The sequence below is a fragment of the Nocardioides caricicola genome (genome assembly GCF_039541135.1).
Lineage (GTDB): Bacteria > Actinomycetota > Actinomycetes > Propionibacteriales > Nocardioidaceae > Nocardioides > Nocardioides caricicola.
On record NZ_BAABFQ010000003.1, the window covers coordinates 337,955 to 394,109 of the forward strand.

At 71.1% G+C, this 56,155-nt stretch carries 55 protein-coding genes (2 of these 55 cut by a window edge); 26 read left to right on the forward strand and 29 right to left on the reverse strand.

Annotation, left to right across the window (positions count from 1 at the left end; translation table 11 throughout):
• Window positions 1-5,307, forward strand: the 3' portion of a protein-coding gene (locus tag ABD875_RS03360) for a carboxypeptidase regulatory-like domain-containing protein (RefSeq protein ID WP_345171187.1). The gene continues 1,296 nt to the left of window position 1, outside the view; the window shows 5,307 of its 6,603 coding nt (coding positions 1,297-6,603); its start codon lies off the left edge, out of view; it ends in the stop codon at window positions 5,305-5,307.
• Here ABD875_RS03360 and ABD875_RS03365 read toward each other — a convergent pair.
• A complete protein-coding gene (locus ABD875_RS03365) occupies window positions 5,304-6,185 on the reverse strand; it encodes an SDR family oxidoreductase (RefSeq protein WP_345171189.1) in 882 nt (293 codons plus the stop codon). The genes ABD875_RS03360 and ABD875_RS03365 overlap by 4 nt on opposite strands.
• On the reverse strand, window positions 6,185-6,931 hold the full coding sequence (locus tag ABD875_RS03370; protein ID WP_345171191.1) for an SDR family oxidoreductase: 747 nt from the start codon (window positions 6,929-6,931) through the stop codon (window positions 6,185-6,187). Before ABD875_RS03370 ends, ABD875_RS03365 begins: the two co-directional genes overlap by 1 nt.
• Window positions 6,932-6,972: 41 nt before the next feature.
• Here ABD875_RS03370 and ABD875_RS03375 point away from each other — a divergent pair, with 41 nt between their 5' ends.
• Genes ABD875_RS03375 through ABD875_RS03390 form a run of 4 tightly spaced genes read left to right on the forward strand, consistent with a single transcriptional unit; the run spans window position 6,973 to window position 10,443 of the window.
• Entirely contained in the window at window positions 6,973-7,728 is a 756-nt protein-coding gene (locus ABD875_RS03375; protein WP_345171193.1) for an enoyl-CoA hydratase family protein, read from the forward strand.
• Window positions 7,725-8,615: a CoA transferase subunit A gene (locus ABD875_RS03380; RefSeq protein ID WP_345171195.1), complete on the forward strand. Its 891-nt coding sequence runs from the start codon at window positions 7,725-7,727 to the stop codon at window positions 8,613-8,615. Before ABD875_RS03375 ends, ABD875_RS03380 begins: the two co-directional genes overlap by 4 nt.
• Window positions 8,615-9,379 (forward strand): CoA-transferase subunit beta, encoded by a 765-nt coding sequence (locus tag ABD875_RS03385; protein WP_345171197.1) that lies wholly within the window; start codon window positions 8,615-8,617, stop codon window positions 9,377-9,379. Before ABD875_RS03380 ends, ABD875_RS03385 begins: the two co-directional genes overlap by 1 nt.
• Window positions 9,376-10,443: an NAD(P)H-dependent flavin oxidoreductase gene (locus ABD875_RS03390; RefSeq protein WP_345171199.1), complete on the forward strand. Its 1,068-nt coding sequence runs from the start codon at window positions 9,376-9,378 to the stop codon at window positions 10,441-10,443. The genes ABD875_RS03385 and ABD875_RS03390 overlap by 4 nt, the downstream gene beginning before the upstream one ends.
• Here the strand turns inward: ABD875_RS03390 and ABD875_RS03395 are convergent.
• Window positions 10,440-11,426, reverse strand: a complete 987-nt coding sequence (locus ABD875_RS03395) for a GNAT family N-acetyltransferase (RefSeq protein ID WP_345171201.1) — start codon at window positions 11,424-11,426, stop codon at window positions 10,440-10,442. The two genes, ABD875_RS03390 and ABD875_RS03395, sit on opposite strands and share 4 nt — an antisense overlap.
• Before the next feature lie 73 nt (window positions 11,427-11,499).
• Here ABD875_RS03395 and ABD875_RS03400 point away from each other — a divergent pair, with 73 nt between their 5' ends.
• Genes ABD875_RS03400 through ABD875_RS03415 form a run of 4 tightly spaced genes read left to right on the forward strand, consistent with a single transcriptional unit; the run spans window position 11,500 to window position 14,396 of the window.
• Entirely contained in the window at window positions 11,500-12,747 is a 1,248-nt protein-coding gene (locus ABD875_RS03400) for a CehA/McbA family metallohydrolase domain-containing protein (protein WP_345171203.1), read from the forward strand.
• Between the two features lie 9 nt (window positions 12,748-12,756).
• Entirely contained in the window at window positions 12,757-13,197 is a 441-nt protein-coding gene (locus ABD875_RS03405; RefSeq protein WP_345171205.1) for a hypothetical protein, read from the forward strand.
• A gap of 46 nt (window positions 13,198-13,243) precedes the next feature.
• Window positions 13,244-13,600 (forward strand): hypothetical protein, encoded by a 357-nt coding sequence (locus ABD875_RS03410; RefSeq protein WP_345171207.1) that lies wholly within the window; start codon window positions 13,244-13,246, stop codon window positions 13,598-13,600.
• Window positions 13,601-13,613: 13 nt separating this feature from the next.
• A complete protein-coding gene (locus ABD875_RS03415; protein WP_345171209.1) occupies window positions 13,614-14,396 on the forward strand; it encodes an isocitrate lyase/PEP mutase family protein in 783 nt (260 codons plus the stop codon).
• A 1-nt stretch (window position 14,397) separates the two neighbouring features.
• Here ABD875_RS03415 and ABD875_RS03420 read toward each other — a convergent pair whose 3' ends face one another.
• Genes ABD875_RS03420 through ABD875_RS03435 form a run of 4 tightly spaced genes read right to left on the reverse strand, consistent with a single transcriptional unit; the run spans window position 14,398 to window position 18,085 of the window.
• Window positions 14,398-15,546 carry an acetyl-CoA C-acetyltransferase gene (locus ABD875_RS03420; RefSeq protein WP_345171211.1) on the reverse strand — a complete coding sequence of 383 codons (1,149 nt, stop codon included), beginning with the start codon at window positions 15,544-15,546 and terminating at the stop codon, window positions 14,398-14,400.
• The gene (locus ABD875_RS03425) at window positions 15,539-16,135 is read right to left on the reverse strand and encodes a TetR/AcrR family transcriptional regulator (RefSeq protein WP_345171213.1); all 597 of its coding nucleotides are present in this window, start codon (window positions 16,133-16,135) and stop codon (window positions 15,539-15,541) included. Before ABD875_RS03425 ends, ABD875_RS03420 begins: the two co-directional genes overlap by 8 nt.
• Window positions 16,128-16,910 (reverse strand): SDR family oxidoreductase, encoded by a 783-nt coding sequence (locus ABD875_RS03430; protein WP_345171215.1) that lies wholly within the window; start codon window positions 16,908-16,910, stop codon window positions 16,128-16,130. Before ABD875_RS03430 ends, ABD875_RS03425 begins: the two co-directional genes overlap by 8 nt.
• Window positions 16,907-18,085: an acyl-CoA dehydrogenase family protein gene (locus ABD875_RS03435; RefSeq protein WP_345171217.1), complete on the reverse strand. Its 1,179-nt coding sequence runs from the start codon at window positions 18,083-18,085 to the stop codon at window positions 16,907-16,909. Before ABD875_RS03435 ends, ABD875_RS03430 begins: the two co-directional genes overlap by 4 nt.
• 39 nt (window positions 18,086-18,124) lie before the next feature.
• On the opposite strand from ABD875_RS03435, the gene ABD875_RS03440 reads away from it, so the two are divergent.
• The 5 genes from ABD875_RS03440 to ABD875_RS03460 all read left to right on the forward strand — a co-directional run bounded on the left by ABD875_RS03440 (window position 18,125) and on the right by ABD875_RS03460 (window position 22,905).
• Complete coding sequence (locus ABD875_RS03440; protein ID WP_345171219.1) at window positions 18,125-19,555, forward strand: FadD3 family acyl-CoA ligase; 1,431 nt, start codon at window positions 18,125-18,127, stop codon at window positions 19,553-19,555.
• Window positions 19,556-19,657: 102 nt separating this feature from the next.
• On the forward strand, window positions 19,658-20,797 hold the full coding sequence (locus ABD875_RS03445; RefSeq protein ID WP_345171221.1) for an acyl-CoA dehydrogenase family protein: 1,140 nt from the start codon (window positions 19,658-19,660) through the stop codon (window positions 20,795-20,797).
• Window positions 20,794-21,624 (forward strand): acyl-CoA dehydrogenase family protein, encoded by an 831-nt coding sequence (locus tag ABD875_RS03450; protein WP_345171223.1) that lies wholly within the window; start codon window positions 20,794-20,796, stop codon window positions 21,622-21,624. Before ABD875_RS03445 ends, ABD875_RS03450 begins: the two co-directional genes overlap by 4 nt.
• Window positions 21,624-22,577 carry an acyl-CoA dehydrogenase family protein gene (locus ABD875_RS03455; RefSeq protein WP_345171225.1) on the forward strand — a complete coding sequence of 318 codons (954 nt, stop codon included), beginning with the start codon at window positions 21,624-21,626 and terminating at the stop codon, window positions 22,575-22,577. The genes ABD875_RS03450 and ABD875_RS03455 overlap by 1 nt, the downstream gene beginning before the upstream one ends.
• A gap of 184 nt (window positions 22,578-22,761) precedes the next feature.
• Window positions 22,762-22,905 (forward strand): hypothetical protein, encoded by a 144-nt coding sequence (locus ABD875_RS03460; RefSeq protein ID WP_345171227.1) that lies wholly within the window; start codon window positions 22,762-22,764, stop codon window positions 22,903-22,905.
• Between the two features lie 308 nt (window positions 22,906-23,213).
• Here the strand turns inward: ABD875_RS03460 and ABD875_RS03465 are convergent, their stop codons facing one another.
• The 4 genes from ABD875_RS03465 to hsaA are packed head-to-tail and all read right to left on the reverse strand — an operon-like array spanning window position 23,214 to window position 26,819.
• Window positions 23,214-23,849: a flavin reductase family protein gene (locus ABD875_RS03465; protein WP_345171229.1), complete on the reverse strand. Its 636-nt coding sequence runs from the start codon at window positions 23,847-23,849 to the stop codon at window positions 23,214-23,216.
• Window positions 23,850-23,861: 12 nt separating this feature from the next.
• Complete coding sequence (gene hsaC / locus ABD875_RS03470; protein WP_345171231.1) at window positions 23,862-24,758, reverse strand: iron-dependent extradiol dioxygenase HsaC; 897 nt, start codon at window positions 24,756-24,758, stop codon at window positions 23,862-23,864.
• Window positions 24,755-25,639, reverse strand: a complete 885-nt coding sequence (gene hsaD / locus ABD875_RS03475) for a 4,5:9,10-diseco-3-hydroxy-5,9,17-trioxoandrosta-1(10),2-diene-4-oate hydrolase (protein ID WP_345171233.1) — start codon at window positions 25,637-25,639, stop codon at window positions 24,755-24,757. Before hsaD ends, hsaC begins: the two co-directional genes overlap by 4 nt.
• 13 nt (window positions 25,640-25,652) lie before the next feature.
• Entirely contained in the window at window positions 25,653-26,819 is a 1,167-nt protein-coding gene (gene hsaA, locus ABD875_RS03480; RefSeq protein ID WP_345171235.1) for a 3-hydroxy-9,10-secoandrosta-1,3,5(10)-triene-9,17-dione monooxygenase oxygenase subunit, read from the reverse strand.
• Between the two features lie 115 nt (window positions 26,820-26,934).
• Between hsaA and ABD875_RS03485 the strand changes: the two genes are divergently transcribed.
• Window positions 26,935-27,975, forward strand: coding sequence for a lysylphosphatidylglycerol synthase transmembrane domain-containing protein (locus ABD875_RS03485; protein WP_345171237.1), 1,041 nt, complete (start codon window positions 26,935-26,937; stop codon window positions 27,973-27,975).
• Here ABD875_RS03485 and ABD875_RS03490 read toward each other — a convergent pair.
• The 3 genes from ABD875_RS03490 to ABD875_RS03500 are packed head-to-tail and all read right to left on the reverse strand — an operon-like array spanning window position 27,972 to window position 31,373.
• On the reverse strand, window positions 27,972-28,883 hold the full coding sequence (locus ABD875_RS03490) for an alpha/beta hydrolase (RefSeq protein ID WP_345171239.1): 912 nt from the start codon (window positions 28,881-28,883) through the stop codon (window positions 27,972-27,974). The genes ABD875_RS03485 and ABD875_RS03490 overlap by 4 nt on opposite strands.
• Entirely contained in the window at window positions 28,876-29,457 is a 582-nt protein-coding gene (locus ABD875_RS03495) for a TetR/AcrR family transcriptional regulator (RefSeq protein WP_345171241.1), read from the reverse strand. The genes ABD875_RS03490 and ABD875_RS03495 overlap by 8 nt, the downstream gene beginning before the upstream one ends.
• Complete coding sequence (locus tag ABD875_RS03500; RefSeq protein WP_345171243.1) at window positions 29,454-31,373, reverse strand: flavin-containing monooxygenase; 1,920 nt, start codon at window positions 31,371-31,373, stop codon at window positions 29,454-29,456. Before ABD875_RS03500 ends, ABD875_RS03495 begins: the two co-directional genes overlap by 4 nt.
• Window positions 31,374-31,427: 54 nt before the next feature.
• Between ABD875_RS03500 and ABD875_RS03505 the strand changes: the two genes are divergently transcribed.
• The 3 genes from ABD875_RS03505 to ABD875_RS03515 all read left to right on the forward strand — a co-directional run bounded on the left by ABD875_RS03505 (window position 31,428) and on the right by ABD875_RS03515 (window position 33,824).
• A complete protein-coding gene (locus ABD875_RS03505) occupies window positions 31,428-32,450 on the forward strand; it encodes an alcohol dehydrogenase catalytic domain-containing protein (RefSeq protein WP_345171245.1) in 1,023 nt (340 codons plus the stop codon).
• The gene (locus ABD875_RS03510; RefSeq protein ID WP_345171247.1) at window positions 32,447-33,169 is read left to right on the forward strand and encodes an SDR family NAD(P)-dependent oxidoreductase; all 723 of its coding nucleotides are present in this window, start codon (window positions 32,447-32,449) and stop codon (window positions 33,167-33,169) included. Before ABD875_RS03505 ends, ABD875_RS03510 begins: the two co-directional genes overlap by 4 nt.
• 154 nt (window positions 33,170-33,323) lie before the next feature.
• Complete coding sequence (locus ABD875_RS03515; protein ID WP_345171249.1) at window positions 33,324-33,824, forward strand: mismatch-specific DNA-glycosylase; 501 nt, start codon at window positions 33,324-33,326, stop codon at window positions 33,822-33,824.
• Between the two features lie 31 nt (window positions 33,825-33,855).
• Here the strand turns inward: ABD875_RS03515 and ABD875_RS03520 are convergent, their stop codons facing one another.
• The 4 genes from ABD875_RS03520 to ABD875_RS03535 are packed head-to-tail and all read right to left on the reverse strand — an operon-like array spanning window position 33,856 to window position 36,762.
• Window positions 33,856-34,014 (reverse strand): hypothetical protein, encoded by a 159-nt coding sequence (locus tag ABD875_RS03520; RefSeq protein WP_345171251.1) that lies wholly within the window; start codon window positions 34,012-34,014, stop codon window positions 33,856-33,858.
• A complete protein-coding gene (gene dmpG, locus ABD875_RS03525; protein WP_345171253.1) occupies window positions 34,014-35,072 on the reverse strand; it encodes a 4-hydroxy-2-oxovalerate aldolase in 1,059 nt (352 codons plus the stop codon). The genes ABD875_RS03520 and dmpG overlap by 1 nt, the downstream gene beginning before the upstream one ends.
• A complete protein-coding gene (locus tag ABD875_RS03530) occupies window positions 35,069-35,968 on the reverse strand; it encodes an acetaldehyde dehydrogenase (acetylating) (RefSeq protein WP_425576176.1) in 900 nt (299 codons plus the stop codon). The genes dmpG and ABD875_RS03530 overlap by 4 nt, the downstream gene beginning before the upstream one ends.
• Window positions 35,965-36,762, reverse strand: coding sequence for a 2-keto-4-pentenoate hydratase (locus ABD875_RS03535; RefSeq protein WP_345171255.1), 798 nt, complete (start codon window positions 36,760-36,762; stop codon window positions 35,965-35,967). The genes ABD875_RS03530 and ABD875_RS03535 overlap by 4 nt, the downstream gene beginning before the upstream one ends.
• A gap of 35 nt (window positions 36,763-36,797) precedes the next feature.
• On the opposite strand from ABD875_RS03535, the gene kstD reads away from it, so the two are divergent.
• The 4 genes from kstD to ABD875_RS03555 all read left to right on the forward strand — a co-directional run bounded on the left by kstD (window position 36,798) and on the right by ABD875_RS03555 (window position 41,318).
• On the forward strand, window positions 36,798-38,477 hold the full coding sequence (gene kstD, locus ABD875_RS03540) for a 3-oxosteroid 1-dehydrogenase (protein ID WP_345171259.1): 1,680 nt from the start codon (window positions 36,798-36,800) through the stop codon (window positions 38,475-38,477).
• Window positions 38,478-39,323 (forward strand): MaoC/PaaZ C-terminal domain-containing protein, encoded by an 846-nt coding sequence (locus ABD875_RS03545; RefSeq protein ID WP_345171261.1) that lies wholly within the window; start codon window positions 38,478-38,480, stop codon window positions 39,321-39,323.
• 99 nt (window positions 39,324-39,422) lie between these two features.
• Window positions 39,423-40,466, forward strand: a complete 1,044-nt coding sequence (locus ABD875_RS03550; protein ID WP_345171263.1) for a PP2C family protein-serine/threonine phosphatase — start codon at window positions 39,423-39,425, stop codon at window positions 40,464-40,466.
• Between the two features lie 12 nt (window positions 40,467-40,478).
• Window positions 40,479-41,318, forward strand: coding sequence for a hypothetical protein (locus ABD875_RS03555; protein ID WP_345171265.1), 840 nt, complete (start codon window positions 40,479-40,481; stop codon window positions 41,316-41,318).
• Between the two features lie 30 nt (window positions 41,319-41,348).
• Here the strand turns inward: ABD875_RS03555 and ABD875_RS03560 are convergent, their stop codons facing one another.
• The 3 genes from ABD875_RS03560 to ABD875_RS03570 are packed head-to-tail and all read right to left on the reverse strand — an operon-like array spanning window position 41,349 to window position 43,948.
• Window positions 41,349-42,536, reverse strand: coding sequence for a DUF480 domain-containing protein (locus ABD875_RS03560; RefSeq protein WP_345171267.1), 1,188 nt, complete (start codon window positions 42,534-42,536; stop codon window positions 41,349-41,351).
• Window positions 42,537-42,545: 9 nt separating this feature from the next.
• Window positions 42,546-43,430: an aminoglycoside phosphotransferase family protein gene (locus ABD875_RS03565; protein ID WP_345171269.1), complete on the reverse strand. Its 885-nt coding sequence runs from the start codon at window positions 43,428-43,430 to the stop codon at window positions 42,546-42,548.
• A gap of 11 nt (window positions 43,431-43,441) precedes the next feature.
• Window positions 43,442-43,948, reverse strand: a complete 507-nt coding sequence (locus tag ABD875_RS03570; protein WP_345171271.1) for a 2'-5' RNA ligase family protein — start codon at window positions 43,946-43,948, stop codon at window positions 43,442-43,444.
• Between the two features lie 16 nt (window positions 43,949-43,964).
• Here ABD875_RS03570 and ppk2 point away from each other — a divergent pair, with 16 nt between their 5' ends.
• On the forward strand, window positions 43,965-44,774 hold the full coding sequence (gene ppk2, locus ABD875_RS03575) for a polyphosphate kinase 2 (RefSeq protein ID WP_345171273.1): 810 nt from the start codon (window positions 43,965-43,967) through the stop codon (window positions 44,772-44,774).
• Window positions 44,771-45,499, forward strand: coding sequence for a dienelactone hydrolase family protein (locus ABD875_RS03580; RefSeq protein WP_345171275.1), 729 nt, complete (start codon window positions 44,771-44,773; stop codon window positions 45,497-45,499). The genes ppk2 and ABD875_RS03580 overlap by 4 nt, the downstream gene beginning before the upstream one ends.
• Before the next feature lie 11 nt (window positions 45,500-45,510).
• On the opposite strand, the gene ABD875_RS03585 is transcribed toward ABD875_RS03580, so the two are convergent.
• From ABD875_RS03585 to ABD875_RS03610, 6 genes are read right to left on the reverse strand one after another with little or no spacing between them, the layout of a single operon-like run.
• A complete protein-coding gene (locus ABD875_RS03585) occupies window positions 45,511-45,927 on the reverse strand; it encodes a hypothetical protein (protein ID WP_345171277.1) in 417 nt (138 codons plus the stop codon).
• Between the two features lie 29 nt (window positions 45,928-45,956).
• Window positions 45,957-47,123, reverse strand: a complete 1,167-nt coding sequence (locus ABD875_RS03590; protein ID WP_345171280.1) for a lipid-transfer protein — start codon at window positions 47,121-47,123, stop codon at window positions 45,957-45,959.
• Window positions 47,120-47,497, reverse strand: a complete 378-nt coding sequence (locus ABD875_RS03595) for a MaoC family dehydratase (RefSeq protein WP_345171282.1) — start codon at window positions 47,495-47,497, stop codon at window positions 47,120-47,122. The genes ABD875_RS03590 and ABD875_RS03595 overlap by 4 nt, the downstream gene beginning before the upstream one ends.
• Complete coding sequence (locus ABD875_RS03600) at window positions 47,494-47,880, reverse strand: Zn-ribbon domain-containing OB-fold protein (protein WP_345171285.1); 387 nt, start codon at window positions 47,878-47,880, stop codon at window positions 47,494-47,496. The genes ABD875_RS03595 and ABD875_RS03600 overlap by 4 nt, the downstream gene beginning before the upstream one ends.
• Window positions 47,877-48,362 carry an FAS1-like dehydratase domain-containing protein gene (locus ABD875_RS03605; protein ID WP_345171287.1) on the reverse strand — a complete coding sequence of 162 codons (486 nt, stop codon included), beginning with the start codon at window positions 48,360-48,362 and terminating at the stop codon, window positions 47,877-47,879. Before ABD875_RS03605 ends, ABD875_RS03600 begins: the two co-directional genes overlap by 4 nt.
• Complete coding sequence (locus ABD875_RS03610; protein ID WP_345171289.1) at window positions 48,359-50,521, reverse strand: acyl-CoA dehydrogenase family protein; 2,163 nt, start codon at window positions 50,519-50,521, stop codon at window positions 48,359-48,361. Before ABD875_RS03610 ends, ABD875_RS03605 begins: the two co-directional genes overlap by 4 nt.
• A gap of 121 nt (window positions 50,522-50,642) precedes the next feature.
• Between ABD875_RS03610 and ABD875_RS03615 the strand changes: the two genes are divergently transcribed.
• The gene (locus ABD875_RS03615; protein ID WP_345171291.1) at window positions 50,643-51,506 is read left to right on the forward strand and encodes an alpha/beta fold hydrolase; all 864 of its coding nucleotides are present in this window, start codon (window positions 50,643-50,645) and stop codon (window positions 51,504-51,506) included.
• A gap of 137 nt (window positions 51,507-51,643) precedes the next feature.
• On the opposite strand, the gene ABD875_RS03620 is transcribed toward ABD875_RS03615, so the two are convergent.
• Window positions 51,644-53,209, reverse strand: coding sequence for a sensor histidine kinase (locus ABD875_RS03620; RefSeq protein ID WP_345171293.1), 1,566 nt, complete (start codon window positions 53,207-53,209; stop codon window positions 51,644-51,646).
• Window positions 53,210-53,418: 209 nt separating this feature from the next.
• A complete protein-coding gene (locus ABD875_RS03625; protein WP_345171296.1) occupies window positions 53,419-54,879 on the reverse strand; it encodes a WS/DGAT/MGAT family O-acyltransferase in 1,461 nt (486 codons plus the stop codon).
• Window positions 54,880-55,000: 121 nt separating this feature from the next.
• On the opposite strand from ABD875_RS03625, the gene ABD875_RS03630 reads away from it, so the two are divergent.
• Window positions 55,001-56,155 carry the 5' portion of an alpha/beta hydrolase fold domain-containing protein gene (locus ABD875_RS03630; protein ID WP_345171298.1) on the forward strand. 81 nt of this gene lie beyond the right edge of the window, so only the first 1,155 of its 1,236 coding nucleotides appear in the window; its start codon is at window positions 55,001-55,003; its stop codon lies beyond the right edge, outside the window.

Genomic DNA, 56,155 nt, shown 5'->3' on the forward strand with positions numbered 1-56,155 from the left:
AACCCGTTGACGACGCAGTGGTACGACCAGGCCCTGACCGTGAGCGAGGCCGACCCGATCACCGTGACCAGCGGCAGCACGACGCCGTCGATCGACGCCAGCATGTTCCACGCCGCGGAGATCGGCGGCCACGTCACCGACAGCGCCGGCAGCGCGCGCGCAGGAGTGTGTGTCGACGTCTACCAGTCCGGCGGCTCGCTGGTGCGTGGCACGACGACCGCCGTGGACGGCGGGTGGACCGCCCCGGTCGCGCCGGGCAACTACGCGGTGTCCTTCTACTCGTGCGGCCCCGGCCCGGCCTTCCAGGACCTCTGGTGGCACTCCCGCACCGACCTGAGCGCCGCCGACGACGTGTTCGTCGACCAGGGCGACGTGGTCACGGACCTCGACCAGCTGCTGCCCGACGACGGCCTGATCACAGGCCGGGTCACCAACGGGGGCGGCGCTCCCCTGCGGGACATCTGCGTCACCGCGTTCGAGGACGACACGTCGGTCGTGGCTGCCCAGGACTTCACCGACGCGTACGGCTTCTTCGACCTCGGTGTCGCAGCCGGCGACTACGACGTCCAGTACCTCGACTGCGACGACCTCTACCGCGAGCAGTGGTACGACGGCAAGCCGGACCAGGCGACGGCTGACACGATCACCGTGCCGACCGACTCGACCGTGCGCGCCAGCGCGACCCTGGCTCGCTGGGGAACGATCTCCGGCCTCATCACCGACGAGGACGACCAGCCCGTCACCGGCATCTGCGTGTCGACGTACGACGCGAACGGCGTCCAGCTCGGCAACGAGATCGAGAACCGGGCGGACGGCACCTACACGGTCGGCGGCATGTCGACCGGCAGCTACCGCGTCAGGTACCAGGACTGCTCGAGCGGCGTCTACGGCACCGAGTTCTACGACAACAAGCTCGACCTCGCCACCGCCGACGGCGTTCCGGTCACCCTCGGCACCGACCACGGTGGCGTCAACGCCGTCCTGCACAGCGACCCGCCGACGAACGAGGTGCTGCCCGCGATCGACGGTGTCGCGCAGGTCGGGGTCACCCTGCGGGCGGACCCCGGTCAGTGGACGCACGACCCGGCGACGTACGACTACCAGTGGTACCGCTGCGACCCGTCCGGGGTCACCTGCAACCCGGTGAACAGTGCCGGTGCCAGCTACTTCGTGACGCCGGGCGACGCCGGCCAGCGGATCCGGGTCGACGTCACCGCGACCAACACGGTGGGCAGCGAGACCGCGACGGCACCGCTGAGCGGCATCGTGGGCTCGGGCCCGCCCGAGAACGACGACATCGCCGACCGCACCACCCTGTCGGGCTCGCTGCCGGTCCACGTGATCGGCACCAACGTCGACGCGACCCGCGAGCCCGGTGAGCCCGCGCACGGCGGGTTCACCATCGGCGCCTCGGTCTGGTACCAGTGGACCGCACCCAGCGGCGCGAGTGCCATCGACATGGCCCAGATCGACACCTCCGCCAGCGACTACCTCTCGACGATCTCGGTGTACACCGGCACCTCGCCCGTGTTCGCCGACCTCGAGCTCGTCGCACAGGACAGCTACCTCTCCAGCGCCAGCGAGGTCGTGACCTGGGAGCCGGTCGCGGGGACGACGTACTACATCGCGATCGACGGCTCCTGGGACAGCACGAACTCCCGCCCCTTCGAGGGCACCATCGACCTGAAGCTCGCCGCGGTGTCGGGCATCTCCGGGACCGTGACCGACACCAACGGCGACCCGATCCGCGACATCTGTGTGACCGCCACGGGCGACACCGGAAACAGCGTGCTCACGGCCGCCGACGGCACGTACCTGATGCCGCTCGACCCCGGCAACTACATCGTCGACTACACCGACTGCGCCTACGAGTACCAGGACCAGTGGTTCGACCTCGCCAACGACGAGGAGGACGCGACCCCGGTCCACGTGAGCGCCGAGACCCTCACCCCCGAGATCGACGCCACCCTGACCCGGCTGGTCGACTTCGGCTCGATCGCCGGGACCGTCACCAACGAGCAGGGCGACCCGCTCCCCAACATCTGCGTCTACGTGATGCTCGACAGCGGCGGCTTCGGCGGCAGCACCTGGACCGCCGACGACGGCACCTTCCTGGTCCGCGGACTCGGCGATCCCGACTTCCCCGACGACGTCGTCCAGTACGACGTGTCGTACTCCGACTGCAGCGGGTTCTACGGCGACGAGAACTACGACAACAAGATCAACGGGGACGTCGACCCGGTCGGCGTACGCCTCGACGAGCACGTCACGGGCATCGACGCCGTGCTCCAGCACGACCCGCCGGAGAACCTCTCGGTCCCGACGATCGCCGGCAAGGCCCGCGTCGGAGGTCTGCTGAAGGCGTCCCACGGCACCTGGGTCCACGAGCCGAGCGTCTTCACGTTCCAGTGGTTCCGCTGCGAGGCCGACGGCACGGGCTGCGTGGCCGCCGACGACGGCGACGCTCGTCGCTACCGGATCGCCCCGGCCGACGAGGGTTACCGGTTCCAGGTGGAGGTCACGGCCCAGAACTCGATCGGCACCGCGACCGCGACGTCAGCCCAGACCGCCGTCGTGGACAACGGCGCTCCGGCGAACGACGACATCGCCGACCGGCAGGTGCTGGCCGGCCCGATGCCGATCGTGGCGACAGGCGACAACGTCAACGCCACCCGCGAGGTCGGTGAGCCCGACCACCTCGGGTTCATCGAGGGCGCGTCGGTCTGGTACGAGTGGACCGCGCCGAGCAGCGGTCTGCCCGACCGGGTGTCGGTCAGCCTCGCCGGGAGCAGCTTCGACACGACGCTGTCGATCTACGACGGCACGCCGTCGCCGTTCACTGGCCTCGACCTGGTCGCCGAGAACGACCAGTACAGCGACGAGACGAGCGTCGCGACGTTCGAGCCCGTTCCTGGCACGACGTACTACATCGCGGTCGACGGCTTCGCCGACGACATCACGCACGAGATCGACATGGGCTCCATCGACCTCCGGCTCAACGCCGCCACCGGCGTCGAGGGCACGGTCGTCGACGAGGACGGGCTGCCGATCCGCGACATCTGCGTCACCGCGACGCAGGACCCCGGACCGGAGCCGGACGGTCCGCAGGTCTTCACGGCGGCCGACGGGACGTACTTCCTCGAGCTGCCGCCAGGGACGTGGTACGTCGACTTCTTCGACTGCGCGAACCAGTACGAGGAGCAGTGGTTCGACGGCGAGGGCAGCTACCAGACCGCCACCCCGATCACCGTCACCGACGGGCTCGTCGAGCCGGGCGTGGACGCCACGATGGTCGAGATCGCGCCGTTCGGCACCATCGCCGGCACGGTCCTCAACGAGGCCGACGAGCCGATCCCGGACATCTGTGTGGTCGCGATCGACTTCTCCACCGGCAGCTACGGCGAGGGCTGCACCGACGCGAACGGCACCTACCTGATCCGCGGCCTCGGCGACCCGGACAACCCGACGGACCAGTTCGAGTACGTCGTCGGGTTCCAGGACTGCGGCTGCTTCTACGGCACCGAGTTCTACGACAACAAGCTCGACCCCAGCGATGCCGACCTCGTCTCGGTCGCCCTGGACCAGCACGTGACCGGCATCGACGCGACCCTGCAGAGCGATGCACCGACGAATGTCACCCGGCCGGCCGTGCAGGGATCCACAGTGGTGGGCTCCACGCTCTCGGCGACCAACGGTCAGTGGAACCACGAGCCGAGCTTTTTCGAGTACCAGTGGCAGCGGTGCAGCTCCGGGACGTGCGCGCCGATTGCGGGCGCCGAGAGCGATGAATACATCTCCACTCCGGACGACGTCGGCATGCTGCTGCGCGTGACGGTGACGGCGACGAACAGCATCGGCAGCACCGGATCACTTTCCACTCCCTCGGACGTGATCGGAGCCCCGGGCTCGCTTACCCAGCCAGTCGTGAGCGGGACGACCAGTACTGGGAGCACGCTGTCTGTTACGGACGGTACGTGGTCCGGCTCCCCCACCTCGTTCAGCTACCAATGGCAGCGATGCACCTCCGCTGCGGCATGCAGTCCGATCGGCGGAGCTGCGGGGAGCAGCTACGTGATCACCGGCGCGGACTCCGGCTTCCAGCTGCGAGCCACCGTCACTGCCACCAATGCGGCCGGCAGCAACAGTCGGATGTCGACGTCCAGCGGCACCGTCGGTGCGCCCGGCTCGCTCACCCAACCGGTGGTGAGCGGCTCGTCGGCGGTCGGCAGCACGCTCTCCGTCAGCGACGGCACCTGGTCCGGCTCCCCCAGTTCATTCGGCTACCAGTGGTTGCGCTGCGACGGAGGAGTCTCGAGCTGTACGCCGATCAGCGGCGCCCAGGCCTCGAGTTATGTGAGCACCCCCTCCGACTCCGGCTTCTACCTGCGCGCCAACGTGACGGCGACCAACGCATCCGGCAGCACCTCGCGGACCTCCGGGCCGAGCGGCCTCATCGGGGCTCCGGGATCACTCACGCAACCGCAGCTGAGTGGTTCGACGAGTGTCGGCAGCACGATGTCGGTCAGCGACGGGACGTGGTCGGGCTCACCGAGCAGCTTCACCTACCAGTGGCTGCGATGCGACTCGGGTGCATCCAACTGCACACAGATCCCCGGCGCGCAGGCGTCCACGTACGTCACCACGGACAGCGACATCGGTTCCCGTCTCCGGGCCAACGTCACCGCGATCAACAGCGTCGGTGGCAACTCCCGCCAGTCCTCGCCCAGCGGGCTGATCGGCTCGCCGTCTTCTACCCAGCAGCCCTACATCGAAGGCGACCCGGCCACCGGGAGCACACTCACGGTTCGCGAAGGGTTGTGGACAGGAAGTCCGTCTGGCTACGCGTACCAGTGGCTCCGTTGTGACACGGACGCGGCGAGCTGCGACGTGATCGCGGGTGCCGAAAGCTCGACCTACGTCACCACTCTCGACGACGTGGGTCATCGGCTCCGGGTGGCCGTCACTGCCAGCAACGCCTCCGGCGGCGGCGCTCGGCACTCGACTCCCACAGGAATCATCGGAGCGCCGCGATCGACCAGCCAACCCATCGCCAGCGGTAGCACCACGGTCGGCGGCATCCTCAGCGTCACGACGGGAACCTGGAACGACAACCCCACCGCTTACGCCTACCAGTGGTTGCGCTGCGACACGTCTGCAGGCGCCTGCACCGAGATCGACGGCGCCGACTCATCGACGTACGTGACAACAGTTGACGACGTCGGCCATCGGCTTCGGGCGCGCGTCACGGCCACCAATGCAATCGGCGACACCTCGCGTCAGTCGACGCCGACCGGAGTTGTGACCTAGGCCCCGTACACCGGCTCCGGCGTCGGCGCGGCCGTGAGCAGGTCGCGCAGTGCCGGCCCGACCTCGGCCGCCTCCCACCGGCGGCCGAGGTCGTGCGCGGGTCCGTGGGCCCAGCCGTTCTCGACGGTGATCTTGCCGCCCTCGATCTCGATGACCCGGCCGGTCACGTCGCCGGCCTCCTCGGAGGCGAGCCAGGCGACGACCGGGGAGTTGTCCTCGGGCAGCGCCATGTCCGAGGTGTCGAAGGCGCCCTCGGTCATCCGGGTCTTGGCGACCGGTGCGATCGCGTTGACGGTGACGCCGTACCGGCCCATCTCCTGCGCGGCCACGAGCGTGAGGCCGGCGATGCCGGCCTTGGCGGCGGAGTACGTCGCCTGACCCACTGAGCCCTGGAGGCCGGCGCCGGACGAGGTGTTGACGACGCGGGCCGCGCGCTGGCGACCCTCCTTGGCCTCGGCGCGCCAGTAGGCGCCGGCGTGCCGCAGCGGCGCGAAATGCCCCTTGAGGTGGACGCGGATCACCGCGTCCCACTCCTCCTCGGACGTGTTCACGAGCATCCGGTCACGCACGAAGCCGGCGTTGTTCACCAGGATGTCCAGCCCGCCGAACGTGTCGATCGCCTGCTGCACCATCGCGGCCGCCTGCGCGAAGTCGGCGACGTCCGCCCCGTTGGCCACCGCGCGGCCACCGGCCGCCTCGATCTCGGCGACCACCTCGTCGGCCGGGGACTCCCCCGTGCCCTCCCCGGCGAGCGAGACGCCGTAGTCGTTGACGACCACGGCCGCGCCGTGCCGGGCGAGCTCGAGCGCGTGCGCGCGGCCGATGCCGCGGCCCGCGCCGGTGACGATCGCGACGCGACCTTCGAGAAGCTTGCTCATCAGAGTCCCTTCTGGACCAACAGGAAGGCGGGCGTCTCTCCCCCGCCGTGACACGCGACCGTCGCGCCGGAGACGTACGACGCCAGGTCGCTGGCCAGGAACGCCGCGACGTTCCCGACCTCCTCGGGCCGCGCCATCCGGCCGATCGGGATGGTGCGCTCGATCGCCGCCACGGACGCGTCGTCGCCGTAGTGGTCGTCGGTCTGCTCGGTGCGGCACAGGCCGACGTCGATCGCGTTCACGCGCACCTTCGGCGCCCACTCCATCGCCAGCGAGGTGGTCAGCGAGTCGAGGCCGGCCTTGGCCGCGCCGTACGCCGCCACGGTGGGCGCCGGCCGGCTCGCGGAGACCGAGGAGATGTTGACGATCGCGCCGCCTGAGTCCTGCTGCTGCATCACCGCGTTCGCGGCCTGGGAGCACAGCAGCGGCGCCAGCAGGTTCAGCCCCACGATCTTGTCGTGGAAGCGCGGGGAGGCCGTGGCGGCCTCGGCCGCCGGCGCTCCCCCGGCGTTGTTGACCAGCACGTCGAGCCGGTCGAGCGAGCCGACCAGGGCCTGGACGGCGTCCGGGTCGCGTACGTCGCAGACGCGGTGCGTCGTGCCGGGCACGGGCTCGACGTCGGATCGGGAGCAGGTGACCACGCTCGCGCCGGCGGCGAGCAGGGCGCGGGTGATCCCGAGCCCGATGCCACGGGTCCCGCCCGTGACGAGCGCGACCCGTCCGGTGAGGTCCACGGCGAGCGTCATGGTGATAGCCTACCAAGCACTTGCTTGGTAGAGGAGATCACGTGCCCATCACTTCCGAACTCCGGCCGGACGGCATCCGGGTCGTGACGATGGACGCCCCGCCGGTGAACGCGCTGACCGTGCAGGGCTGGTTCGACGTCGCCGCCGCCCTCGACGAGGCCGGGCGCGACCTGGACACCAGGGTCGTCGTGCTCCGCGCCGAGGGTCGCGGCTTCAACGCCGGCGTCGACATCAAGGAGATGCAGAGCACCACCGGCTTCGACGCGCTGATCGGTGCCAACAAGGGCTGCTTCGCCGCGTTCAAGGCGGTCTACGAGTGCGCGGTCCCCGTGGTCGCCGCGGTCAACGGCTTCTGCCTCGGCGGCGGCGTCGGTCTGGTCGGCAACGCCGACTGCGTGGTCGCGAGCGACGACGCCTTCTTCGGCGTGCCCGAGGTCAAGCAGGGCGCGCTCGGCGCCGCCACGCACATGGCTCGGCTGGTGCCGCAGCACATGATGCGCACGCTGTACTTCACCGCGCGCACGATCAAGGCCGCCGACCTGGTGCAGTTCGGCTCGGTCCTGGATGTGGTCCCCCGCGACCAGCTGGACGACGCCGCGCTGAAGGTGGCCGGCGAGATCGCTGTCCACGACACCCGGGTGATCCGGGCGGCCAAGGAGTGCCTCAACGGCATCGACCCGATCGACGTGAACAAGAGCTACCGCTTCGAGCAGGGCTTCACGTTCGAGCTCAACCTCAACGGCGTGAGCGACGAGCTCCGCGACGACTTCGCAGGGACGGACAAGAGCAAGCGATGACCAAGGGACCGCGCGACAAGCGCATGACGATCGACGAGGTCGTGGGCGAGCTGCACGACGGCATGACCATCGGCATCGGCGGCTGGGGGCCGCGCCGCAAGCCGATGGCACTGGTCCGGGCGATCCTCCGCTCCGACCTGAAGGACCTGACCATCGTCAGCTGGGGCGGCGCCGACGTCGGCCTGCTCGCCCGCGCCGGCAAGATCCGCAAGCTCGTCTACGCGTTCGTCAGCCTCGACTCGGTCCCGCTGGAGCCGAACTTCCAGAAGGCCCGCCAGGAGGGCTCGATCCCCGAGCTCGTCGAGCTCGACGAAGGCATGTTCCAGACCGGCCTCCGAGCCGCGGCGCAGCGACTGCCCTTCCTGCCGATGCGCGCGGGCCTCGGCTCCGACGTCCTGGTCAACCAGCCGTGGATCAAGACCGTCACCAGCCCGTACGCCGGCCCGGACGGTCAGCACGAGGAGCTGGTCGCCGTCCCCGCGCTGCACCTCGACGTGGCGCTCGTGCACCTCAATCGCGCCGACCAGCACGGCAACGCGTCGTACCTCGGCCCGGACCCGTACTTCGACGACCTCTTCGCGATGGCCGCCGACCGCTGCTACGTGAGCGTCGAGCAGGTCGTCGACACCGCGGGCCTGACCGTCGACACCCCGGTCCAGCGGCTGCTGCTGCACCGGATGATGGTCACCGGCGTGATCGAGGCCCCGAACGGCGCGCACTTCACCACCTGCTCCCCCGACTACGAGCGGGACGAGAAGTTCCAGCGGGCGTACGCCGCGGCCGCGGGCGGGACCGACGAGGAGTGGGCCGCCTTCGAGGAGCGCTTCCTCAGCGGCGACGAGACCGCCTACCAGGCCGCCGTGGCGGCGTTCGGGGAGGAGAGCTGATGGACGCCACTCGTGCCGACGTGTGCGCCGCCGCGATCGCGGACGCGTTCAAGGACGACGGTGAGATCTTCGGCAGCCCGATGGGGCTGCTGCCGATGCTCGGCGTCCGGCTCGCCAAGCTGACCAGCAACCCGGACCTCGTGATCTCGGACGGCGAGTCGCTGTTCCTCGCGGGCGTGCCGCCGCTGTTCGCGAAGGGCGACGTGGTCGAGGGCTGGATCCCGTTCCGCAAGGTCTTCGACGTGGTCGCCTACGGCAAGCGGCACGTGATGATGGGCGCCACGCAGGTCGACCGGCACGGCAACCAGAACATCTCGGCGATCGGCGACTGGGCGCAGCCGAAGCGACAGCTGCTCGGCAGCCGAGGCGCCCCCGGCAACACCGTCAACAACCGGACGTCGTACTGGGTGCCGAAGCACTCCCCTCGCGTGTTCGTCGAGCGGGTCGACATCGTCTCGGGTGTCGGGCCGCGGCTCGCGAAGGAGGCCGGGCCGGCCGCTGCGCGCTACAACGACATCCACCGGATCGTCAGCAACCTCGGGGTCTTCGACGTCAACGGTCCCGATGACACCGTCCGGCTGCTGAGTGTCCACCCGGGCGTGACCGTCGACGAGGTGCGTGAGGCGACCGGCTTCGAGCTCGACGTCCCCGCGGAGGTCCCGACCACGCGCGAGCCCACGATGGAGGAGCTGATCATCATCCGCGAGGTGCTGGACCCGAAGGGTCTGCGCTTCAAGGAGGTCCCCCAGGAGACGGCATCGTGATCGACCAGCTGCTCCGTACCCCGTTCACCGACCTCGTCGGTGTCCGGCACCCGGTCGTGCAGACCGGGATGGGGTGGGTCTCGGGCCCGCGCCTGGTCAGCGGTACGGCGAACGCGGGCGGGCTCGGCATCCTGGCCAGCGCGACCATGACGTTCGCCGAGCTCGAGGCCGCGATCGTCGAGGTCAAGGGCCGCACCGACCAGCCGTTCGGCGTCAACCTGCGCGCCGACGCGACGGACGCACCCGACCGGTGCCAGCTGCTGATCGACCACGGCGTGAAGGTCGCGTCGTTCGCGCTCGCGCCGAAGCCCGAGCTGATCGCCAAGCTCAAGGAGCACGGCATCGTGGTGATGCCGTCGATCGGCGCCGCCAAGCACGCCGTGAAGGTCGCGTCGTGGGGCGCGGACGCCGTGATGGTGCAGGGCGGCGAGGGCGGTGGCCACACCGGTCCGGTGCCGACCACCCTGCTGCTGCCGACCGTCCTCGACGCCGTGGACATCCCCGTGGTCGCCGCCGGCGGCTTCTTCGACGGCCGTGGCCTCGCGGCCGCCCTGTCGTACGGCGCCGCCGGGATCGGCATGGGCACGCGGTTCCTGCTGACCCAGGACTCGGCGGTGCCCGACGCGGTCAAGCGGCTCTACCTGGAGAAGGGCCTGACCGACACCGTGGTGACCGCGAAGGTCGACGGGATGCCGCACCGGATGCTGCGCACCGACCTCGTCGAGGAGCTCGAGGGCACCAGCGCGCTCAGGCGGCTCGGCCCGACCGTGCGCCGGACCCTGGAGTTCAAGCGCACCAGCGGGATGTCCTGGGCCGGCCTCGCCAAGGACGGCCGCGCGATGAAGAAGGCGCAGGGGCGCAGCCTCGGGCAGATGGCACTGGCTGCCAACACCCCGATGATGCTCAAGGCCGGCCTGGTCGAGGGCGACACCTCCGCGGGCGTGCTCGCCAGCGGGCAGGTCGTCGGCGTGATCGACGACCTGCCGACCTGCGAGGAGCTGGTCTCGCGGGTGGTGCGGCAGGCAGCGGACGAGTTGCGGCGCACCCGGTCCTACATCGTCTAGAGCGAGCGCTGGTAGGAGAACGCCCGCGAGAGGACCTCGTAGCCGAGCGCCTCGTTGACGCCGATCATGTGGTCGTTGGACTCGGCGTTCCAGGTGTCGATCGTCTCGACCTGCGGCTGCACCTCGGCCAGCCAGCGCACCATCTCGGTCTTGAGCAGCACGCCGAGCCGATGGCCGCGGTGCGCCCGGACGACCGACGTGTCGTGCTGGTGCGCGATCCACGGTCGCAGGCCCTCGACCGCGACGACGGTGTGACCGGCGAGCTCGCCGGTCTCCCGGTGGCGGGCGTAGACGCGGTGGAGCACGTGGCCCTGCCCGGCCTGCGCGGCCTCGTAGGCCACGATCCGCTCGGGCGGGTACGCCTCGTCCTCGATGTCGAGGTCGTCCAGCGGCGCGTCGTTGATCGCCTCGGTCAGCCTCGCCACCACCGGCAGCTCGTCCTCCGGGGTCGCGCCCACCCGGCGGACGAGCTCGTAGTCCGCCGCGGCGGCGAGAGCGGCGGCGTGCAGCCGGTCGAGCTCGGACCGGTCGACCTTCGCGAGGACCTGGCGCCGGTTGACCGAGACCTGCTTGCGCTCGAACCCGTGCCGCGCCGCGAACGCCTCCGGCCCGGGCAGGTCCCAGCTGTCGATCCCGACCGAGGTCTTGCCGTCGCTGCGCGCCCGGTCCAGCAGGACCTCGACGACCGCGGAGCCATGGCCCCGCCGGCGGTGCTCGGGGTGCACGTCGACGCCGAACCATGCCACGTGCAGGTTGTCGTACGTCGCCGTCTCGTACGACGCGACCGCGACGTCGGCGCCGTCCACCGTGACCAGGAAGTGGTCGCTGGGCTCGCCGTCCCAGCCGTGGCGCATGCTCAGGGCCGTCGCCTCGGGCAGCTTCGGGTGCGACCACGGCTCCTCGAACATCCGCACCGCCTCGCTGACAGCGGTGGTGCGACGCACGGCGTCGGCGTCGTCCCACGTCACCTGGCGGATGTCCATAGTTCTCGAGAATGACCCACAGCGACGCGGAACGCATCCGAGTTTCCGCCGTTGGACGGGCATGTGCGAGGGAGTGACCCGACGAACCGTCCTCGGCGCCGGTGGCGGCCTGCTGCTCGCCGGCTCGCTGGCGCCGACCGCGCCCGCCGTCGCGGGCACGGGCGCCTCGCGCCGGTCGCGCCTGACCCAAGGCACCCGCCTGGTGCACGCCGACCTGCACAACCACACCCTGCTGTCCGACGGGGACGGCGACCCCGCGCGCGCCTTCCAGTCGATGCGCGACGCGGGCCTCGACGTCGCGGCCCTCACCGACCACGCCACGATCTCCGACAACCTGCTCGGCGACGTGCTCGCCGGGATCCTGCCACCGGAGTACAGCCAGCTCGGCGGGCTCACCCCGTCGGGGTGGCAGCAGACGAGGACGCTGGCGGACGCGGCCGACCTCCCGGGCACGTTCACCGCGATCCGGGGCTTCGAGTGGTCCGAGCCGCTGCTCGGGCACGTGAACGTCTGGTTCACCGAGCACTACGTCGACGTTCTCCAGGCCGGGCTGATGCAACCGCTGCTGGACTGGCTGCGCCGAGAGCCGGGCCTGGTGCTCGACGGCGGCGCGGGTGGGCTCGCCGGGTTCAACCACCCCGGGCGCGAGCCGGGACGGTTCCAGGAGTTCTGCTACGACCCGCGCGTGCGCGACCGCGTGGTGTCGCTCGAGATGTTCAACCGCACCGACGACTTCCTGTTCGAGGGCTGGGCGGACGGCAGGACCTCGCCGCTGGTCGCGTGCCTCGACGCGGGCTGGCGCACCGGCATCACCGGCGTCACCGACGAGCACGGGACCGACTGGGGGTTCCCCGAGGGCAAGGGCCGGACCGGGCTGTGGGTCGACGAGCACAGCCGGCAGGGCGTGAAGCGCGCGATGCGCGCCCGGCGGTTCTTCGCGACCCCGACGTCCGGGCTGCGGGTCGACGCCACCGCCACCCCGCAAGGTGGCCGCACGTACCGGATGGGCTCGACGATCCCGCTCGAGCGCGGGGTCGTGCGCATCCGGCTCGACCTCGCCCGCGACGACGAGTGGGTCGGACGTCCGCTGACCGCCCAGGTGCTGCGGTCCGGCGCGGCGGCGCCGACGGTCGCTCACGTCGAGGACTTCCTGGTCGGCCCGGTCGTCGAGCTCGACGTACCCGTCGACGTCGCCGACGGTGACTGGTTCCTCGTGCGCGTCGCCGACCCGTCCCAGCGCAACGCCACGTCTGGACCGGAGGGCCACCCCGGCAACGACTTCGGCGTGGCCTACACCAGTCCCTGGTGGTTGGAGCCCTAGTCTTCGGCGGTGGGCCGCGCCGTTCTCCTGTTGATGATCCCGGTCAACCTCTTCCTGGTCGCGTGGGTATGGCTGGGTCGCATCGTGTTCGGCGTCGGCGGCTGGTTCTTCGTGTTCTTCATGTTCACGGTCGTGCCCGTCGTGTTCATCGCACTGCTGGTCACCACGGTGCTCGCCTACACCCAGGACGGCCGGCCGCGCGCGCTCACTCCGCTCCAGACGTGGTCGCAGGTGCTCACCTGGCTCGGGCTGTTCGCGTTCGGCGCGTTCATGCCCGACTTCGGCGACACCGAGGACAGCATGCGCTCCCTGCTGACCCAGGCGTTCGGCTACTCCGACGACCTCTACAACCTGGGCTTCGCGCTAGCCGCCGCGGCCGGGCTCGGTGCCGTCGCGGCGTACCTCGTCCTGTTCTGCTCACTGATCTTCGCGCGCCGCCAGCCCACCTGACCGGCCCCGATTCGGGTCCGCGCCCCGGGCGCGAGACAATGGGGACGTGTCCGAGCCGCAGGCGAAGAAGCGTCCCCGCCACCTGATGGACCCCGACAACCCGCGCCGCGAGGTCAAGTCGCAGGCGAGCGGGTCGATGCACCTCGAGCCGGTGCAGAAGTGGGTGCTCTCGGTGCTCGCGGCCACCACGATCGTGCACCTGGCCTTCGGCCTGGTGATCGCGGCGATGTACGTCGACGACGCGCGCACCGACGCCCAGGTGGGCCTGAACATCCTGGCCGGCGCCTTCGGCGTCATCGCGGTCGCGGTGTTCCGGGCGATCCACCAGTTCAAGATGCTGTCGCCGTGGCTGCTGCTCGGCGTGGTGCCGACGTTCCTGGGGCTCTGGCTCACCTTCCGCTGAGTACCGTGGGGGCATGGCTGACACCGCGACCCAGACCAAGGCGACCACCCTCCTCCGGCTCCACCAGGCACCCGAGCTCCTCACCGTCGTGAACGTCTGGGACGTGATCAGCGCGAAGGTGGTCGCGGACGTCGAGGGCACGACAGCGCTGGCGACCGCGAGCCACTCGATCGCCGCGTCCTACGGCTACCCCGACGGGGAGAACATCCCCGTCGACCTGATGCTCGAGGCGGTCGGCCGCATCGTCGCCTCGACCGACCTCCCCGTGACCGCGGACCTCGAGGGCGGCTACGGCGACCCGGCCGAGACCGTGCGCCGCGCGATCGGCATCGGCGTCGTCGGCGCCAACATCGAGGACCAGATGCGCCCGCTCGCGGAGGCGGCGGCGAACGTGGAGAAGATCATGAAGGCCGCCGAGCAGGAAGGTGTCGACTTCGTGCTGAATGCGCGCACCGATGCGTTCGTGAAGGGCCGCGACCGCGACCAGGGCGAGGTCCTCGCGGAGGCCGTCGAGCGCGGCAAGGCGTTCCTCGATGCCGGCGCGCCCGTGGTGTTCGTGCCCGCCCGTCTGGACGAGGACCAGGTGGTCACGCTGGTCGACGCCTTCGGTCCCCAGCGGCTGACGATGATCGGGATCCCCGGCGTGCCGTCGCTCGCCCGGTTGCAGGAGCTCGGTGTCGCGCGGGTCTCCTACGGCCCGATGTCGCAGAACGTCGCACTCACCGCGCTCCAGGAGCTCGTCGAGGACGTGCACCGCGGCGGCGGCGTCCCGTCGACGATGCGGATGCTCAACTGAGCTAGAGCCGCTCGATGATGGTCACGTTGGCCTGACCGCCGCCCTCGCACATCGTCTGCAGGCCGTACCGCCCACCGGTCCGCTCGAGCTCGTTGAGCATCGTGGTCATCAGCCGCGCACCGGTGGCGCCGATCGGGTGACCGAGGGCGATGCCACCGCCGTTCACGTTGACCTTCTCGTGCGGGACGCCGATCTCGTGCATCCAGGCGAGCACGACGGGGGCGAACGCCTCGTTGCACTCGAACAGGTCGATGTCCTCGACCGACAGGCCGGTCTTGTCCAAGGCGTGCTTGGTCGCCCGGATCGGCCCGGTGAGCATCCAGACGGGGTCGTCGCCGCGCACCGAGAGGTGGTGGATCCGCGCGCGCGGGGTGAGCCCGTGCTCGGCGACCGCGCGCTCCGACGCGATGAGCAGCGCGGCGGAGCCGTCACAGATCTGCGAGGCCATGGCCGCGGTGATCCGGCCACCCGGCGCCAGCGGGTCGAGGCCGGCCATCTTCTCCAGCGTGGTCTCGCGCGGGCACTGGTCGGTGTCGAAGTCGCCAACGGGGTCGATCTCGTTCTTGAACCGGCCCTCCGCGATCGCCGTCCGCGCCCGCTCGTGCGAGGCCAGCGCGAACTCCTCCATGCTCTCGCGGGAGAAGTCCCACTTCTCCGCGATCATCTCGGCCGAGCGGAACTGGCTGACCTCCTGGTCGCCGTACCGCGCCTGCCAGCCCGGCGACTCCGCGAACGGCGTCGAGAAGCCGTACTGCTGGCCGACGATCATCGCCGCCGAGATCGGGATCGCGCTCATGTTCTGCACGCCGCCCGCGACCACGAGGTCCTGGGTGCCCGACATGACGCCCTGGGCCGCGAAGTGCACCGCCTGCTGCGACGAGCCGCACTGGCGGTCGATGGTCACGCCCGGGACATGGTCGGGCAGCCCGGCGACCAGCCACGCCGTCCGCGCGACGTCACCCGCCTGCGAGCCGATCGTGTCGCAGCAGCCGAGGATCACGTCGTCGACGGCCCCGGGGTCGACGCCGGTACGCCGCACCAGCGCGGCCAACGTGTGGGCGGCGAGGTCGGCGGAGTGCATCGCAGCGAGCGCTCCCCCGCGCTTGCCCACAGGAGTTCTGACAGCGTCGACGATGTAGGCCTCAGGCATGAGCAATCCCATCGAGAAGAATGGTGAGGTACTGGTCCGCCACCTCGGTGTGGCTGAGCTCCCCGCCGGGGCGGTACCACCGGACCGCGACCCAGACGGTGTCGCGGATGAACCGGTAGGTGAGCTCGATGTTCAGGTCCTTGCGCAGCGCGCCGGTCTTCACGCCCTCGTTGAGCAGGGTCATCCAGACCTCGCGCGACTGGGCGTTGCGCTCGGCGAGGTAGCCGAACCGCTCGAAGCCGCCCAGGAAGTCCGCCTCGTTCTGGAAGATCGCGACCTCGTAGCGGTGCTGGTCGATCGCCTCGAACGACAGCCGGACCGCCCGCTCGATCTTGGTCCGCGCGTCGGCGTCGCTGGCGATCACCTCGTCGTACGCCGCGAACAGCTCGGTCTGGAACGTCTGCAGGATCTCGTCGACCATCGACTCCTTGGAGTCGAAGTGGTGGTAGAGGCTCCCCGAGAGGATGCCGGCGGCGTCGGCGATGTCGCGGACCGTGGTGTTCTTGAAGCCCTTCTCGGCGAAGAGCTCGGCGGCGATCTCGAGCAGCTCGTCGCGCCGCGTCGCCGAGGCCGGTGTCTCCTTAGGCATGCTGGCTGCTCACAGACACGACTTCGCCGGTCATGTACGACGCGTAGTCGCTGGCGAGGAACACCATCACGTTCGCGACCTCCCACGGCTCCGCGGCACGCTTGAACGCCTCGCGGTCCTTCAGCTCCGCGAGCAGCTCGTCGGACGTGACCTTCGCGAGGAACGGGTGCATGGCCAGGCTCGGCGACACCGCGTTGACCCGGATCCCGTGCGGCGCCAGGTCCATCGCCGCGGACCGGGTCAGCGCCATCACGCCGGCCTTGGCCGCGGCGTAGTGCGCCTGCCCCTCCTGCGCGCGCCAGCCGATCACCGAGGCGTTGTTGACGATCACGCCCTTCTTGCCGGCCGCCACCATGCGGTTGCCGGCGGCCCGGATGCAGCGGAACGTGCCGGTCAGCGTGATGTCGAGGACCCGCGTCCACTGCTCGTCGGTCATCTCGAGGATGCTCGCCGTACCGCCCAGTCCGGCGTTGTTGACCATGACGTCGATGCCGCCGAACTCGTCGGCCGCGTCCAGGAACGCCGTCAGCTGCGCCTCGTCGGTCACGTCGCAGACCAGCTGCCGCACGCGGTCGGCGCCGAACTCCTCGGCGAGCGTTGCCTCCGCCTCCGCGAGCCGGCGCTCGTGGGTGTCGCTGAAGACCACCGCCTTCGCACCCTCCTCGAGCGCGCGGCGGACGACGGACGCGCCGATGCCCGCACCCGCGCCGGCGGTGACCGCGACGACCTTGCCGGCCAGGAGGTCGTGTCCAGGGACGTACTCAGGGGCGGTCATCCGCGTGCCTCTCGAGGAAGGCCGAGCACACGCTCGGCGAGGATGTTGCGCTGCACCTCGTCGCTGCCGCCGTAGATCGTGTCGGCACGGGAGAACAGGAAGAGCCGCTGCCAGCGGTCGAGGTCGTACGGCGCTCCAGCGGTGAGGCCCTCGGCGCCGACGACGTCCATCGACACCTCGCCGAGACGCTTGTGCCAGTTCGCCCAGACCAGCTTGAAGATCGAGGCCTGGGCCGGGTCGTCCTCGGACAGCCCCCGCAGTGCCTGGAACCGGATCACGTCGAGCTCGACGGCCAGGCCGGCCAGCCGGTCGCGGACGACGGGGTCCTCGATGGCGCCGTTCTGCTTCGCCACGTCGAGCAGCGCCTCCAGCTCGCGGAAGAATCCGACGACCTGGCCGAGCACGGACACGCCGCGCTCGAAGCCGAGCAGCGCCATCGCAACCTTCCACCCGTCGCCGGGCTCGCCGACGACGAGATCGGCCGAGGTGCGGGCGCCGGTGAAGAACACCTCGTTGAACTCCGAGCCGCCGGTCAGCTGCTCGATCGGCCGGACCTCCACGCCGTCCTGGTCGATCGGGACCAGCAGGAACGACAGGCCGCGGTGCCGCTCGGACCCGGGCTCGGTGCGCGCCACGACGAACAGCCACTGGCTCTCGTGGGCGTTCGACGTCCACACCTTCTGGCCGTCGATGACCCACTCCCCGTCATCGGCAGAGCCCTCGAGACGCGCCTTGGTCTGCACGTTGGCGAGGTCGGAGCCGGCGTTCGGCTCGGAGTAGCCCTGCGCCCACAGCTCCTCGACCGCCACGATCTTCGGCAGGAACCGCCGCTTCTGCTCCTCGGTGCCGAACGCGATCAGCGTCGGGCCGAGCAGCTCCTCGCCGAGGTGGTTGACGCGCACCGGCGCGTCCGCACGGGCGTACTCCTCGTGGAAGATCACCTGCTGGACCAGGCTGAGCCCGCGGCCGCCGTACTCGGTCGGCCAGCCCAGGCAGGTCCAGCCGTGCTCGGCCAGCAGCCGGTTCCACGCGACCCGCTCCTCGTGCGCCTCGTGGTCGCGCCCGGGACCACCGAGCCCACGCAGCGCGAGCCAGTCGCCGGTCAGGTGCTCCTCGAGCCAGGCCCGCACCTCGGCGCGAAATGCCTGGTCCTCCTCGGAGTAGGTCAGGTCCACGGGTGGTACTGTACCAAGCAAATGCTTGGTCAGGAGACATTGCCCGCCCTGCTCCGCGACGCCGCGGAGCGTTTCGGCGACCACGCGGCCTACCGGGAAGGCGACCGGACGGTCTCGTACGCCGAGCTCCTGCGGCTCGTGGAGCGGACCAGTGCGGCCTACGGCATCGCCTCCGGCGACCGGGTCGTGATCTGGGGTCCGAACAGCATCGACTGGGCCGTGGCCGCCCTCGCCGTCTCGTACGCCGGCGGCGTCCTGGTGCCGGTCAACTCGCGCTACGTCGGCGCCGAGGTCGCCGACGTCGTCGAGCGCACCTCCGCCGCGCGGGTCGTGGTCCACGACGGCTTCCTCGGGCGCGACCAGGTCCAGGAGCTGCGCGACGCCGGCGTGGACGCCGGGGTCGTCACGACGCTGGCCGACCTGATGGCCACCGAGGCCGCGGGCGCCGCGCCTGCCGACGTCACGCCGGACGACGTTGCCGACATCCTCTTCACGTCCGGCACCACCGGACGCTCCAAGGGCGCGATGAGCGCGCACCGGCAGACGGTCGGCGTCGCGCGCGCGTGGGCGGAGCTCGGCGGGGTCCGGCAGGACGACCGATACCTCGTCGTGAACCCGTTCTTCCACTCGTTCGGCTACAAGATCGGCATCGTGGTCGGGCTGCTGACCGGCGCGACGCTCTACCCGCTCGCGACGTTCGACCTCGACGAGACGATGCGGCTGATCGAGGAGGAGCGGATCACCGTGCTCCCCGGTGCGCCGACGATCTTCACCTCCCTGCTCAACGCCCCCGGCCGCGAGGAGCGCGACCTGTCCTCGCTGCGGCTCGCGGTCACCGGAGCGGCCGTCGTGCCGGTCGTGCTGATCGAGCGGATGCGCGACGAGCTCCGGATCGACCAGGTCGTCACGGCGTTCGGGATGACCGAGGCCGTCGTGGTCACGATGTGCCGCGAGGGCGACTCGGCGGAGACCGTGGCGAGCACCAACGGCCGCGCGATCCCAGGCATGGAGACGCGGATCGCCGACAACGGAGAGCTGCTGGTCCGGGGCGACTACGTGATGCTCGGCTACCTCGACGACCCGGAGGCGACGGCCGAGGCGATCGACGCGGACGGTTGGCTGCACACCGGCGACGTCGGGACCCTTGACGAGCACGGCAACCTCGCGATCACCGACCGACTCAAGGACATGTACATCTCCGGCGGGTTCAACGTGTACCCCGCCGAGGTCGAGCAGACGCTGGCCCGCCTGGACGGCGTGGCCGACGTCGCGGTCGTCGGCGTGCCCGACGACCGGATGGGCGAGGTCGGCAAGGCGTTCGTCGTGGGCACGGCCACGCCCGACGACGTGATCGCCTTCGCCAAGGAGCGCCTCGCGAACTTCAAGGTCCCGCGGTACGTCGAGGTCGTCGACGGTCTGCCGCGGAACCTGTCCGGCAAGGTGCTGAAGAACGAGTTGCGCGGTGGTTGAGGTGCGAGCGAAGCGAGCCTCGAAACCACCCGAGCCCGGAGGTGGTTTCGAGGCTCCTCGCTGGCGCTCGTCGCACCTCAACCACCGACGAGAGGACCTCTGTTGGACCTGACCTTGTCCGAGTCCGAGCTGGCCTTCCGCGACGAGGCCCGGGAGTGGCTGGCCGCGAACGTGCCGAGCGAGCCGCTGCCGTCGATGGACACCGCCGACGGCTTCGTCGCCCACCAGGAGTGGGAGCAGAAGCTCGCCGACGCGCGCTGGGCGGTCGTGTCGTGGCCCGAGGAGTACCACGGCCGCGGCGCCTCGCTGGTCGAGTGGGTGATCTTCGAGGAGGAGTACTACCGCGCCGGCGCACCGGGCCGGGTCAGCCAGAACGGCATCTTCCTGCTCTCGCCGATCCTGTTCGACCACGGCACGAAGGAGCAGCAGGACCGGTTCCTCCCCTCGATGGCCACCGGCGAGAAGATCTGGGCGCAGTGCTGGTCCGAGCCCGAGGCGGGCTCCGACCTCGCCTCGCTGCGCTCCACCGCGACTCGTGACGACCAGCGTGGCGGCTGGGTGCTCAACGGCCAGAAGACCTGGTCCTCACGGGCGACGTACGCGCACTGGGGCTTCGGCCTGTTCCGCTCCGACCCGGAGGCCCAGCGGCACCACGGGCTGACGTACTTCCTCTTCCCGCTCGACGCGGACGGCGTGACCGTGCGGCCGATCGCCCAGCTCGACGGGGAGGCCGGGTTCGCGGAGGTGTTCTTCGAGGACGTGTTCGTGCCGGACTCCGACGTGCTCGGCGCGCCCGGCGACGGCTGGCGGGTCGCGATGTCGACCGCCGGCAACGAGCGCGGCCTCTCGCTGCGCTCCCCCGGCCGGTTCTGCGCGGCCGCCGACCGGCTCGTCGACCTCTACCGCGAGCAGCCCGACCCGACGTTCGCCGACGGCGTCGTGGACGCCTGGATCAAGGCGCAGGCCTACCGGCTCTACACGTGGGGCACGGTCACGAAGCTGGCCGGTGGAGGCGACATCGGCGCCGCGGGCTCGGTGAACAAGGTGTTCTGGTCCGAGCTCGACATCGCGCTGCACGAGACCGCGCTCGACCTGCTCGGCCCCGAGGCGGAGGTGGAGTCGCGCTGGCTCGACGGCTACACGTTCGCGCTCTCCGGCCCGATCTACGCGGGCACCAACGAGATCCAGCGCAACATCGTCGCCGAGCGCATCCTCGGCCTGCCGCGAGAGGTGAGGAAGTGAAGTTCGTCCTCGACGGGGACCAGAAGGACTTCGCGTCTGCCCTGGACTCCCTGCTGGCCAACGCCGACACTGTCGCGGTCGCCCGGGCCTGGGCCGACGGCGACCACGAGCCCGGGCTCAAGCTCTGGGAACGCCTCGCCGAGATGGGCGTGACGTCGCTCGCGACCGACGAGACGCCGGTCGAGATGTGCATCGCGTTCGAGGCGCTCGGCCGACACGCCGTGCCCGGTCCCTGGGTCGAGTCGGTCGGCTACCTGGGCGCGGAGGAAGGCATCCGGACCGTCGCCCTGCCGCCGGTCGTGCCGTACGCCCTGGACGCCGACATCGCCGACAACGTCACCGAGGTCGGGGCGCGGCACGGCTCCGTCGACCGCACCCGGCGCCTCTTCGAGGTCGAGGGCACCACCGAGATCGACCAGGCTGCGTTCGACCGGGCGGTCATCGCGGTCTCGGCGCAGCTGCTCGGCTGCGGCGAGCGGATCCTCGACGACTCGGTGACCTACGTGAAGCAGCGCAAGCAGTTCGGCCGCGAGATCGGGTCCTACCAGGCGATCAAGCACCAGCTTGCCGACGTGCGCATCGCGCTCGACTTCGCCCGCCCGCTGGTGCTGGGCGCGGCCCTGGGCGAGGTGCCGGCGTCCGCAGCCAAGGTGGCGTGCGCGGACGCGGCGTACCGCTCCGCCCGCACGGGCCTGCAGGTGCACGGCGCCATCGGCTACACCCAGGAGTTCGACCTGAGCATCTGGCTCACCAAGGTCCGCGCGCTGGTCACCGCGTGGGGGACGCCGGCCTACCACCGGCAGCGGCTGTTGGAAGGGCTCGTCTGATGGACTTCGCGCTCACCGAGGAGCAGCGCGAGCTCGCCTCGACCGTGCGGTCGTTGCTGGCCAAGCGCGCCGACGCCCGTGCCGAGCAGTACGACGAGTCGCTCTGGCAGACGCTCTGCGAGCAGATCGGCGTGCCCGCGCTCGGCATCCCCGAGGAGTACGGCGGTGCCGGGTTCTCGTTGTTCGAGTCGCTCGTCGCGCTCGAGGAGGTCGGCCGGTCGCTGGCGCCGTCGCCGCTGCTGTCCTCCCTGGTGACCTCGGAGGCGTTGCTGGCCGGGGCGGACGAGGACGCCAAGCAACGGCTGCTCCCCCGGATCGCCGAGGGTGAGGTCGCGGCCTTCGTCGACGGGGACGGTCCGGTGCTCGACGGCGACCTCGCGTCCGTGCTCGTCGCGGCCACCGACGACGGTCTCGTCGAGCTCGCGGACGCCGAGCGCACCTGGGTCACCACCATGGACCAGACGATCCGGCTCGCCACCGTGGCCGGCGGATCCGCGACGCCCATCGGCGACGCCGGCAAGGCCCGCGACCGAGCCCGGCTGGTCGGCGCGGCCGGGGTCGCCGCGCTCGCCGTCGGGTGCGCCGAGCGAGCCCTGGACATGACGGTCTCGTACTCCCAGGAGCGCGTGCAGTTCGGCCGCCCGATCGGCTCCTTCCAGGCGCTCAAGCACCGGATGGCCGACATGCTGGTGCTGCTGGAGATGTCGCGCACCGCGTCGTGGGCGGCGTCGTACGCCGTCGCCACCCACGCCGAGGACGCCGAGCGCCTCGCGCACGTCGCGAAGTCCTACTGCTGCGACGCGCTCTCGCACATCGCCGGCGAGACCGTGCAGCTGCACGGTGGCATCGCGATCACCTGGGAGCACGACGCGCAGCTGGTGTTCAAGCGTGCGCACGCGCTCGGCCAGCTGTTCGGGAGCCCGCGAGAGCACCGGAAACTCGTGCGCCTCTGAGCCGGAGCGGGCCCCACCTCCGCGTGGCGCAGCTGACGCCGTAGCGGCCAGATCCCTTGCGTGGGAAGGCTTGTGGACGTTTCGTGGACGAGCCGTTACCGATCGCTCTGGACCGATCCGGCCTTTCCGCGCCGATTTCGTCCGAAACCTCGCCAGTCACACGTGTCACTCCTATGTTCGGCTCATGACCACCTTCGCCATCGCCGCAGAGGCACTTCTCGACGAGACCGACGAGCTGGACGTGCTCCCGCGCTCGGTCGCGAACCCGCGTCGTACGACGTGGACCGGCTTCGCCAAGGACGACGCCGACCGCCTGCCGGCCAGCTGAGACCTATCTCACGCCGTCGCAACTCGCCTGCCTCGGATCGGCTACCTAGGGTGGCCACGTGGATGCCAACGAGACCTTTCAGGACCAGGACGTCGACACCCTCACCGAGGACATCACCGAGACCGAGGTCTGGCCGACGTCGACCGCCAACCAGACGCGGATCCGTATCTGACCTCGTCGTACCTCTTCGACCCACCCGCATCGCGGGTGGGTCGAACCCATTTCGGGCCGGTCCCTTCTCAGGCTCGGATGTCGCCGCGAGCCAGGGAGCTTCATCGACCCGGACGCCGCGGCTGTGGGATCGGTTGTCAGCGCGGGTCGGTGGTGCGGTACTGGCCGGCGTAGAACAGCAGCGGCTCCGCGGCCGCGTCGTCGTGGACCGCCAGCTCGGCCACCCGACCGATGACGACGTAGTGGTCGCCGGCCTCGTGCACCTGGTGGATCGTGCAGTCGACGTGCGCCAGCACGCCTTCGAGGACCGGGGAGCCGGTGATCGGCGCCGGGGTCCACTTCACGTCCGCGAACTTGTCGGTGCCCCGGCTGGCCATCGTGTTGGACAGCTCGGCCTGGTCGGCGCCGAGGAAGTTCACGCAGAACCTGCCCGAGCGCTGGATCAGCGGCCACGCCCGGGAGGTCTTCGCCGGGATGAACAGCACCAGGGGCGGGTCCAGCGAGACGCTGGAGAACGACTGACAGGTCAGGCCGACCGGCTCGCCGTGGCTGATGCCGGTCACCACCGTGACACCCGAGGCGAACTGCCCGAGCACGTCGCGGAACCGGCGCGCGGCGGCGACGTGCTCCGGGTCGTCGTGGACGGCGATGTCCTCGCCCGGGCGCAGCTCGAAGTCGATGTCCTGGTCGCCCAGCCAGGAGCTGATCAGCTCCGGGCTCGGCCAGGTCTCCCGGGCGTCCGGGCTCATCCCCTCCGGAATGTCCGAGGTCATGGGATCAGTCTTTCACTGGCCGCCGCCGAAGTCGTGACCCCAGTACGACACGGCCGTCGACTCGCGCGCCACCCAGCGCCCGTCGTCGACCGTGAGGCCGTCGGTCCCGAACTCGACGTCGAAGCCACCGGGTGACTTCACGTAGAACGAGATCATCTCGTCGTTCATGTGCCGGCCCAGCGTCGCCGAGAGCGGCGCGCCGTGCTTGCGGACCCGCTCCAGGGCGCGGCCGACGTGGTCGAGCTCGTCGACCTCCAGCATGATGTGCACGCACTTGGAGGGGTTCGGCATCGGCAGGAACGCGAGCGAGTGGTGCCGCGGGTTCACGCCCAGGAAGCGCAGCCAGACCTTCGAGCCGGGCTCCTTGCCGACGAACTCCCCCGGCATGCTCATCGAGTCGCGCAGCCGGAAGCCGAGCACGTCGGTGTAGAACCGCAGCGCCTCGACGTCGTCGAGCACCGGCAGCACGATGTGCCCCATCCCCTGGTCCCCGGTGACGAACGTGGCGGCGTACGGCGTGACCACCGGCCGCGACTCGTAGGTGATGCCGTGGAAGAGCTCGAAGACGTTGTCCCAGGGGTCGCTGAACCGGATCAGCTCCTGCACCCGGCGCTCGTCGAGCTCCTCCTTGGTGCCCTCCTCGAAGTCCACGCCGGCCTTGCTGAGGTGCTCGCGGGCCTCCTGCAGGGCGCGGTGGTCGGCGAGCTCCCAGCCGGTGGCCGCGAGCTGGTCGACGTCGGAGGGGAACACCACGAGCCGGGCCGAGACCTGGTCGATGCGCCAGTACTGGTTGTCCGGGTTGGGGCCGCGCCCGGCAGCGAGGCCGAGGACCTTGCCGGCGAACGTCTCCCACTGGGACAGGTCGGTGCTGGCGACGCGGACGTAGCCCATGCTCTTCACGTCGATCACTGCTTCGACCTCTCTACGTGACGGGCGAGGAAGGCGGTCGTGATGTCGGCGAACTCGTCGGCCGCCTCGATCTGGGCCCAGTGCCCACAGTTCGGGAAGACATGCAGCTGCGCCTTCGGGATCAGCTTGAGGGCGACCATCGCGCCGTCCAGCGGGTTCACCCGGTCCTCGCGGCCCCAGGTCAGCAGCGTGTGCTTGCGCAGCCGGTGCGCCTCGCGCCACAGCATGCCGTCCTCGGCCGTCTCCGGGTTCCAGAACGACATGCCCATCGAGCGCATCGCGTCCTGGGCGCCGGGGGCGGTCGCGTCGGCGAAACGCTCGGCGACCAGCTCGTCGGTCACCAGCTCCTGGTTCACCACCATCGTCGAGATGAACGCGCGCAGCCGCTCGGGCGTCGGGTCGGCCCCGAAGTCCATCAGCCGCTGGACCCCCTCGGTCGGGTCGGCGTGGAACAGGTTGAGCGAGAGCCCGCCCGGTCCCATCAGCACCAGCCGGCCGACGCGGTCGGGGTGGCTGAGCGCCAGCCGCATCGCCGTACCGCCGCCCAGGCTGTTGCCGAGCAGGTGCACCCGGTCGATGCCGAGCTCGTCGAGCAGCTTGACCACGTGGTCGGCCGAGTGCCGGTAGTAGTTGCCGACGACCGGCGGCTTGTCGGAGCCGCCGAAGCCCGGCTGGTCGATCAGCAGGGTGCGGAACGACGAGGCGAACTTCGGCAGCGCACTGCCGAAGTTCGACCACGCCGATGCTCCCGGCCCACCGCCGTGCAGCATGACCAACGGCAGACCGCCACCGATGTCGGTGGGCTCTCCCGCCTCGTAGTAGTTGAGCGTGATGTCCCCTGCCTTCGCAGAGTGCTGGACGCTCGCCTTGGTGATGGTCACCGTGTCAGACAACTCAGTACATCCCCGGGTCGACCTTGTGCCCGAACTCGTGCGCGCCGTACATCTGCAGCGCCCGCTCCGGGTCGTTGGCGGCGTGCACCCGCCCGGCGTGCGCGTCGCGCCACGCCCGCTGCAGGTATGTGCCCTGGGTGAGCGCGCGGCCGCCGGAGGCCTCGAACAGCGAGTCGATCGCGTCGATCGCGCGCTGGGTGCCGAGCACCTGGTCGCGGCGGACCCGCAGCCGCAGCCCGAGCGGGATCTGCTCGCCCTTGGCGACGTGCGCCTGCTCCTCGCGGATGTTGTTGACCAGCAGCGCCCAGGCGGCGTCGATCTCCGAGGACGCCTTCGCGATGCGGACCGCGGCGAACGGGTCGAGCGACGCCTTCTCGCCGAGGTACGCCGCGCGCACCCGCTTCTGCTGCATGTCGACGTGCTCGGCGTACGCGCCGCGCGCCATGCCGATGATCGGCGTCGTGATGGTGCCGGTGAAGATCGAGTGGAACGGCAGCTTGTAGAGCTCGCTGGTGTTCTGCTCCTGGCCGGGGCCGAAGCAGCGGCCGGTGTCGCCCATGCTCAGCGTGAACGCCTCGGGCACGAAGACGTCCTCGACGACGATGTCGTTGGAGCCCGTGCCCGACAGGCCGACCATGTGCCAGACGTCGACGATCGTGTAGTTCTCGCGCGGCACCATGAACGTCTTGAAGTCGACGACGTTGCCGTCGGCGTTGAAGACCAGGCCGCCGAGCAGCACCCAGGAGCAGTGGTCACAGCCGGACGAGAAGCTCCACTTGCCGGACAGCGTGTAGCCGCCGTCGGTCACCGTGGCCTTGCCGGTCGGAGCGTACGACGAGCTCAGCCGGGTGCTGGTGTCCGCGCCCCACACGGCCTGCTGGGCCTCCTCGGGGAACAGCGCGACCTGCCACGGGTGCACGCCGACGACGCTGGAGACCCAGCCCGTCGAGCCGCACGCACCCGCGATGTCGCGCACCGCGGTGTAGAAGTCGACAGGGTCGGACTCGAACCCGTCGAAGCGCTTGGGCTGGAGCAGCCGGAAGAACCCGACCTCCTCCAGCTCCTTGATCGACGCCTCGGGGACCACACGGAGTCGCTCGGCCTCGTCGGCCCGCTCCCGGATGCCGGGCAGCAGGTCGCGGACGCCGTCGAGAACAGCCTGGGACATCGACATCTCCTGTCACTGAGTGAACAGGATCGATACTAGAACACGTTCTCGTTTTGGTCGAGAACCACCCACCTCGGGTGAACCGGAGGGCTCCCGGGTCCGGGACGGTGGCGCCATGCCCGAGCGCTCCCACCGCACCCTGGTCAAGCGGTGGGGCGGCCGGGCGGTCGGCCTGACGATCACCGCCGTCGGCCTGTACGTCGTGGCACCCAGCCTGATCACGATGTTCGCGTCGTGGCCACAGCTCGCCACGGTCGACGTCCCGTGGTTCTTCGTGCTCGCCGCGCTCCAGGCCGGTCGCCTGGTGTCGCTGTGGTGGCTGACCAAGCTGGCGATGCGGCCGGGGCGCCACGAGCCGCACGACGCGCCCCGCCTCGGCTGGAGGGCGACCGCGACGGCCCAGCTGGCCGGCAGCGCCGCGGCCAAGATCCTGCCCGGCGGCGGCGCGACCGGTGGGGTGATCCAGGCGAAGATCCTCATCGACGACGGGCAGCCGCCGAAGGCGGTCGCCTCCGGGCTCGGCGCGATCGCGCTGCTGAACAACGCCGTGCTGTTCCTGCTGCCGATCCTCACGATCCCCGCGCTGCTCATCGGGCCGCCGCCGGCCGAGCAGCTGCAGCTCGGCCTGCTCGTCTCGGTGGTCCTCGCCGCCGTGATCGTCACGATCGGCGTCACCGTCCTCACCTGGCCCCGGGTGCTGGACGTGGCCGGTCGCGGGATCGGGTCGGTCGTGCACCTGATGCGCCGCACGGTGACGCCCGCGGGCGTCTCCGGCGGGCTGCTCGCGCAGCGCGAGCGGATCGCCGACGCGTTCCACGGCCGGTGGTGGCGCTCGGTGTTCGCGATGGCCGCGAGTCGGATGTTCGACTACGCCTCCCTGGTCGCGGCGCTCGTCGCCTTCGGCGTGCACGCCCGGCCGTCGGAGGTGCTGCTCGCGTTCGTCGTCTCGCAGGCGCTCGCGATCGTCCCGATCACCCCCGGTGGCGTGGGCTTCGTCGACGTCGGCCTCACCGGCATGCTCGCGCTGATCGGCGTCCCCACCGAGACCGCGATCATCGCGACGCTGCTCTACCGGCTGTTCTCGTTCTGGCTGCCGATCCCCCTCGGCGCGTTCGCCTGGGCCGGCTGGCGGATCCGGCGGCGCGGCGCCGGCTAGAGCCCGAACGCCGACCGCAGGGCGGCGACCTGGCTGGCGCGGAACTCACGGACCACGGGCTTGTCCGCGAACGCGTCGAACCCGTGGAACGCGCCGGGCACCACCCCGGTGGTGCAGGCGACGCCCGCGGCGCGCAGCCGGTCGGCGTACGCCAGCGCCTCGTCGTGGAAGAGGTCGAGGGTGCCGACGCCGATCCAGGCCGGTGGGAGGCCGGCGAGGTCCTCGCAGCGGGCGGGCGCGGCGGTCGGGTCGACGCCGGGCCGTCCGGGCGCGTGGCCGAGGTAGCTCGACCAGCCGAAGCGGTTGGCCTCGTTGCTCCACAGCCTGCGGTGCTCGCGATCCGGGTCGGGGCGTGCGGCGGTGCGGTCGTCGAGCATCGGGTAGACCAGCAGCTGGAGGCACAGCGCGGGTCCGCCCTGGCCGCGCGCGTGCAGGGCGACGGCCGCGGCCAGCCCTCCCCCGGCGCTGCCGCCGCCGATGGCGACCCGGCTCGCGTCGATCCCGGGCTGGGCGGCGAGCCACCGCACGGCGTCGTAGCAGTCGTCGCGCGCCGCCGGGAACCGGTGCTCCGGGGCGAGCCGGTACCGCACCGTCGCCACCACGACGCCGAGCTCGTCGGCGACGGAGCGCAGCGCCGGCTCGTCCTGCAACGGGCTCCCGATCAGCAGACCGCCGCCGTGGACGTAGAGCAGTGCCGGGCTCCGCGTCGGGGCGTGGGTGGGGCGGTAGACCCGGACCGAGGCGGTCGGCGACACCTGGGTCTCGAAGAAGTCCGGATCGGCGGGCAGCCGCTGGATCCCTGTGCGCAGCAGGGGTACCAGCCGCGGGCTCACCGCGGCGCGTGGCAGCAGCCGCGACCCGGTGCGCAGCTCGGGGTGGAAGCGCCCCGCCGCGAGCCGGCTACGCATCGGCGAACGCCGGGCTGAGGAAGGCGTCAAGGTGCGCGACGAGGGACGCCCGGTCGGTGATGTCGACGGCCCGACCAGGGACACCGACGAGCGAGACCACGACCCGGATCACCCACTCCGCACCGGCGACGACGTCCACGTCGCGCCGGACCAGGCCGCGCTCCTGCGCGGCGGTGAGCTGGTCGACCCAGAAGCCCGCGAGACCAGGGACGACCTCGTGGACGAATGTGCCCATCACCTCGGCGTACTCCTGCGGCTCGGCCTCCGCCAGGTCCAGCGCCAGCGGGCCCAGCGGTGCCGCGCTCGACATCAGCACGGCCTCCGCGACCATCTCCGAGAACGACGCGGCCGCCGACACCCGGGCGTCAGCCGTGGACCAGAACTCCTCGTCCCGGCGGATCAGCGCCGCCGAGATCAGCGTCGCCTTGTCGGGGAAGAACCGGTAGACGTACACCCGCGACAGCCCAGCCTCGTCGGCCACCGCCTGCACCGTCGTACGCCGGATCCCGTCCCGGCGCAGGCACGCCTCGGCGGCGTCGAGGATCCGCTCGCGGGAGCGGTCGCGTGCGGTCACGACAGCTGGTAGTCGGCCGGGTCCGGGCGGCGTGTCCAGCCCCAGTAGTCGACGATGCGGAACGGGTTGAGCCCGTGCACGTCGCCCTCGGCGTTCTTGTAGTAGTTGTGGGCGATGTGGGGCGAGGCCCACACCATCGTCTGCGCCTCGGCCTGGACGCGCTGGTACCACTCGTCGTACGCCGCCTGCGTCGGCTCGATCGCCGTGTGCCCGCCCTCGGCGAGCAGCCGCAGGCACTCGACCAGGAACGTGACCTCGCACTCCGAGGCGAAGATGATGCTCCCGCCGCTGGCGAGGTTGGTGTTCGGTCCGTAGAGCAGGAAGAGGTTCGGGAAGCCGCTGACGGTGACGCCGAGGTGGGCGCGCGGCGCGCTCCCCCAGGTCTCGCGGAGGTCGTGGCCGTCGCGGCCGATGATGCGCAGCGGCAGCAGGAAGTCGTTGACCCGGAAGCCGGTCGCCCACACGACCACGTCGGCGGGGTGGTGCTCGCCGAGGCTGTCGACGACGCCGTCGGCCTCGAGCCGGTCGACCCCGGCCCGCACCAGCGTGACGTTCTCCTTGCTGAGCGTCCGCAGCCAGCTGCCGTTGTCCTGCAGCGTGCGCTTGCCGGTTGCCGGGTAGTCGGGGACCACCTTCGCGACCAGCTCCGGGTCGTCGGGCAGCTGGCTGGTGATCCACTCGGAGAACATCGCGCGGGCGATGTCGTTGACCTCGCTGACCGAGGTCTCCTGGTGCTCCCAGGTCGGATCGACCTTCGCCGCGGCGAGCCCGGCGTCGCAGCCCGGCCAGAAGATCAGGAACCGGAACCACCGGCCGTAGAACGGCAGGTGCCGGATCGCCCAGCCGACGCCGGGTCCGACGCTGTCGTGGTAGCCCGGGTTCGGGAACATCCACTGCGCGGTGCGCTGGATGACGGTCAGCGTCTGCACCTGGTCGGCGATCGCGGGCGCCACCTGGAAGCCGGTCGCCCCGGCTCCCACCATCACCACGCGCTTGCCGGTGAGGTCGACCTCGTGGTCCCACGTCGCCGTGTGGAACGCCGGCCCGTCGAACGACCCGGGCACGTCCGGCACGAACGGCCGGTTCATCTGGCCGACGGCCGCCACGACCGCTCGGGCGACGAGTGTCGATCCGTCGTCCAGCTCGACCGACCAGGTGCCCGCGACCTCGTCCCAGGCCGCGCCCAGGACCTCGGTGGCGAACCGGGTGTGCGCGCCCAGGCCGTGCCGGTCGAACGTGCGCTGGAAGTACGCCTGCACCTCGGGCTGGCGGGGGAAGAACTCGGTCCAGTGGTCGTCGGGCTCGAAGCTGTAGCAGTAGAAGTGGCCACCCACGTCCACGCGGGCGCCCGGGTAGGTGTTCTCCCACCAGGTCCCACCCGGTCCGGCGTTCTTCTCGACGATCACGAACGGGAAGCCGGCCTCCGAGAGCCGGATCGCGGCCAGGATGCCCGACATGCCGGCGCCGATGATCACCACGGGATAGTCGGCGGCCCCGTCGACCGCACCGACCGCGCGGACGTCGGTGCCCTCGAGCTCGAGCTCCTCCAGCATCATCGGGACGTACTCGTCGCCGACCTCGGCGCCGACGATCCACGACATCAGCTGGTGGACCATCTCCGGCGCCACCGGCTCCGGCTCCGGGCAGCCCCGGTCCCGCCAGTCCCGGATCACGTCGAGGGCGAACGCGCGCGCCTCGGCCTGGGCCTCGGGAGCCATGAACCCCTGGTACTCGTTGAGGAAGCTGCCCAGCGGGCGCAGCTCGCCGGCGAGGATCGCGGCCCGGTCCTCGGGTCGGCTCATGTGCACGCAGGAGGCGAGCAGGGCGGGGACCGAGAGGTCCTCCAGCGCGGCGGCCAGCTGCTCGTCGGAGAACTCGGCGGCGGTGAACGGCCGCCCGGAGTGCACGTTGCGCATGCGGCGGAGAGTACACACTTCTCAGAATGTGTAAACAGCCCTACGGTGTGCGCCATGCGCTCCGTCATCGTCACCGGACCCGGCCAGATCGAGGTCCAGACCGTCCCCGACCCGGTGCTCGCCGGCGCGGGTGACGCGCTGGTCCGCGTCCGGTCCGCGGCCATCTGCGGCTCCGACCTCCACTTCTACGACGGTGACCTCCCGTTCTTCCCGGTGGCCGTCGGTCACGAGGTGATCGGCGAGGTCGTGGAGGTCGGCGCCGACGTACGCCGCTTCCGGGCCGGCGACCGCGTGCTCGTCGCCTCGGTCGCGGGCTGCGGCGACTGCGTGGGCTGCGCGACCGGCGACCCGGTCACGTGCGTGCAGGGACCGAAGGTGTTCGGGTCCGGCGAGCTCGGTGGCGGGCAGAGCGAGCTGCTCGCCGTGCCGGCCGCCGACTTCCAGCTGCTCCGCATCCCCGACGGTGTCGACGACGAGGCCGCGCTGCTGTTGACCGACAACCTCGGCACCGGCTGGGCGGGCGCCCAGCGCGCCGACATCCCAGCAGGTGGCACCGTCGTCGTCCTCGGGCTCGGCGCCGTCGGCCAGTGCGCCGTACGGTCCGCGCTGCTGCAGGGTGCCGGCCAGGTGCTCGCCTACGACCCGGTGTCCGGCCGCCGCGAGCTCGCGGCCGAGGCCGGCGCGACGAGCGTGGACGGGCCGCTGCTCGACGCGGTGATGGCAGCGACGGGCGGGCGGGGCGCGGACTCGGTGATCGATGCCGTGGCCATCGACGCGACGATCGACGACGCGTTCGCGAGCGTCCGCGCGGGCGGCACCGTCTCGCTGATCGGGGTGCACGACATGAACCCGTACCCCCTCGGGGCGCTGATGGGCGTCTACCGCAGCATCACGCTGCGGATGACGACGGCTCCGGTCCACCGCACCTGGGCGGACCTGGTGCCGCTCGTGCAGCACGGGCGGATCGACACCGGCGGCCTCTTCACCCACACCTTCGACCTCGCCGACGCGGCAGCGGCGTACGCCGCGGTCGGCGCGCGCGGCTCGGACTGCATCAAGGCGAGGTTCGTCCTGTGAACGGCAAGCGGGTCATCGTCACCGGCGGCGCGTCCGGCATCGGGCTGGCCAGCGCCGAGGTGCTGCTCGAGCGCGGTGCGAAGGTCGCGATCTGGGACGTCGCACCGGACACGCTGGAGGTGGCCGGGCGGATCGGCGCCCACGGCCAGGTCGTCGACGTCACCGGCGACCTCGAGGCGCCGGTCGCCGAGGCGGTCGAGGCGCTGGGCGGGCTCACCGGGCTCGTGCACGCCGCCGGCCGGGTGGACCCGACGCCCATCGGCGCGCTGACCGCCGACGCCTGGGACCTGGTCGTCGACGTGAACCTGCGTGCGCACGCCCTGCTCACCCAGGCGGCGCTCCCCCACCTCGACCGCAGCGCCGGCCCGTCGATCGTCGGCGTCTCGTCGATCGAGGGCATCGCGGCCAACCCGTGGATCCCGTCGTACTGCGCCTCGAAGGCCGGCCTCCTCGGCCTGACCCGCTCGATGGCCGCGCAGCTCGGCCCCGAGGGCGTCCGCGTGAACGCCGTCTGCCCCGGCTTCGTGGTCACGCCGATGCTCCAGCCCGCTCTGGACATCCCCGAGGTGAAGGCGGAGTTCGAGCAGTCGACGCCGCTCGGTCGGATGGCCCAGCCGCGCGAGATCGCCACCGTCGTCGCCTTCCTGCTCTCCGACGACGCGTCCTTCGTCACCGGCACCGAGCTGGTCGTCGACGGCGGGCTGATCTGCAAGCACTGAACCGTGAGCCGGTCAGCCCGCGGCCCGGCGTCTCCGTCAACGACGAGCGCCCCGACCGCGCCCGACCCAGACTTACTAGCCGATTAGTCAGGGGGCGCACCTGTCGCTGCCTCACCGGCCCGGTGCCCACCCGGGCCTCTGTCAGGGTGGTGGGGTGGAGGTGCTTCCCGACATCGTCGCCCCGGAGCCGGTGATCGTCTTCTGCGGGCTGGCGGGGGCCGAGAGCACCAAGCTGCGCGACCACTACTACGAGACGCCCGGCAACAGCTTCTGGGAGTCGCTGCACCTCAGCGGTCTCTCCCCGCGCCGGCTGCGGCCCGAGGAGGACCACGTCGTCGCCGACCTCGGCCTCGGGCTCACCGACCTGGTCGGGCACTGGGACCCGCGGTGGGTCGAGCTCGACGCCCTGGTCGGCAAGCTGGAGCGCTGGCGGCCGGAGTGGCTGGCGTTCACCAGCAAGACCGTCGCGCACGAGGCGGCCCGGGCGCTGGGCGTACGCCGCCCCGGGCTCGGGCCGGCCGACTGGTACCTCGGACCCGCCCAGGTGTTCGTGCTCCCTGGGGTGAGCGGTGCGAACCAGCGCAAGGACTACGACGGCCGCCCCAACCGCCTCTCGTGGTGGCGCGACCTCGCCGCGCTGTCGGGACGAGGATGATGACGTTCGCCCGCCCTGAGCAGGGCGTGGCCTACGGCCACGCCCTCCGAAGTGGCGCCACGCAGACCATCTCGGTGAGCACCACCGGCCGCGGGGCGGACCGACGGACCAGCGCCGGCGCGCCGGTGCCCGTGGTCGCGGTCTCGGCCACCGGTGGCATCGTCGCCTTCACGTCCCCGTCGTCGAGCATCAGCTGTTGGCCGCCTCCTTGTCCTGCTCGGCCTTGAGCATGAGGGCGATGTCGATGAGCTGGTCCTCCTGGCCGCCGATGAGCTTGCGGCGCCCGGCCTCGAGCAGGATCTTCGCGCCCGAGACGCCGTAGCGCTCCGCGGCGTTGCCGGCGTGCTTGAGGAAGGAGGAGTAGACCCCGGCGTAGCCCATCATCAGCGTCATCCGGTCCAGCTGGCACTCCTCGGGCATCGCGGGCTTGATGACGTCCTCGGAGGCGTCGACGATCGTGAGGAAGTCGATCCCGGTCTTCCAGCCCAGCTTGTCGCAGACCCCGACGAACGCCTCCAGCGGCGTGTTCCCCGCACCGGCGCCGAAGCGGCGCACCGACCCGTCGATCTGGGTCGCACCCGCACGGGCGGCGATGATCGTGTTCGCCACCCCCAGGCCGAGGTTCTCGTGGCCGTGGAACCCGACCGTGGCCTCACCACCGATCTCGGCGACCAGCGCCCAGACCCGGTCCGCGGTCTGCTCCATGATCAACGCACCAGCCGAGTCCACGACGTACACACACTGACAGCCCGCATCGACCATGATCCGCGCCTGCTTGGCCAGCACCTCCGGCGGCTGGGTGTGGCTCATCATCAAGAACCCGACGGTCTCCAGACCGAGCTCGCGGGCCAGCCCGAAGTGCTGCACCGACACGTCGGCCTCGGTGCAGTGCGTCGCGATCCGGCAGATCTGCCCACCGTTGTCCTGCGCGGCCCGGATGTCCTCCTTCGTGCCGACACCCGGGAGCATCAGGAACGCGATCTTCGCGCGCTTCGCGGTCTCGGCCGCGATCTTGATCAGCTCCTGCTCCCACGTCTTGGAGAACCCGTAGTTGAACGACGACCCACCCAACCCGTCACCGTGCGTCACCTCGATCACCGGCACCCCGGAGGCATCCAGCGCCTCGACGATGTCATGGCACTCGGTCGCGGTGAACTGGTGCCGCTTGTGGTGCGACCCGTCGCGCAGACACGTGTCTGTCAGCCGCAGGTCCAGTTCGTCGGACCAACGCCGAGTCAGCTCGTTCACAGGATGCTCCTTGCGATGTTGTCGCCCACCCGCGCGGCCGCGGCGGTCATGATGTCGAGGTTCCCGGCGTACGGCGGCAGGAAGTCGCCCGCGCCCTCGACCTCCACGAACACCGACACCTTCACCTGCCCACGCGTCGCCGGGGACGGGTCGTCGATCTGCGGCTCCTGCAGCAGCCGGTAGCCCGGCACGTACTCCTGCACGGCCTTCTCCATCGCGAAGACCGACGCCACGATCGCATCGCGATCCGCGTCCGGCGCAACCGCGCAGAAGATCGTGTCCCGCATGATCATCGGCGGCTCCGCCGGGTTCAAGATGATGATCGCCTTGCCCTCCGCGGCACCACCGATACCGGTCACCCCAGCCGCAGTCGTGCGCGTGAACTCGTCGATGTTCGCCCGCGTCCCCGGCCCCGCCGACACGCTCGACACCGACGCCACGATCTCGGCGTACGACACCGCAGCAGCCCGAGACACCGCGGCCACCATCGGGATCGTCGCCTGCCCACCACACGTCACCATGTTGACGTTCATCGCGGACACGAACTCCTCACCGTTCACCGGCGGGATCACCCCCGGCCCCACCGCCGCAGGAGTCAGATCCACAGCCCGGATCCCCGCCTCCTCGTAGCGCGGCGCGTACTCACGGTGCACATACGCCGAGGTCGCCTCGAAGATCAGGTCCGGCAGCTGGTCCTGCTTCAGCAACCAGTCCACCCCCTCGTGGCTGGCCTCCAGGCCCTTCTCGGCCGCCAGCCGCAACCCCTCCGACGACGGATCCACCCCGATCATCCACCGCGGCTCCACCACCTCCGAACGCAACAGCTTGTACATCAAGTCGGTGCCGATGTTCCCCGGCCCCACGATCGCTGCGGTCAGCTTTGACACGGTGCTCACTCCTCGAAGGTGACGCTGAGCGGCGCGAAGCCGCTGATGGTGGCCACGACCCGGTCTCCCGGGGCGAACGGCACGAACGGGCCCAGGGCCCCGGACAGGATCAGCTGGCCCGCGCGCAGCGGCTCGCCGTAGCGCTGGGCCTGGACGGCCAGCCAGCGCAGCGCCTCGAGCGGGTCGCCGAGGCAGGCGGCGCCGCTGCCGGCGGAGCGCTCCTCGCCGTTGATGGTGAGCGACATCGTGACGTCGCGCGGCTCGACCTCGTCGAGGGTCCGGCCGTCGGTGCCGACCACGAACAGCCCGCTGGAGGCGTTGTCGGCGACGGTGTCGGTGAACCCGATCTTCCAGTCGGCGATCCGCGAGTCCACGATCTCGAGCGCGGGCAGCGCGACCTCCACGGCGTCGCGGACCACCTCCAGGGTGATCTCGGCATCGTCGATGTCACGCCCGAGGCGGAACGCGACCTCGCCCTCGACCCGCGGCTGCAGCAGGGTGCGCATCGAGATCGGGTCGCCCCCCACTCCAGCGCTGACGTCCATGACGTCGAGCAGGTAGCCGAAGTCGGGCTGGTCGACCCCGAGCTGGGTCTGCACCGCCTCCGAGGTCGCGCCGATCTTGCGGCCGACGACCGTGGCGCCGGCGGCCAGCCGACCCTGCACGAGCCCCTGCTGGACGGCGTACGCCGCATCCAGGTCGTCGGTGCCGATCAGGTCGCGGACGGGCGCGCACGGCACCCGCGTCTCCTGCGCCTGGGTGAGTCGCGCCACAGCGGCCGCGATCGAGTCCGGAGAGGTCACGGGATCGATAGTAGAACCTGTTACAGTTTCTGGCCATGACGACCCCCCTTCCCGAGCGCGTCGACGTCGTGGTCGTCGGCGCGGGCGGCGCCGGCATGACCGCCGCGCTCGCGTCGAGCAAGCGCGGCCTCCGGACCGTGCTGATCGAGAAGAGCTCCTACTTCGGCGGGTCGACCGCGCGCAGCGGCGGAGGCGTCTGGATCCCGGGCAACTACGCCCTCAAGAAGGCCAAGCAGGACGACCCGCTCGAGAACTCCAAGCTCTACCTCGACTCGATCGTCGGCGACGTCGTCCCGAAGGTGCGTCGGGACACCTACCTCGACCGCGGTGCCGAGGTCCTCGACTTCGTCCGGGACAACACTCCCCTGCGGTTCACCTGGGTGCCCGACTACGCCGACTACCACCCCGAGGCGCCCGGCGGTCGCCCGGCCGGTCGCTCCTGCGAGCCGATCCCGCTGGACGCGCGCTTCCTGGGTGACGAGCTCGAGCGGCTGCACCCGCAGTACACCAAGGCGCCGGCGAACATGATCGTCACGCAGGCCGACTTCCGGAAGATCAGCCTCGGCCTGCGGACCCTGCGCGGCCCGGTCACCATGGCGAAGGTCTTCGTGCGCCGGATGGTCGCGATGGTGCTGCGCCGCAAGATGTTCGCGATGGGCAACGCGATCGCGATCGGCCTGCGCAAGGGACTGATGGATGCCGGCGTGCCGGTCCACTACGACACCGAGCTCACCGACCTCGTCCTCGAGGACGGGCGCGTGGTCGGCGTCCGCGTCCGGCGCGACGGCCAGGAGCAGGTGATCCGCGCCGAGCGCGGCGTCATCCTCGGCAGCGGCGGCTTCGAGCGCAACCTGGAGATGCGCGAGAAGTACCAGCCCCAGCCGACCTCGGTCGACTGGACGACCGGCTCGCAGTTCAACACCGGCGGCGGCATCCTCGCCGGCATCGCGGCGGGCGCTCAGCTCGACCTCATGGACGACTCGTGGTGGGGTCCGACGATCCCGTTGCCGTCCGGGCCGTGGTTCTGCCTGGCCGAGCGCAACCTGCCCGGGTCGATCATCGTCAACCAAGCCGGCCAGCGGTACATGAACGAGGCGCTGCCGTACGTCGAGGCCGTGCACGCGATGTACGACGGTGAGGCCACCGGCGTCGGCCACGTGCCGAGCTGGATGATCATCGACCAGCGCTACCGCAACCGCTACATCTTCGCCGGACTGTTCCCGCGCCAGCCGTTCCCCGGCCGCTGGTACAAGCTCGGCACGATCAAGAAGGCGTCCACGATCGAGGACCTCGCCGAGCAGATCGAGGTGCCGCCCGGTGCCCTGACCGAGACCGTGAGCCGGTTCAACGGCTTCGCGAAGACCGGCGTCGACGCCGACTTCCACCGCGGCGAGAGCGCCTACGACAAGTACTACTCGGACCCGAGGGTGAAGCCGAACCCGTCCCTGCACGCCATCGACGAGGGCCCGTTCTACGCCGTGAAGATCGTGCCCGGCGACCTCGGCACCAAGGGCGGACTGGTCACCGACGAGCACGCCCGCGTGCTGCGCGCCGACGGCTCGGTGATCCCGGGCCTGTACGCCGCCGGCAACGTGTCGTCCGCTGTCATGGGCAACACCTACGCCGGCCCCGGCGCGACCATCGGTCCCGCCCTGACCTTCGGCTACCTCGCCGCTGAAGACATCGCCTCTCCCGAGTCCAGCCAGGAGAACTGAATGCCCATCGATCCCGACGTCGCGATCGGCGCCGAGCTCGGCGCCGTCGACTTCAGCTGGACCGAGAGCGACGTGCTGCTCTACCACCTGGCGATCGGCGCGACCGACCTGTCGTACACGCTGGAGACCGCCGGCCTGCAGGTGCTGCCGTCCTTCGGCGTCGTCGCGCCGACGTTCCATGCGAGCGACCCGCCGCCGCTCGACCTGCCGGGTTGCGACATCAACCTGGCCCAGGTCGTGCACGGCTCGCAGTCGATCACGGTCGCCGGCCCGCTGCCGACCTCCGGCTCGGCCACCGTGAGGACCCGGATCAGCGAGATCTGGGACAAGGGCAAGGCCGCGGTGATCTGGCAGGAGGGGACGGCGACGTCGCCGTCCGGCGAGCACCTCTGGACCACCCGCTCCTCGATCTTCGTCAAGGGCGAGGGCGGCTGGGGCGGCGACCGCGGCTCGTCGGAGCCGGTCGTGCTCCCCGAGCGCGAGCCCGACACGGACACGACGTACGACGTCGCCCCGACCCAAGCGCTGCTCTACCGGCTCTGCGGCGACCGCAACCCGCTGCACGCCGACCCGGACTTCGCCAAGGCCGCCGGCTTCCCGGCGCCGATCCTGCACGGGCTCTGCTCGTACGGCATCGTCCTGCGCACGTTGACCGACACCCTGCTGGGCGGCGATGCGACCCGCGTGCGCGGCTTCGGGGTGAAGTTCGCGGGTGTGGTGTTCCCGGGCGAGACCATCCAGATCCGCGGGTGGCGCGAGGACGGCCGGGTCGTCGCCTCGGCATCGGTCGCCGGTGGGGAGCGCGACGGCGCGCCCGTGCTCGGCGACGTCGTCCTGACCTGCTGAGCCAGGCTGGCCGCCGGTCGCTGCCACCCGGGAACCCTAGCCCGCACCCTTAAGGGTGAGTTTTCCCCTAAAACACCACCGGACGACTAGTCTTCGTCGGTGACCCCGGACCAACGCGCTGTGCGGATCGGCTGGACCGCCTCGCTGGCTTGTCTGGCCATCCTCGTTCTCTCCGACCTCGCGCTGGACGAGTCCGTCGCCGTCCTGGCCGGCCTCTTCTGCCTGGCGCCCCTGATCGCGTGCTCGGTCCTCCCGACGGCGTCGACCGCCGCGGTGATGGGCCTGGCCCTCGCAGCCGCGATCGCCTCCGGGTTCTGGAACCACGACCTCAACGAGCCCCAGCAGACGGTGCGGATCATGGGCGTCCTGGTGATCGGCAGCGCCGCCGTCGCCATCGCCGAGGTCCGGGTCCGCCGCGAGCGGCGCTTCGCCGAGATGGCTCAGATCGCCGAGGCGGCGCAGCGCGCCATCCTGCCGGTGCTCCCCCATCACGCCGGGGGCATCGACATCTCGGCGCGGTACGAGTCCGCCGTCGAGGGCGCCCTCGTGGGTGGGGACCTCTACGACTGCTACCACACCCGGGACGTCACCCGACTGCTGATCGGTGACGTGCGAGGCAAGGGCATCGGCGGCGTCGAGCAGGCCGCCCGCGTGATCCGCGCGTTCCGTCAGGCCGCCGCTCGGCAGACGACGCTCGCGGACGTCGCCTCGGACATGGACGAGTACCTCGTGCCGTTCTTCGACGACGAGGAGTTCGTGACCGCCCTGCTCGTCGAGTCGATCGCGCCCGACCGCCTCGACCTCGTCAGCGCCGGGCACCCGCCGGCACTGATGCTGCGCCGCGGTGACGGACTGGCGCCCATCGAGATCCCGAACGGGCTGCCCCTCGGCACCGGCCTGGTCGCCGGGTTCACCGAGACCGCGGTGCTCTGGGAGCCCGGCGACCGCCTGCTGCTCTACACCGACGGGCTGAGCGAGGCCCGCGACGAGACCGGAGAGTTCCTCGACCTGGCGCAGCTCAAGGCCCCGCTGGCGGAGCCGCACGCCCTCGACGGCGTCCTGGACGTCGTCCGTCGCCACGTCCGCGGCGGGAGCCTGGGCGACGACCTCGCGCTGGTGCTCCTCGAGCACCCCGCCGCCTGAGCTCACACCTCGGTGGCCACGCCCCGTTCCAGCCAGGTCGTGGTGGGCCTCGGAGAGCCGCGCGTGCGCCGCGAGCCGGTCGGCCGTGGAGGCGGCGCCGTACGTCGCCGAGCGCACCAGCGGGTGGCGGAACCGGACCACGCGGTCGGACACCCGCACCAGTCCCGCGTCCTCCGCAGGAGCGAGGTCGTCGGGCAGCCGGTCCGGGCCGACCGCCCGCGCCAGCACCGAGACCTCCCCGTCACCGGCGGCGGCGAGCAGCAGGACGGCGCGGGTGCGCTCGGGGAGGAGCGCGACCTGCTGCCCGAAGGCGCTCTCCACGCTCGACGGCGTGGCCTCGACCGCGCGACCGAGGACGGCGGCCCGGCCGAGCTCGAGGAGGGCGAGCGGGTTGCCGGCGGCGCGCGCGATGACGACCGGCGCGGCCAGGGAGTCGAGGTGGACGCCGGCTCGGCGCAGCAGCACGGCGGCGTCGCGGTCGTCGAGCGCGGGCAGCGCCACGTCGGGGTTGCCCACCAGTGCCGGCGGCGGCGCGTCACTGCGGGCGGCCGCCAGGAGCGAGGTCCGGGTGCCGGCGAGCCGGCGCGACACGAACCCCAGCACCGACAGGGAGCTCTCGTCGCACCACTGCGCGTCGTCCAGGATCACCACGACGGGCCGCTCCTCGCCCAGCCGCTCCAGCCAGGCCAGCACCTCCAGGCGCAGGCGGAGCGCGTCGACGGCGAACGCCCGCGAGGTGGTCGGGAGGATCGACTCGAGGATCGACTCGGCTCCCGGCGCCAGCATCAGCAGGTCGACGAGCACTCCGAAGGCGAGCGGGCGCCCCCGTTCTGGCCCACAGCCCGAGCCTAGGGTAAAGAGACCTCCTGGGTGGGAGCGTTCTCACCCGGCGGGCTTGCGCGCCACGACGTACAGCCGCTCGGAGGTCTCGTTCCGCTCGGCCAGGGCTCCGCGTCGGTACCACTCGACGTCGACCAGGCCCGCGGCCTCCAGGACCGCGACGATCGCAGCGGGCTCGTGCAGCACGAAGTCCAGCTGCACGTCCTGCTCGAACCACGAGTCGACGTGCCGCACCTGGGACCCGGCGTGCAGCGCCAGCACCAGCCAACCTCCGCTGGCGAGCGGGCGGGACAGGACCGCCACTGCCTCGGGCATCTCGGACGGCGCGAGGTGGATCAGCGAGTACCACGCGAGCACAGCGGCCCACCCGTCCGCAGTCGTCGGCCGCATCAGCTTGCGGAGGTCGCCGACCTGGTAGGCGCCGTCGGGGAACCGGCGCCGCGCCTCCTCGACCATCTGCGGCGACAGGTCGATGCCGAAGGCGTCGGCTCCTCGGTCCGCGAGGTAGGCCGTCACGTGGCCCGGTCCGCACCCGACCTCGACCACCGGGCCGCCGTCGGCGTGCGCCGCGACACGGTCGAGCAACCAGCTCTCGAAGGGCAGGTCGGTGAGCTCGTTGAACAGCGTCTCGGAGTAGGTCGCGGCGACCGCGTCGTACGCCGCGCGCACGCGCTCGTCACGCTCCGTCCCCGTCGGTACGGCGACCGCCGGGACGGCCGCCTCGGGCGCCGCCTCGGCGCCCAGCAGGTGGATCCATCGGTTGTCGCGGTCGCCGCCGCGGCGGGGCAGCTCCCGCACCAGCCCGCGCTCGGCCATCCGGCCCAGCACCTGCTCGACCGCGTGCCGGTCCTCGAACGCGTGGAGCCGGTCGGTGCGGGCCTTCATCTCGCCGGGCGCCTGCGGACCGCGCAGCAGCAGCACGGTGAGCAGCGCCCTCTCGTCGTCGGCCAGCCCGAGGACCTCGTCGAGCACCTGGTGGTACTTCAGCGTCCGCCGGCCGGTCGCCGCCCACACGATCCGCAGCAGCCCGCGGTCCTTGAGCCGGCGCCCGACCTGCTCGACGGTCTGCTCGTCGTACGCGGTGACCGGGTCGCGGCTGCTGGTCTGGTTGCAGGCGGTCCGCAGCGCATTGAGAGACAGCGGGTAGGTGTCCGGCACGGTGCGCTGCTTCTCCAGCAACGCGCCCAGGACCCGCTGTTCCTCCGCGTCGAGCACGGGGAGTTCGGCCATGGCAGGACCCTACTGACCGTCGAGGTCGGCGAGCACGGCGGCGATGGTCCGCAGCCCGCGCTGGGCGAACGCCGGCACGGTGTCCCAGTAGTACGGGATGCCGGTCAGTGCCGGGCCCATCGCCCACCCACGGGCGCGCCGCCAGGTGTCGTCGTCGTACCCGACCGCCTGGCGGAACTCCTCGCGCGCGGACGGCACGGTGTACCAGGCGGGCGCCAGGTCGGGCGCGGGGTCGCCGACGCCGAGTGCGCCCCAGTCGATGACCGCGCTGAGTCGTCGGTCGCGCACCAGCAGGTTGCCCGGCATGAGGTCACCGTGGATCCACACCGGGTCGCCGGCCCAGTCGGGCGCCGCGAGGCAGTCCTCCCACGCCTCCGTGACGCGGGCTCGGTCGATCCGGTCGCCGGCCTCGTCGATGGCCTCGCGGACGTACGGGTCCCACCCCCGGATCGGCGTACCGCGGGCGGTGCCGGTCTTCCTCGGCCCGGCGCTGGCATCGACCGCGTGCAGGGTCCGCACGAACCCGCCGAGGTCCGCGGCCAGCGTGTGCGGGTCCGCGTTCTCGTCGGTCGGCGTCGCGCCGGGCAGCCACGGCGCGACCGACCAGGCGAACGGGTAGTGCTCGTCCGGCTCCCCGAGCGCGAGCGGCGCGGGCACCGTGACGGGCAGGTATGGGGCGAGCACCGGCAGCCAGGTCGCGTCGCTGTGCGCCTGGTCGGCGGCCCACGCGACTCGCGGCATCCGCGCGACCAGGTCGTCGCCGATCCGGAAGAGGCAGTGGTCGGTGCCGAACTCGGCGACCGGCGTCACCGGCAGGTGGCTCCACCGGGGGTGCTGCTCCGCGACCATCCGGGCCACCTGGTCGGCCGTGGTCGGGACGTCGTCGGCATGCATCGCGCCCGAGACTAGGCCTGCGCGATCGTCGTCACGAACTTCTTTTCGGGATCCCACCTGCGCAGCTCGGTCAGCGTCAGCACGACGTCCTCGTGGCCGACCGCGTCGAGCACCTGCTGGACCAGGGAGCGGTCGACCCGGCGCGCCAGCGTCACGTGCGGCAGCCACCCCACGTGCTGGCGGTCCGGCACCTGGACCCGCACCGCCAGCGCCCGTCGGACGACGTCGTCGTCGATGTCGACCGCCCGCGCGATCGTCACCCGGCTGCCGCCGAGGACCAGCAGGCCCGCCGCCCTGGCCCGGATCGGCAGCAGGGCCCCGAGCCGCGCGTGGGCGACGTCGAGCGCCTCGTCCGGGAGGTACGGCGCGGACACGACGGTGACGTGCGGGGCGTTGGTCGGGGCGTCGTGGTCGAGCTGGCTGGGCAGGCCCGCGTCGCGGAGCCGCTGCCAGTCGCGGCGTACCGCGTCCTGGCCGGCGTCGTCCGGCACGAGTTCGAGCGCGTGAAGTCTCGGCACGTGTCTAGGCTGCACCATGAGCAAGCCGCAGAAGCGCCTGGGCAAGGGCGCGTACGAGGACGAGCTGTTCCGCCTCCAGGCCGAGCTGGTCAAGGTGCAGGAGTGGGTCCGAGCCACCGGGGCGCGGATCGTGATCGTCTTCGAGGGCCGCGACGCCGCCGGCAAGGGCGGCGCGATCAAGCGGATCACGCAGTACCTCAACCCGCGCGTCGCCCGGATCGCCGCGCTGCCCACGCCGACCGACCGCCAGAAGAGCCAGTGGTACTTCCAGCGCTACGTCGAGCACCTGCCCGCGGGTGGCGAGATCGTCCTGTTCGACCGGTCCTGGTACAACCGAGCGGGCGTCGAGCACGTGCTGGGCTTCTGCACCCCCGAGGAGCACCAGCGGTTCCTGCACCAGTGCCCGATCTTCGAGCGGCTGCTGGTCGAGGACGGCATCCTGCTCCGCAAGTACTGGTTCTCGGTGAGCGACGAGGAGCAGCAGCGTCGGTTCCGCGGCCGCGTCGACGACCCGATGCGCCGGTGGAAGCTGTCCACCACCGACTTCGAGTCGGTGCGACGCTGGGAGGACTACTCGCGCGCGAAGGACCTGATGATGGTGCACACCGACATCCCCGAGGCGCGGTGGAACGTCGTCGAGGGTGATGTGAAGAGGGAGGCGCGACTCAACATGATGTCCCACCTCCTCTCCACGATCCCGTACACCGACATCGAGCTGCCGCCGCTCGAAGTGCCCGAACGACCGGCGTCGACCGGCTACGAGCGGCCCCCGCGCGAGCTCTCGTCGTACGTCCCCGACCACGTCGCGACGCTGGTGGGCCGATGACCCCGCTCTCGACCTGGACTCCCGGCGTGCACTCGGCCGACGGGACAACGCATCCGACCTACCGCAAGGGCAGTGGACCCGGCGTGATCGTGATCCACGAGATCCCCGGGCTGACGCCGGAGGTGATCGGCTTCGCCGAGGAGGTCGTCGCGGCCGGGTACACGGTCGTGCTCCCGCACCTGTTCGGCACCCCGGAGCGGCCGATGTCGGTCGGCGCCATCGCGGCGGTGCTGCCGAAGGTCTGCGTCAGCCGGGAGTTCACCACGATGGCGACCGGTCGTACGTCGCCGGTCGCGGCGTGGCTGCGCAGCCTGGCCAGGTCACTGCACGACGAGCTCGGCGGCCCCGGAGTCGGCGCGCTCGGCATGTGCTTCACCGGCGGCTTCGCGCTGGCGATGATGGTCGACACCGCGGTCGCGGCGCCCGTACTCGCCCAGCCTTCGCTGCCGTTCCCCGTCGGCCGCGCCCGCGCGGCCGATCTCAACCTGTCGCCCGAGGACCTGGCCGCCGTGCGCGAGCGGGCCGCCGGCGGCTGCCAGGTCCTCGGCCTGCGCTACCGCAAGGACGCGGCGGTCGGCACCCGCTTCGAGACCCTCACCCAGGAGATCGGGGACGCGTTCATCCGCGTCGAGTTCGACGGCAAGGGCCACTCGACGTTGACCGAGCACCGCCAGCAGGAGGGCGTCGACCGCGTGCTGGGCTTCTTCGACGAGAAGCTCCGCTGACGAGGAACTCGTCAGCCGACGACCCGGAACCGCTGGTCGCGCGCGGCGCCGGCGGCGTGCGGCGCGAGCTCGACCTGCACCGTCCGGGCCTCGAACAGCGGCGCCACGGGCGCGACCAGGAGCGCGGCGTCGACCGCCTCGACGACGCTCGCCCGGTCCGTGAGCAGGTCGAGCGCCGACCGCTGGTCGGCGAGCAGCCGGAGCGTGGTCACGACCACCGCAGCGATCGCGCGCTCGTCGTCGGCGACCCACGAGGGCTGCCACGCCGTCGCCGGGATGCTGGTGTCCGTCGGGCGGGGCTTGGGCGAGAACCGCACGACCAGGTCGACCGCGACCAGCTCCTGGTTCGCGACCAGCGGCTCCCCGGTCAGCACGAGCTCGCGCGGCCGGGCATCGGGCGCATCGCCACGCCCTGAGAAGAGACCCATGCCGGGGTACTACCCCGTCGCGGGTGGTCTCAGACCGACAGCACGAGCCCGGACGTCGGCACGCCGGTGCCGGCGGTGACGACGAGGTGCTCGACGTCGGGGACCGGGTTCACCGACGTGCCGCGGATCTGGCGGACGCCCTCGGCGATCCCGTTCATGCCGTGGATGTAGGCCTCGCCGAGCTGCCCGCCGTGCGTGTTGAGCGGGAACTTCCCGTCCACCTCGATCGCGCCGTCGGCGATGAAGCCGGGCGCCTCGCCGCGACCGCAGAAGCCGAGCTCCTCCAGCTGCATGAGGACGTACGGCGTGAAGTGGTCGTAGAGGATGCCCATCCGCATGTCGTTCGGACCGAGGCCGGACTGGCGCCACAGCTCGCGGCCGACCACGCCCATCTCGGGGATGCCGATGTCGGGGCGGTAGTACGACGTCATCACGAACTGGTCCGCGCCACTCCCCTGCGCCGCCGCCGAGATGTACGCCGGCTTCTGCTTCAGGTCGCGCGCCCGCTCCGCGGACACCACGACCAGCGCGACCGCGCCGTCGGACTCCTGGCAGCAGTCGAGCAGGTGCAGCGGGTCGACGATCATCCGGGAGGCCTGGTGGTCCTCCAGGGTGATCGGCCGGCCGTAGAAGAACGCGTTGGGGTTGGTGGCCGCGTGCCGCCGGTCGGCGACCGCGACGCGGCCGAAGTCCTCGGACGTGGCGCCGTACTCGTGCATGTAGCGGCGCGCCTGCATGGCGACGGTGGCCGCGGGCGTGCCCAGCCCCATCGGGTAGGTCCACGCGTTGTCGAGCCCGTTGGTGTTCACCTGCGTCGCCGCGGCGACCGACACCTGGCCGAAGCGGGACTCCGAGCGCTCGTTGAAGCCGCGGTAGCAGACCACGACGTCCGCGACCCCGGTGGCGACCGCCATCGCGGCCTGCTGGACGGTCGCGCACGCCGCGCCGCCGCCGTAGTTGATCCTGCTGAAGAAGCGCAACTCGGGGATGCCGAGCTCACGGGCGACCGCGATCTCCGACGACGTGTCCATGGTGAACGTCGTGAGCCCGTCGACGTCGGCGGCGGTCAGGCCGCAGTCGGCCAGCGCGTGCTGGACGGCCTCGACGGAGAGCTGGAGCTCGGAACGCCCGGACTCCTTGGAGAACTCGGTGGCGCCGATCCCGGCGATCGCGGCCTTGCCGCTCAGCCCGCTCATGCGACGACCTTCACGGTGCCGGTGACGTGGTCGCCGAGCGAGACGCGGCCGACGACCGAGATCGTCGCGATGCCGTCCTCGACGGACTCGACGGTGCCGCTGAACGTCAGCGTGTCGTAGGGGTGCGCCGGGGCACCGAGGCGGATCGAGATCCCCTTGAGCTCGGTGTCGGGGCCGGCCCAGTCGACGACGTACTTCTCGACGAGGCCGTTGCTGGTCAGGATGTTCATGAAGATGTCCTTCGACCCGGCCGCCTGGGCGATGTCGCGGTCGTGGTGGACGTCCTGCCAGTCCCGGGTCGCGATCGCGGTGCTCACGATCGTGGTCGGGGTCATCGGCAGCGACCACTCGGGGATCTGGTCTCCGACCTTCATGCTCGCCTCCAGATCGGCAGGGTCAGTTCGTCGTCGATGCGGTTGTAGTCCACGCGCAGCGGCATCCCGATCTCGATCTCGGTGTCGGCCACGTCGACCACCTCGCCCACCATCCGCACGCCCTCGTCGAGGTCGATCAGCGCGATCACGATCGGCAGCTCCTTGCCGGGGACCGGCGGGTGCCGGTGCACGACGTAGGAGAACACCGTGCCGGTGCCGGCGGTGACGACGTGGCCGCGGTCGAGCGCGCCGCACGACGGGCACGCCGGACCGGGCGGGAAGCGCAGGTCGCCGCAGCTGTTGCACTTCTGGACCCGGAGCTCCCCGGCGGCGGTGCCGTCCCAGAAGAACTGCGAGTCCCGGTTGACCATCGGGCGGATCACGCCGACTTCTCCTTCGGGATGAACTTCAGGACCCGGAACAGCATCGTCGCGACCACCTCGTCGCCGACGTACCAGGTGTTGCGCGACGTCACGAAGTAGCCCGTGCCCATCGCGGTGTTCTTCGGGCCGACCACCGAGTCGAGCGCGCTGGTCACCCGCAGCAGCTCACCGACCTCGAGGTAGCGCTCGTAGCTCTGCTCGCAGTTCGTCCCGAGCACCGCGGTGTAACCCTGCTCGGTGAGGAACTCCGTCATCCGGCTCAACGGGTCCTCCGGCGGACGCTTCCGGCCCAGGCCGGGCATCGTCCACACCTGCACCATCGACGGCGGCGCCTCGCCGCTGCGGAAGCGCTCGTTCTCGTAGCCCATCGCGTCGAGCCAGGTGCCGATCGTCGCCTGGTTCACCTCGTACGGCGCCCAGGACTCCGAGCACTCGCCGAGCGCCTTGATCCGCTCGGCCTCCTCCAGGATCGGGTCGCTCATCGCGGCACCCGCGGCAGCCCGAGACCGAACATCGCGATCAGCTCGCGCTGGACCTCCTGCACGCCACCGCCGAAGGTGAGCACGAGGTTCCGCTTCGCCTGCGCGTCCAGGTAGGTCATCAGCTCGCCGGTCTCCTCGTCCGCCGGATCCCCGTAGCGGTGCACGATGTCGACCAGGTCCGCCGAGAGGTGCTGGACCTGGTCCGCGGCGAAGACCTTCGACGACGAGGCGTCGCCGACCGAGATCTCGCCCTGCGCCGCCGCCCGCGCGACCTCCCAGTTCAGCAGCTCGTTGACCCGGAACACCGCGGTCACCTCGCCCATGGTCCGGCGTACGTCGGGCTGGTCGATGACGCCGGCCTTGGTGGCCCACTCCGCGACCCGGTCACGCAGACCCTCGATGCGGCCGGCCGGCCCGAGCATCACGCGCTCGTGGTTGAGCTGGGTGGTGATCAGCTTCCAACCCTGGTTCTCCTCACCGACCAGCATGTCGACCGGCACCCGCACGTCGTTGAAGTACGTCGCGTTCACGTGGTGGGAGCCGTCCGCGGTGATGATCGGCGTCCAGGAGTAGCCGGGATCCTTGGTGTCCACGATCAGGATCGAGATGCCCTTGTGCTTCGGGGCGTCCGGGTCGGTGCGGACCGCGAGCCACAGGTAGTCGGCCTGGTGTCCGCCGGTCGTCCAGAGCTTCTGCCCGTTGACCACGTAGTGGTCGCCGTCGCGGCGCGCGGTCGTGCGCAGCGACGCCAGGTCGGTGCCGGCGTCCGGCTCGCTGTAGCCGATCGCGAAGTGCACGTCCCCGGCGAGGATCCGCTTGAGGAACAGGTCCTTCTGCTTCTCGGTGCCGTACTTGATCAGCGTCGGCCCGACGGTCTGCAGGGTCACCGCAGGCAGGTGCACGTCGGCGCGCTGCGCCTCGTTGGCGAAGATCGTCTGCTCGATCTCGCCGAGCCCGTGCCCGCCGTACTCCTTCGGCCAGCCCACGCCCATCCAGCCGTCGGTGCCCATCTGCCGCACGACGCGCTGGTAGGTCTCACCGTGCCGGTCGAGGCCCATGTCCCGGTGCTCGTTCTGGTCGGCGAGGTTGCCGAAGTACTCCCGCAGCTCGGCCTTGAGCGCCCGCTGCTCGGCGGTGAGCTCGAGGTTCTTCGCGACGGGGTCCTCGATCGTGACGTCCTCCGCCCGGGCACCGAGCGCGTGGCAGATGTCGGTGACCCACGAGAAGTAGCGGTGCATCGGGTAGGTCACGTCGACGCCCATGCCCCCGTGGAGGTGGTGGCAGGTCCGCATGGCACCGGGCGCCTCGTGGCAGGTCCAGTACGCCGCGACGGCGAGGTCGTCGGTGACGTCCAGGCCCGCGCCGATCCGCCAGGCCGCGTTCGCGGACGCGAGGTCGAGGGTACGTGAGGCGATGTACACGTCGGCGATCTGCATCGCGACGGCCTGGAACTCCGCGAGCGACCTGCCGAACTGCGTGCGGCCCTTGATGTACGCCGCGGTGAGGTCACGCGCCCCGGCGACGACGCCGGCGGCGGTCAGGCACAGGCCGGCGAGCGCGAGCTCGTCGAGGACCCGGGCAGCGTCCGCGCCGGGCAGCAGCTCGGCGGCCGCGCCGGCGAGCACGACCGTGTGCTGGGTGAGGCCCGTCGACGACGTGGAGGGCAGCAGCGTGACGTTCGGGTCGGACGGGTCGACCAGCGCGACCACCGGGCCGTCGTCGGACTGGGCCGTCACCAGCAGTCGCTTCGCCCGGTCGGCGTACGTCACGCCGATCTTGCGGCCGGTGACGCGGCCATCGGCGTACGTCGTGGGCTGGAGCTCGCGCAGCGCCGGGGTGAGGATGGTCTCGCCGCTGGCGACACCCGGCAGCAGCGCCTGCTGCTGCTCCTCCGAGCCGACGGCCGCGAGCGTCAGGACCCCGCAGCAGAGCGTCTCCCAGACAGGCAGCTGGACCACCCGGTGCCCGGTCTCGCGCAGCAGCACGCCCACCTCGGCCAGGCCCAGGGCTTCACCGCCACAGGCTTCGGGTACGGGGAGCGAGAGCAGTCCGGCCTCGGCGAACGCCTGCCAGGTCGCGTCCGCATCGTCGCCGGCGCGGTCCAGTGCCTCGCGGACCACGCTGCGGACCGCCTCGGTGGCCTCCAGGTCTTGCGTCATGCGGAAACTGTAACGTGTTCTAGTCTCAGTCGAAATGACCGTGCCGAAACGATCCCGGGAGGATCCTGTGCGCATCCCGAACCCGCTGGGGCCACTGAAGCGAGCGGTGTACGTGCCCTACGTGCGCATCCCCGACGGCCGGATGGTCGACCTCCCGGGCCGTGGCGAGGCGTTCGTCACCGACACCCCGGGCCCGCGCCCGGACTCGCCGGCGGTCGTGCTGCTGCACGCGGTCGGGTGCACCGGGCTGCTGACCTGGTTCCCCTCGATCGAGCCGCTGGCGCGCCGCTACCGCGTGATCACGATGGACCAGCGGTGGCACGGCCGCGGCATCCAGTCCGACGAGTTCTCCGTGCGCGACTGCGCCGACGACGTCGCCGCCCTGATCGACGAGCTCGAGCTCGGGGCGCCGATCGTCGTCGGGTTCTCGATGGGCTCGATCATCGCGCAGCGGGTCTGGCGCCAGCACCCCACCAAGGTCGGCGGACTGGTCCTCTGCGCGACCACCGACCGGTTCCGCTCCACGATCGCCGAGCGCGGCTTCCACACCGCGATGGGGCTCGCAATGGGCGCCACCCGCGGGATCTCCCGGTCGCGTACGGCGGTGCGCGCAGCCCGGAGCGCGGCCACGGCGCTCGACCTGAAGCCGACCGACATGCACGACTGGGCGCTCGCGGAGTTCCGCAGCACCAGCCCCTGGGCCGTGGGCCAGGCCGTCGCCGACCTCGGCCGCCACCACTCCCGGCCCTGGTTGTCGCGGATCGACGTACCGACCGCGGTCGTGGTGACGCTGAAGGACAAGGTGCTCTCCCCCAAGAACCAGATCGCCCTCGCCCGCAAGATCCCCGGCGCGACCGTCCACGACATCCCCGCAGGTCACGCCGCCTGCGTGTTGGAGTCCGAGCGGTTCGTGCCCGCACTGCTGGACGCAGTCGGCACGGTCAATGCACGGCGGCGCTCGCCGCGGCGGCTGTCCAGCGCCTGACCCGGTGGCCCGGTCACGGGCTTCCACCGCATCGCGGGTGACAAGTCGTCCACGGGGCTCTCAGCCGACCTTGCGGGACCGCCGCGAGCTGCGAGCTGCCCTGGCGAGCGTGGTCCTCGACGACGAGGACGCGGACCTCACGGCGCGACGAAGTGGACTGCGCCGTCGAGCCCTCCTGCGAAGGGCGGCACCCACTCCGCCATGCCACCTGAGGCGATCGCGGGGATAGCGGGGACCGTGAGGGTGAACTCGTGCCCATGCTCGTCGCGCCCTGGGTGATAGGTCACGGTGCCGCCGTTCGCCTCGGCGAGCTGCCGGGCCATGTAGAGCCCGAATCCGGTGCCACCGACCGCCGCCTGCCTCAGCCCGGTCCTGGCGAACCTCGTGAACAGCTGTGGCACCTGATCCACAGGCACTCCGCGTCCCGCGTCCGTCACCGAGATCGCGATGTTGCCGACCTCGCGCCTCGTCGAGATGCCGACCGGGGCCTCGCCGTAGCGGACCGCATTCGTCAGCAGGTTCGTCAGGATCTGGTTCAGGTGGACCCGATCGAACATGATGGCGTCCGCGCCGTCGCCGAAGTCGGCCGAGACGCTGTCGGTCAAGCCGATCTCGTCGACCGTCTCGGTGATGGCGCGCGCCAGATCGATGCGCTCCCTGGCGGGAGAGACCCTGCCCGAGTCGATCGAGGACAGGGCGAGGATGCGATCGACCAGCATCACGAGATGGGCGCTCGCCTGGCGCGCCCGAGAGACACAGGCGCGCCGCTGTTCCTCGGACATGTCGGCCAGCTCCCCGTCGACCCGATCCCGGTCGGACCACTCCCGGTCGAGAAGCTCGAGGTTGAAGCGGACGACTCCGAGCGGTGAGCGGATGTCGTGGCCCAGCATGGCGATCACGTCCGCGTTCAGGTCGTTGGCCTGACGGAGGTCGGCGTTGGTCCGGGCCAGCTCCCGGGCCAGCTCGTTGGTCTCGGTGACATCCTGGAGAGTTCCGGTGACATGGGCGACCTCGCCGTCTGGGCCGAGGATCGGGCGTCCGCGACCGACGACCTCGCGCGCGGATCCGTCGGGTCGCACGATGCGGTAGTCGACCTGGTAGGGCAGCCCCGTCTGCAGGGCTTCCTCGAGGCTAGCCTGGGCCCGATGGCGGTCGGCCGGATGGATGTACTTCCACAGGGTCGACAGCTCGAGGGGCTCGGCCGACGGATCGAGGCCCAGGATCGCGTAGACGCCTCGGGACCAGGTGACGGCGCTCGTCCCTGGGACCAGATCCCAGCTGCCCAGCTTGGCCAGCGCCTGCGCCTCGTCCATCACTCGCTGGAGCTCGACCCGAGGTGTCACATCGGTGACGAGCACGAAGAAGCCGCGGACCACACCGTCGACGACATCGGGCACGTACGAGGCCAGCGTGTGCCGGGTCCGACCGGCCTGGTTGACGAGAGTCCTGTCGAAGAGCTGCGGTTCCCCCCGAAGCGCTCCCTGGATGTACGGCAGGTTCTTGAGATAGACGTCGGGGCCGAGGACCTGACTGATGTGGCGACCGCGGATCTCTCCGGGGCTGAGCCCGAACCACTCCTCGTACGACGCGTTGGCGACGACGTTGCGCGCGTCTTCGTCCCAGTAGGCGATCATGGCCGGCAAGTTGTCGACGACGCGCAGGAGGCCCCGGAGGCGCTCCTGGTCCTGCCGCGCGCTGCTCATGCGGAGACACCTGAACGGCAACGAGTCGACAGCCGCGAGAAGGAACAACCGGCAGTCTCAGCTGTCTCCGCGGACATCGCGCGCACGCTCGAAACCATGTCGTCCCCTCATCGAGTCCCCTCGACGTTCCACTCACCCGGTGGCGGGGGCACGGGTCTTTCGACCCTCATCGACCGGGACCAAAGTCCCGCGCCGAGCGCGCGTCTTCCTCAGCTGCCGGCGCCGGAAGCCGCCGTCCGCTTCCGCTTGATCGGGGTCGGCTTGGTCTGCGCGGCGACGGCCTTCTTCAGCGCCTTCAGCTCGGCGGGGAACCGCTGGACCAGGTCCTCGATGTCCGGCAACGACTCCTGGCAGGCGATCAGCCCGACGTGCACGGAGCCGTTGTTCGACATCACCGTGACGTTGAGCCCGGCGCCGTGGAAGACCGGGCCGAGCGGGTAGAGCCCCTCGATCAGCGCGCCCATGAAGTACAGCGGGATCGGCGGGCCGGGCACGTTGGAGATGACCAGGTTGTGCACGACCGGGTGTCGTTCGGGCAGCTTGAAGCCGGCGTACGCCCGCACCGCCAGGCCGAACGTCCGCGGCGCGGCGAACTCCGCCCAGTCCTGCAGGGAGTCCGCGCTGATCGCGGAGTGGTGCTCCTTGGCGTGCTTGTTGCGCTCCGCCAGGTCGCGCAGCCGCTCGAGCGGGTCGTCGGTGTCGGTGCCGAGCTTGGCGAACAGCGCCGAGACCTTGTTGGCACCACTGGAGTGGCGCGACTCCTCGCGCACCGAGACCGGCACCGTCGCGAGCAGCGAGCTCGCCGGCAGCTCATCGCGGTCCTCGAGGTAGCCGCGCAGCGCACCACCGGCGACCGCCAGCACCACGTCGTTGACGGTCGTGCCCGTCGCGTTCTTGATCTGGCGCACGTCCTCGAGGTCCATGTCCGCCAGCGCGATCACACGGTGGCCGGTGATGGTGCCGTTGAACGACGTGCGCGGTGCCGAGAACGGCGCGGCCATCGCCGTACCGGCCCGCGCCCGGCCGACGGTCTTGGTGACCAGCTCGACCGACGGCGTCACGAGGCGTACGGCGTTCAGCGGCCGGGTCACCATGCTCACGACCGAGCGGCCGAACAGCTCGCGGTGACCGGGCTCGCGGGCATGACGCCGCTCCTCCGCCTCGGCCATCGGGTCGGCGTCCGGCTCCAGGCTGCACAGGTGCGAGACGAGGTTCGAGCCCGAGACGCCGTCGACGGTCGCGTGGTGCATCTTCGAGAACACCACGACCCGCTCCCGACCGTCATCGGCGTGGTAGCCCTCGATCACCCACATCTCCCACAGCGGCCGCGAGCGGTCCAGCGGCAGCCCGGCGAGGTGGCTGGTGAGCTCCACGAGCTCGGCGTACCCGCCCGGCGACGGCAGCGCCAACCGGTGCACGTGGTGGTCGATGTCGAAGTGCTTGTCCTGCACCCAGATCGGGTGGTCGAGCCCGAGTGGGACCCTGCGCAGCTTGCGGGTGAACTCAGGCACGTCACGCACCCGGCGGTCGAGCTCGGCGCGGAAGCCGGGGTAGGTGTAGCCGCCCGGGATCGTGCTGGCGTCGAGGACGATGACCCCGCAGACGTGCATCAGCTGCGCGGGGGTCTCGAGATACAGGAAGCTCGCGTCGAGCCCCGACAGCCGATCCATCGTGGTGTTCCCTCCGGTAGAACGTGTTCCTATTCCAGAACGAGCCGCCGCCCGGGAGGACACGCGTGACCCGCCTCTCAGAGCAGTCTCTCCGCGGGAAACACGTTCTAACGTGGGCCTCATGGCCTTTCTTCGCCGCCAGGTCGTCACTGCCGTCCTCACCGCGAACGCGATCCGACCCGCGCCGGGCTTCCGCGCCGGCGTCCCGGCGTTCGCGTTCGGCTGGCTGACCTCCGAGCTCGCCCAGCACCTGTTCGCCCTCACCGCAGCCGACGCGACCGCGCACGTCGTACGGCGCCGTCCCCGCAGCAGGCTCGGCCTCGCTCTCGCGGCCGCGAACCTGGCCGGGCAGGCGTTCCTGCTCGACCAGGCCAGGCGGGTGCAGAAGGACGCCGAGGACGCGCTCGTCGAGGGACTCGGCTACGACTACCTCGAGCAGCTGGACGCGAAGCCGACGCCGGCCGAGCTCGCGACACCGTGGCGCAAGCTCGCGAACCCGTTCCGGATGCGCGCGCTCGACGTCGTCGTCGAGAAGGACATCGAGTACGCCCCCGAGCACGGCAAGCGCGGGCTGCTCGACATCTACCGGCCCGCCGAGCCCACGACCGGCGCGCCCGTCCTGCTCCAGGTCCACGGCGGCGGGTGGACGATCGGCAACAAGGACCAGCAGGGCATCCCGCTCATGCAGCACCTCGCGGCGAAGGGCTGGGTGTGCGTCGCGATCAACTACCGGCTCGCCCCGCGCGACCCGTTCCCCGCCCAGATCGTCGACGTGAAGCGCGCGATCGCCTGGATCCGCGAGCACATCGAGGAGTACGGCGGCGACCCGGACTACATCGCGATCACCGGAGGCTCGGCCGGCGGCCACCTGACCGCGCTCGCCGCGGTCACCCCGAACGACCCGGCGTACCAGCCCGGCTTCGAGGACGCCGACACGAGCGTCGCGGTCGCCGTGCCGCACTACGGCGTGTACGACTTCGCCGGCTCGACCGGGTTGCGCAGCGCCGAGCAGATGCGCGACCTCTTCCTGGCGCCGCGGGTGGTCCGACAAGGCTGGGAGGACGCGCCCGAGGTCTTCGAGGCCGGCACTCCCCTGCTGAGGATCACCAAGGAGGCGCCGGACTTCTTCGTCCTCCACGGCGCGCACGACACGCTCGTCTCGGTCGAGCAGGCGCGGCTCTTCGTGGCCCGGCTGCGCGAGGTCTCGGGCGCCACGGTCGTGTACGCCGAGCTCCCCGGCGCCCAGCACGCGTTCGACGTGTTCCCGTCGATCCGG

Excerpts from the sequence above, each read along its gene's own strand:
- ABD875_RS03365 (WP_345171189.1), bottom strand. The coding sequence starts at position 6,185 with ATGAGCAAGCTTCTCGAAGGTCGCGTCGCGATCGTCACCGGCGCGGGC.
- ABD875_RS03370 (WP_345171191.1), bottom strand. The coding sequence starts at position 6,931 with ATGACGCTCGCCGTGGACCTCACCGGACGGGTCGCGCTCGTCACGGGC.
- ABD875_RS03380 (WP_345171195.1), top strand. The coding sequence starts at position 7,725 with ATGACCAAGGGACCGCGCGACAAGCGCATGACGATCGACGAGGTCGTG.
- ABD875_RS03385 (WP_345171197.1), top strand. The coding sequence starts at position 8,615 with ATGGACGCCACTCGTGCCGACGTGTGCGCCGCCGCGATCGCGGACGCG.
- ABD875_RS03395 (WP_345171201.1), bottom strand. The coding sequence starts at position 11,426 with ATGGACATCCGCCAGGTGACGTGGGACGACGCCGACGCCGTGCGTCGC.
- ABD875_RS03415 (WP_345171209.1), top strand. The coding sequence starts at position 13,614 with ATGGCTGACACCGCGACCCAGACCAAGGCGACCACCCTCCTCCGGCTC.
- ABD875_RS03420 (WP_345171211.1), bottom strand. The coding sequence starts at position 15,546 with ATGCCTGAGGCCTACATCGTCGACGCTGTCAGAACTCCTGTGGGCAAG.
- ABD875_RS03425 (WP_345171213.1), bottom strand. The coding sequence starts at position 16,135 with ATGCCTAAGGAGACACCGGCCTCGGCGACGCGGCGCGACGAGCTGCTC.
- ABD875_RS03430 (WP_345171215.1), bottom strand. The coding sequence starts at position 16,910 with ATGACCGCCCCTGAGTACGTCCCTGGACACGACCTCCTGGCCGGCAAG.
- ABD875_RS03455 (WP_345171225.1), top strand. The coding sequence starts at position 21,624 with ATGGACTTCGCGCTCACCGAGGAGCAGCGCGAGCTCGCCTCGACCGTG.
- ABD875_RS03460 (WP_345171227.1), top strand. The coding sequence starts at position 22,762 with ATGACCACCTTCGCCATCGCCGCAGAGGCACTTCTCGACGAGACCGAC.
- ABD875_RS03465 (WP_345171229.1), bottom strand. The coding sequence starts at position 23,849 with ATGACCTCGGACATTCCGGAGGGGATGAGCCCGGACGCCCGGGAGACC.
- hsaA (WP_345171235.1), bottom strand. The coding sequence starts at position 26,819 with ATGTCCCAGGCTGTTCTCGACGGCGTCCGCGACCTGCTGCCCGGCATC.
- ABD875_RS03485 (WP_345171237.1), top strand. The coding sequence starts at position 26,935 with ATGCCCGAGCGCTCCCACCGCACCCTGGTCAAGCGGTGGGGCGGCCGG.
- ABD875_RS03490 (WP_345171239.1), bottom strand. The coding sequence starts at position 28,883 with ATGCGTAGCCGGCTCGCGGCGGGGCGCTTCCACCCCGAGCTGCGCACC.
- ABD875_RS03500 (WP_345171243.1), bottom strand. The coding sequence starts at position 31,373 with ATGCGCAACGTGCACTCCGGGCGGCCGTTCACCGCCGCCGAGTTCTCC.
- ABD875_RS03505 (WP_345171245.1), top strand. The coding sequence starts at position 31,428 with ATGCGCTCCGTCATCGTCACCGGACCCGGCCAGATCGAGGTCCAGACC.
- ABD875_RS03520 (WP_345171251.1), bottom strand. The coding sequence starts at position 34,014 with ATGCTCGACGACGGGGACGTGAAGGCGACGATGCCACCGGTGGCCGAG.
- kstD (WP_345171259.1), top strand. The coding sequence starts at position 36,798 with ATGACGACCCCCCTTCCCGAGCGCGTCGACGTCGTGGTCGTCGGCGCG.
- ABD875_RS03545 (WP_345171261.1), top strand. The coding sequence starts at position 38,478 with ATGCCCATCGATCCCGACGTCGCGATCGGCGCCGAGCTCGGCGCCGTC.
- ABD875_RS03560 (WP_345171267.1), bottom strand. The coding sequence starts at position 42,536 with ATGGCCGAACTCCCCGTGCTCGACGCGGAGGAACAGCGGGTCCTGGGC.
- ABD875_RS03565 (WP_345171269.1), bottom strand. The coding sequence starts at position 43,430 with ATGCATGCCGACGACGTCCCGACCACGGCCGACCAGGTGGCCCGGATG.
- ppk2 (WP_345171273.1), top strand. The coding sequence starts at position 43,965 with ATGAGCAAGCCGCAGAAGCGCCTGGGCAAGGGCGCGTACGAGGACGAG.
- ABD875_RS03580 (WP_345171275.1), top strand. The coding sequence starts at position 44,771 with ATGACCCCGCTCTCGACCTGGACTCCCGGCGTGCACTCGGCCGACGGG.
- ABD875_RS03585 (WP_345171277.1), bottom strand. The coding sequence starts at position 45,927 with ATGGGTCTCTTCTCAGGGCGTGGCGATGCGCCCGATGCCCGGCCGCGC.
- ABD875_RS03590 (WP_345171280.1), bottom strand. The coding sequence starts at position 47,123 with ATGAGCGGGCTGAGCGGCAAGGCCGCGATCGCCGGGATCGGCGCCACC.
- ABD875_RS03595 (WP_345171282.1), bottom strand. The coding sequence starts at position 47,497 with ATGAAGGTCGGAGACCAGATCCCCGAGTGGTCGCTGCCGATGACCCCG.
- ABD875_RS03605 (WP_345171287.1), bottom strand. The coding sequence starts at position 48,362 with ATGAGCGACCCGATCCTGGAGGAGGCCGAGCGGATCAAGGCGCTCGGC.
- ABD875_RS03610 (WP_345171289.1), bottom strand. The coding sequence starts at position 50,521 with ATGACGCAAGACCTGGAGGCCACCGAGGCGGTCCGCAGCGTGGTCCGC.
- ABD875_RS03620 (WP_345171293.1), bottom strand. The coding sequence starts at position 53,209 with ATGAGCAGCGCGCGGCAGGACCAGGAGCGCCTCCGGGGCCTCCTGCGC.
- ABD875_RS03625 (WP_345171296.1), bottom strand. The coding sequence starts at position 54,879 with ATGGATCGGCTGTCGGGGCTCGACGCGAGCTTCCTGTATCTCGAGACC.